This is a genomic window from Pseudoxanthomonas sp. Root630 (assembly GCF_001427585.1).
Lineage (GTDB): Bacteria > Pseudomonadota > Gammaproteobacteria > Xanthomonadales > Xanthomonadaceae > Pseudoxanthomonas_A.
Genome location: NZ_LMGY01000012.1, coordinates 117672 through 175342 on the forward strand (window position 1 = coordinate 117672; position 57671 = coordinate 175342).

Sequence of the window (57671 nt, forward strand, 5' to 3'; positions counted from 1 at the left end):
TGCTGGCGGGCTACTGCGCTGGCTGGTCGCTGCGCACGCTGTTGTATGAAGGCTTCAACGGCGTGTCCAACAAGGTGGAAGCCGGCCCACCGAAGCATTTGTCCTCAGCCGTGGGGCAGATCGTCAATTTCATGGGCACCCTGCAGAACGAATGGGCCGGAGCGCAGGCGTTCTCCTCGTTCGATACGTACATGGCGCCATTCGTGCGCAAGGACCGCCTGTCTTACGAAACGGTCCGGCAGGCCATCCAGGAACTGATCTTCAACCTCAACGTGCCGTCGCGGTGGGGCACGCAGACCCCCTTCACCAATTTGACCTTTGACTGGGTGTGTCCGGAGGACCTGCGCCACCAGACTCCCTTCATTGCCGGCGAGGAAATGCTGTTCACCTACGGTGAGCTGCAGGTCGAGATGGACATGATCAACCGCGCGTACATCGAAGTGATGAGCGCGGGCGACGCGCGTGGCCGCGTGTTCACCTTCCCCATCCCGACCTACAACATCACCCCTGATTTTCCCTGGGAGTCGGAGAATGCACAGAGGCTGTTCGAGATGACGGCCAAGTACGGGCTTCCGTACTTCCAGAACTTCATCAACTCCGAGCTGGATCCCGGGCAGATCCGCTCAATGTGTTGTCGCTTGCAGCTGGATCTGCGCGAACTGCTCAAGCGCGGCAATGGACTGTTCGGCAGTGCCGAGCAGACCGGTAGCCTGGGCGTGGTGACGGTCAACTGTGCAAGGTTGGGTTACCTGTACCGTGGTGACGAGGACGCGCTGTACGCACGGTTGGGAGAACTACTGGAGCTGGGGCGACGCAGTCTGGAGATCAAGCGAGACGTCATCCAGTCTTTGATCGACGATGGCCTGTTTCCCTATACCAAGCGGTATCTGGGATCGCTGCGCAACCACTTCTCGACGCTTGGGGTGAACGGGATCAATGAAATGATCCGGAACTTCACCCGCGATGCGCATGACATCACCACCGAGTGGGGTCATGCCTTTGCACTACGCCTGCTGGACCATGTGCGCGAGCATATGGTCCGGTTCCAGGAGGAGACCGGCCACCTCTACAACCTGGAAGCAACGCCGGCGGAGGGCACCACATATCGCTTCGCCAAGGAAGATCGCAGGCGCTGGCCTGACATACTCCAGGCCGGTAGCGAGAAGAAGCCTTATTACACCAACTCTTCGCAGTTGCCGGTTGGATTCACGGACGATCCGTTTGAAGCGCTGGAGAGGCAGGAAGCGCTGCAGTCGCGCTATACGGGCGGTACGGTACTGCATCTCTACATGGGCGAGCGCTTGTCCAGTGGCCGCGCGTGTCGCGACCTGGTGCGACGTGCGCTGACGCGCTTTCGCCTGCCATACATCACCATCACACCCACGTTCTCGATCTGTCCAACGCATGGCTACCTGGCCGGCGAACATGAGTTCTGCCCGCATTGCGATGAAGAGCGCTTGGCCATGAAACATCGCGCAGCGGTGGCTTGATCGGGGGCGCACCCCAATGAATTCTATTGCTTCACTCACCCAAGGATACTTTCCATGCAGGAATCATACTTAAGCCGAGAATTCGTGTTGCGCGAAGAAGAGCGCCAGCGTTGCGAGGTCTGGACGCGGGTGATGGGCTATCACCGTCCCGTCTCCAGTTTCAACATCGGCAAGCAGGGAGAGCATGCGGAGCGCCGCTTCTTCGTTGAGGGCGCGCGCACTGGATTGATCCCGGCCGCAGCATGATTCGAATTGGCGGAATGACGCCGCTGACCACGATAGACTTCCCGGGCCATCTGGCAGCGGTGCTCTTCATGCAGGGATGTCCCTGGCGCTGCACCTATTGTCACAACCCTGAGCTGCTGCCGACGCGCGCCGGCGACGGCGTGGCCTGGGACGTGGTGGTGGACTTCCTGCATCGCCGCCGTGGCCTGCTGGATGCCGTGGTGTTCTCCGGTGGGGAGCCCACCTCGCAAGCCGCACTGCCTGACGCCATCGCACACGTGAGGGCACTGGGGTTCCGTGTTGGTCTGCACACCGGCGGCATGTATCCGGAGCGATTGCGCCAGGTGCTGCCGCTGTTGGACTGGGTGGGCCTGGATATCAAGGGGCCGGCGCAACACTACGACCGCATTACGGGCCGCCGCCGCAGCGCCGCGCCGGTTCGCGAAGCGTTGGAGTGCGTACTGGCCAGTGGTATCGACTACGAGTGCCGCACCACGTGGCGTCCGGAGGTGTTCCCGGCCGCGGATCTGTATCAACTGGCCGAAGATCTTGTTGGCCTGGGGGTGGCGACGTGGATCCTTCAGGAGTGCCGCGAACAAGGACGTGGCATAGCACCCGCGGACAAGCCGGATCTATCGCGACTCAGTGTGGGATTCCGGACCTTCGACTTTCGTCACCATTAGCTGCGGGTCGCAATCTATTCCGCACGCCATGCCTGGGCGCCACTGTACATTGCACGGATGCACGAGAGAGTTTCAAGCGGGCAACGCATCCTGCGTGAAGGATACGTTGAGCGTCGTGGGCTCGGTCGAAGGAGCCATCATCCAGCAGGTTGAAGAAAGGTGCTCTGCCGCAGGTGCAGGGTCAGGTAGTCGAAGTAGTGATCGATGTAGCTGATTCCGTTCTCGTGATCGAGCAGGTACGGATTCATCAGCGTATGTCGCAATATCACCAGCCGGTCCGCGTCGGTGTCGTCCGTCATGGTGGCCGGATCGATACCAAGGCCCGTGAGGATGCGGTGTATTTCGACATCGCCGATCATCGTCCGCTGGAGCGTGGTGATCGAGGCAAAGAACTGCTTGATCTGCAATGGTTGTTGGGGGTCGCAGCGCAGCTGATCGTGGAGATTCCGGACGAAGGCGTTGGCTTTCGCGATGTCGTCATTGCCCGACGGGTTAAGCGCAAGGCAGACCAGGTTGCTGTCCGGATGGAACGGCACGCATGCCTTGATGGTCGTGCCCATTTCCTCGGCAAAGCGCTGCGCCCGCACCAGGAACGCTTCCGCTGCCAGCACCGTTTGCCGTGGCATGAGGCCGAAGTGGGTGTGGTCCAGCGGCAGCACACGGTGCGTAACGTAGACGGCGGCGGCGGCGGCACCGGATTTGGAACCCTCTGGAACGAACTGGCCCAGTTGTCGGTAGCGTGTCATGTAGTCATCCGGACCACCTTCCCGAAAGACGTAGTCTGCATGTTCGGACAGAAGTTCCACCGCGCGATGGTCGCGACAGATGAATGCGCCTGTGCCGTAGGGGAGGTAACCGAGCTTGTGGGGATCGACGGTGACGGAGTCGACCTGGGACAGGGCCGAGAATGCGGCGTGCACTTCCGGCCGCGGAAAATCGCGGTACTCCTGTTGGATCTCCTGCAAAGGGCGTAGTTCGCCGTCGGGCTGCCGGAACAGCGTGGCCAGATAGCCGCCCCAGGCTGCATCCACATGTACGCTGAAACCCAGGCCGTGCTTGCTGGAGCGCTCGCGTGCAACCACCACCTCATCGATCGGGTCGATGGTGCCGTACTCCGTGCTTCCCAGTACGGCGACGGTCATGAGAACCGGTTGCCGCTCGCATTTGCAGTGTTCAAGTGCTTCCTGCAGTGCTGCCGGATCCAGGCGCATGCCGTTGACAGGCAGTAACCGAAGCTGCTCCCTGCCGAGGCCCAGCAATTTCAGTCCCTTGCTCCACGAATAATGCGCCGTGATCGGCGCGAGCACGCAGGGCGGACGCACGTCGCGGTGACGGGCGAAGAAGTTCACCATCCCAAGATGCTCGATGCGCTGTGCATCCACGCGCGTGCGCCAGCGCTGACGATCCTGCTTGTTCTGGCTGGCAAGCCAGTACCGCCAGTGTTCCAGCAGTTCGATTGCGGAAGACGGAGCCAGGTTGAACGCCTGCCAGACATCCTCGGGTAGGTCGATGTCAGGCACCCCTGCTGCAAGCATTGCCACCGGGAATGCCTTGAGCGCGAGCGCCAGCCGTAGTGCTTGGTAGTTGGCCAGCGTTCCGCCGGACGTCAGATGCCCGAAGGCGCAGTCCTTGCGTGACGGATCGGCGGGAAAGCCGAGCATGCGCGCCAACTGGAGTCCGACCTGGATCTCCAACTGCACGGTGATTGGTGCCGCGTCTTCGCTGACATTGTTGGGGTTGTAAGGCAGCGCGAGCATCTGGGCCGCGAGACCCGGCAGGAGCAGATCCGAGGCCATGTGGCCGATGTAGCGTGGGCTGTGGAAAGGCACGGATTGCTTCAGTGCGGCCGACAGTTGATGCAGTTCACGCCGCATCCTGGCCTCGAACGCCTGGTATTGCGGATGCTGGGCGGCTGAGGTGGGAATAGCCGGCGGGTCTTCCGGATGGAAGTTCCTGCGCCAATGGACATGGTCCCGCAGGAATTCCACCACCAGCTTCTCCAGCAGTGTGTCGTTCTCGCCATAAGGACCGAGGAAGCAGGCATCGAGCGTGCGCCTCTCGCTATCTGGTACGGGGTTGAAACCAGTCGAATGCTGATTGTGGTGAGTCCTGTTCATGGGAGAAGCCTAGACGCGTCAACAAAGACAGTCCCTGATCTGGATCAACAGAATGCGACAGGCGGTCGCAGTCGTGAGGCGCAAGGGAGTCGCCAAGTGCGAGTGCCACGCCTGTACGGGGTAGTCGCATGACGCAAGTCAAGGCCACGGGTGATCGGCACGACTACGCTGCGGAACATGGAACGCCACGGCAGTTCAGCGATGCGTCGCAGCAATGGCAGCACCGAATGCGCAACGCAGGTCCGCCGCCACGTCGACATGGATGCCTACCGATAGGCCTCTCCTTTCCGTCATTCCCACAGAGCGACCCGCACCGTGCACAGCCAAAGCACCACGATCTTCCTTCCGCCATCCATCACAGGATCCAGGAAAGACCACGAATCCAGCGCCCATGGCGCACCAGTCGCTGCTTCCGGAGCATCGCGGCGAGCCTCCCTTGCGCTTCGATCATCACTCAGGCCGCATCGGCTGCGCCTACCACTGCTGACGGCACTGCTCCTTACGGCCGCCGCCGCCGTCGCTGCACCTGCGGACGAGAGCGAAGGGCGGATCATCCTCGATGCGCGCTACCGTTTCGAGCATGTCGAGCAGGATGGTCCGCTGATGGATGCCAGTGCCCACACCTTGCGCACCCGGCTGGGGTACCAGACCGCGACCTGGCATGGACTGAGCGGACTGGTAGAGGTCGATGATGTGCGGTCGCTGGGCGCGGAGCACTACAACGATACGCGCAACGGGAAAGGCGCCTATGGCACCGTCGCCGATCCACAGGGCACGGCAGTCAACCAGTTGCTGGTCAGGAGCCGTTTCGCGAAAGGAAGCGCCACGGTTGGACGCCAGCGCATCAATCTGGACAACCAGCGATTCATTGGTGGTGTCGGCTGGCGGCAGAACGAGCAGACCTACGACGGTGGCGTCATCGAGTTCAAGCCGACACCCGCGTCCACGGTGACCTATGGCTACATAGGTAACATCGATACCATATTCGGTCCCGATGGACCGGCCACGCCGAGCAGAACCGCGCCTGCAGACATCGAAGGGCACAGCCATCTTCTCAATGCCAAGTACGTTGTCGGGACATCCTTGACTGCGACCGCGTACCACTATCGCCTTGGGCTGGACAATGTCGCGGTAACCGCTGCGGCTCCTCTGGGAACCTTGTCCAGCAAGACGACAGGTCTGCGGTTGCTGGGAGTTCTGGGCGGTACCACGTACGTGGTCGAACACGCATGGCAATCGTCACTGGCGGACAATCCCTGGGATCTCGACAGCCGCTACAGGCTGATCGAAGCTGGCCGAACGTGGGCTGGAACACAATTTACGTTGGGACAGGAAGTGCTGGGTTCCGGAAAAGGGGCGGGCGTCGGCAACCGCGCATTCCAGACACCGCTGGCAACCAAGCACGCCTTCCAGGGATGGGCCGACGTGTTTCTCACGACACCGGCCGATGGATTGCGTGATGCATACCTGTTGGCGAGCAGGCCCGTCGCGGGCGGAAAACTCCAGGTGGCCTACCATGACTTCCGTAGCGACCGCGGCGACCGTCGCTTTGGTACCGAATGGAATGCCGCGTACAGCAGGGCGATCCCTGCAGCAAAGGGGTGGTTGGCGACGCTGAAGTACGCGGCTTACAACAGCGCGCATGCATCGGGTACCGTGGACACCGACAAGCTCTGGGTGCAGGTGCAGTACACGCGCTGAGTCCGGGCGACGAATGGTGTGGACTTGATCCAGGTCAAGCCGAAGGAAAGGGAGCCTCGCCAGAATGCGATGCTCCCGACTTCGAACAGAAGCGATGGCTTTCCACGACCTGCGCCATTTCCTGCGCCATTTGAGTGAACGCACAGATTTGCATGAGATTGATGCACCGGTAAGCGTGGAGTTGGAAAGCACCGCGCTGTGCCAGCGCGCGCTGCGTGAGGAGGGGCCTGCCTTGCTGATGCGTAATGCGGGTTCGGACCATCCGTTGCTGGGTAATCTGTTCGGCCATCGGCGCCGGATCGAGATGGCGATGGCCGACCGGCCCGTCGCATCGTTACGCGAACTGGGTGAGCTTCTGGCATCGATCAAGGAGCCGCGCTGGCCTAGCCGCCTGCGTGACGCGTTGGCGCAGTGGCCTGAGTTGGCGCAGCTGGCGCACGTCGCTCCACGAAAAACGATGGATGCCGCTTTCAATGAGCACGTTCTGGAGGGGGATGACATCGATCTTGGCCGGCTGCCTATCCAGCGATGCTGGCCAGAGGACGTGGGTCGTCTGATCACGTTCGGGCTGGTGATCACGCGCGGAACTCGCCAGCCCCGACAGAACGTAGCGATCTACCGCCAGCAGCTGATCGGTCGTGACCGCGTGATCATGCGGTGGCTGCCGCATCGTGGCGGTGCGCTGGACTACGCAAGCTGGCAGGACGCGAACCCAGGACATCCATTCCCGGTCCTGGTGGCGATCGGCGCGGATCCGGCTACCTTGCTCGCTGCAGTGGCGCCGGTGCCGGATACGTTGTCGGAGTATGAGTTTGCCGGACTGTTGCGGGCATCGCGCACGCGTATCTGGCACAGCGAGCTGACGGGATTGGATGCGCCCGCGAGTGCGGAGATTCTGCTTGAAGGCTTCATCCATCCCGGCGACACCGCACTGGAAGGGCCATTCGGCGATCACACCGGCTACTACAACGCCCAGGATCAGTTCCCCGTCATGACGATCAAACGCATGCGCATGCGTGCCGGCGCGATCTATCACGGCAGCTACATGGGGCGTTCCCCATTCGACGAGCCGTCGGTGCTGTCGATGGCCCTCAACGAGGTCTTCGTCCCGATCCTGCGCAAGGTGTTTCCCGAGATTGTCGATTTCTACCTTCCGCCTGAAGCCTGCTCGTACCGGGTGGCAGTGATCAGCATCCGCAAGCAATACGCCGGCCACGCCCGACGCGTGATGATGGGGGTGTGGTCTTACTTGCGGCAGTTCACTTACACCAAGTTCGTCATCGTCACCGACGAGGACATCGACGTGCGGGATTGGGCCCAGGTGATCTGGGCGGTTTCGACCCGCGTCGATCCCGCGCGCGACAGCATGCTCGTTGAGCGAACTCCCATTGATTACCTCGATTTCGCGTCGCCGGTAGCGGGACTGGGCTCCAAACTGGGTCTGGACGCCACGCGCAAATGGAAGGGCGAGAGCGATCGCGAATGGGGGCGTCCCATCACCCCTGATCCCGGCGTGGAGAAGCGCGTTGACGCGCTGTGGGAGCAGATCTGCCGAGCACGGTCCGACGCGAGTGCCGACGCGGCGCCCGCATGGGCGAAACGTCCCCCAGCATCCAGGAGACACTGATGCAACTCGTCTGTCCCGCCGGCAACCTGCCGGCCCTTCGTACTGCGATCGATGCCGGCGCCGACGCGGTCTATGTCGGTTTTCGCGACCAGACCAACGCACGCGCTTTTCCAGGATTGAACTTCGACGAGGAAGAGATGTGCCAAGGGGTGGCCTATGCGCATGCGCGTGGCCGGAAGGTCTATGTGGCGCTGAACACGTACCCCGACAGTGCGCGCCTGTCCCAATGGCAGCGTGCGGTCGATCATGCGGCCGCACTGGGCATGGATGCGATCATCGCGGCGGAGATGGCGGTGCTGCACTATGCGAGTACCCGCCATCCAGGCTTGCCGCGTCACCTCTCGGTGCAGGGATCCGCGACGACCGCCGCTGCGCTGCGCTACGCGCATGATCGGTTCGATATCTCCCGTGCGGTGTTGCCGCGCGTGCTGTCCATCCAGCAGGTCGAGCGGTTGTGTTCCGTCTCGCCGGTACCATTGGAGGTGTTCGCCTTCGGTAGCTTGTGCATCATGGTCGAGGGCCGATGCCAGCTGTCCAGTTATGTCACGGGTGCATCACCCAACCGCCATGGCGTGTGCTCACCTGCCTCGTTCGTGCGTTGGGAAGAAGAGCCCTCTGGCCGCAGCGTTCGCCTGAATGGCGTGCTGATAGATCGCTTCGCCCCCGCCGAACCCGCAGGCTACCCAACGGTGTGCAAGGGGCGCTACGACGTCGGTGGGGAGGTATTCCATGCGCTGGAGGAGCCCACCAGCCTGAATACCCTGGAATTGCTGCCGCGCCTGGCGCAGGCCGGCGTGGCGGCGCTGAAGATCGAGGGTCGTCAGCGCGGTTCCGCCTACGTGGGATCGGTCACCCGCGTATGGCGCGAAGCCATCGATCAGCAACGACGCGTACCCCACGGCTGGGAAGCCCGGCAGCAATGGCAGGACACGCTGGCGTCCCATGCGGAAGGACGGCAGACCACGCTGGGTCCCTACCACCGTGCATGGCATTGAATCGATGAAACTGAGCCTTGGTCCCCTTCAATACTTCTGGCCGCGTGAGCGCGTGTTGTCCTTCTATCGTGATGCCGCGGAATGGCCTGTTGACATCATTTACCTGGGCGAAACCATCTGCAGCAAACGACGCGAGTTGCGCACACGCGACTGGCTTGCGTTGGCGGAGAGGCTCGCCGCCAGTGGCAAGGAGGTCGTCCTGTCGACGCTGGCGTTGATCGAGGCCGAGTCCGAGCTAGGGGTGGTGCAGCGCCTGGCCGGCAACGGCCGCTTTCTGCTCGAAGCGAACGACCTGTCCGCCGTGCAGACGTGCCGCGAGCGCGGACTCTCCTTTGTAGCGGGGCCGACGCTGAACGTCTACAACCACTACGCCATGCAACTCCTGATCGAGGACGGGCTTCGGCGCTGGGTGCCCAGCGTCGAACAGGGACAGGAACTGCTGCAGGAGTTGCGCATGGCCATGGAGACGGATGGCCAACCCATGCCGGAGCTTGAGGTGATGGCATGGGGCAGGTTGCCGCTGGCGTATTCGGCACGGTGCTTTACCGCACGCGCGGCGGACGTGCCAAAAGATCAATGTGGCTTCCGCTGTATCGAACATCCGGACGGCTTGCCGTTGAACACCCGTGAGGGTGAACCTTTCATGGTGATCAACGGTATCCAGGTGCAGGGCATGGAAACCATCGATATGGCGCCAGAGCGCGACGAACTGGCCGCCTGTGGCGTCGATATCCTCCGCCTGTCGCCGCAGCATGACGACATGGCGGGCGTGGTGGAGCATTTTCATGCGATGTTGCGATCGCCGGTGCCGCCGCCACGGCTGGGTGCACGCAATGGCTATTGGCGTGGGCGTCCGGGCAAGGCATCGCTGGCGGGACCAGTGCTTTCCTGAGCGACAGCAATCGTCGTCGCGGGGAGCGCAGCGTCTTCTCTGCGCTCGACGACCAACTTATTTCCTTTCGTCCGCGCGGAAGTGCGCGCCCAGGCTCTTCCGGCGCTGCAGCGCTGCGCGTAGAAAACGCGCCATCAACTTGCCCTGCCACGTCCCATGAAGCTGGTCGTCGGTTGCGATGTGTCCCTCGGCCTCGATCATGCGACTGCCGTGGCGCACAGGACCTAGCGCCGACCACGCCAACTGCCGAAGTTCTCCGAGCGCTTGCGAATCTGCAGTCCTACCGCGGTCGACCCAGTGCTGTTGTCCGCGCGAAGGAGCATGCAGCCGGATGTCGGCGAGGCGACCGCCAAGCCGGCGCCCGAACACCACACCCTCCAACAATGAATTGCTCGCCAGCCGGTTCGCACCGTGCACGCCGTTGCAGGCGACCTCCCCGACGGCATACAGGCCCGGTACGCTGGTATATCCATCCAGATCCACGGAGATGCCGCCCATGTGGAAGTGCGCCGCTGGTGTGACGGGGATACGCTGTCTGCGCGGATCGATGCCGTGCCGTGCGCACAGGGCGAACACGGTCGGGAATCGCTGCTCCCAATCGCCCTTCAGCGAGGTTGTATCCAGCCAGACGCGGCCCCCCACCTGTCTGCATTCCCACACCCGTCGTGCCACATGGTCGCGTGGTGCAAGGTCTCCCATGGGATGCCGGGTATCCATCACCGCGCGTCCTTCGTCATCGACCAAGCGGGCGCCTGCGCCGCGCAGGGCTTCGGTGATCAATGGCAATGCGCCGTCCTGTTCGACATCCAGCGCCGTGGGGTGGAACTGCACGAACTCCGCGTCGCGCAGACGTGCGCCGCACGCAAGCGCGAGCGCCAGTCCATTGCCGTCGGCCGTGGCCGGATTGGTGGTCGCGGCGAACAGCGCACCGCACCCGCCGGTGGCCAGTACCAGCTCGGCACACTCGAGTTCCTGGGACACCCCCGTTGCCGGATCGACCAATGCCACGCCCGAGACGCGCCCGTCACACAGTTGGATCGCGTCCAGCGAGGCCGGAGCCCGCCACGTGATATGGCGCGCCTGCTGTGCTGCCCGCGCCAACGCTGTCAGTAATGCGTGTCCACTGGCGTCGCCACCGGCATGCACGATACGCGAGCAGCCATGGCCACCTTCGCGTCCCAGTTGGAGCCCGTTAGCGTCGTGATCGAAGTCGATACCCTGTGCCTGCAGCCAGCGAACGGCCAAGCCCGCGCTGCCCACCAGATACTGGACGGCCTCGTGGTCGTTGTGATTTGCGCCAGCCGTTATCGTGTCCCGCGCATGCTCTGCAGCGGAGTCGTCGAATGCCATGGCCGCCGCGATACCGCCCTGGGCCAGCGCGGTGCATCCTCCACTTCCCGGGGGCGAACCTCCCACTAGAAGCACAGGTCTCGGTGCGGCGGACAACGCGGTCGTCAGGCCGCCGACGCCTGCACCCACCACGACCAGGCTATGGGCGGACGGATTCACACGCGATCCCGCCTGCCCACGGTGAGCATGCGCTCCAGCGCAGCGCGAGCGCGACGCGATGTGTCGCTGTCGATCTCTACCGGGTGCTTCAGGTCCCGCAGGCAATCGAAGATCTTGGGCAGGGTGATCCGCTTCATATGCGGGCACAAGTTGCATGGCTTCACGAATTCGATATCCGGGAAGCGCGTGCGCAGGTTGTCACCCATGGAGCATTCCGTGATGAGCGCGACGCGCGCGGGGCGCTCGCGGTCGAGCCAGGCTCCCATGGCGGTGGTGGAGCCGACGAAGTCGGCTTCATCCAGCACCTCCGGGGGGCACTCTGGATGTGCGATGACCTGGGCATCGAACCGCTCGCGCGCATGCCGGACTTGCTGGGCCGTGAACTGCTCGTGGACCTCGCAACGGCCCTGCCATAGCACCAGTTCAACCTGCGTCATCGAGGCGACATGGCGGCCGAGGAACTGGTCGGGCAAGAAGATCACCTTGTCGGTTCCCATCGACTCCACTACCTGCAGCGCATTGGCCGATGTGCAACAGGCATCGGACTCGGCCTTCACTGCCGCGCTGGTATTGACGTAGGTGACCACCGGGGCGCCGGGATGGCGCGCGCGCAGGGAGCGGACGTCCTCGGGCGTGATCGAACTGGCCAACGAGCAGCCGGCTTCCAGGTCGGGAATGAGTACCGTGCGGTGCGGCGCGAGGATCTTCGTGGTTTCTGCCATGAAATGGACGCCGCACATGACAACTACATCATGGTCGACGGTGGCCGCCGCTTGCGCCAATGCCAGCGAGTCACCCGTGATATCGGCCACACCATGGAAGATCTCTGGTGACTGGTAGCTGTGCGCCATGATCACGGCACGACGTTCGCGCTTGAGCTGCCGGATCGCATCGATCCAGGGCAGATGGAATGGCCATTCCAGGCACGGCACGGCATCACCAGTGCGCTCGATTACGTCGGCATAACGTTCCTCAAGGGCAGGCGACCATGTGGGACGTACGGCGGGGCTCACGCCACCACCTTGCGGAGCTGGTGTGCACGTCGTGCCCGCAGCAAGAGCCGGCTGCTCCTTTGCAGCATGATGCGCAGACCCAACGGAAAGCTCTCCCAAGGCATGCGATCAAGCAGGTTGCGCAGCAGCAAGCCGAGTTCGGTATCCCCCGTCAGCATCAGCCGGCGCTGGAAGAAGAGCGTGTCGGCATCCTCCATGCGGCTAGCCAGCAGCAGAAGGTCGGTCGCGGAGCCGGAGACGGTGGCTTCTGGCTCGGAATTGCTCCACAGGAGTCGTTCGCCGTCCAGGCTTAGCACCCAGCTCAACCCCAGGTCGCTCACTTTGATGCCGATATGGCGTCCGACAATCGGTTGCAGGCTATGCAATGCATCCGGTGATGCGAGTGCCTGCGTGAGCAGTCGGGGCACCGCGATGTGCTGCCACGAGATGGGAATGCGCTTCGCCAGCGGGCGCCAGTAGCGCGGAGGCGGGAGCGCTCTGAGCACTGAATCGGTGACATGCGAGAATTCAAATGTGGACATGATGGGTGCCTGCGATGAGTTCTGTTGAAATGCTGCGTCGCATTGCCGCTGATGTGCATGTGCAATGAGCAATGACATAAGGCGTTCGCTGCTGTCGGGATCAAGCCCGCAACGCCGTGCCTTGTCCCGCGCACGCGTGATCACCTGCTCTTCGCGTGTCGTGTCCAGGCGATGCATGCCCGCGCGCGCCTTGATCTTCCCAGCCGAGGCGGCCAGTCGCTGCCGATAGGAAAACAGCACGACCATGCGATCATCGATTCGGTCGATGGCAAGCCTAGTGCCGGATAGAGCCAGATGGCCAAGCCACATCACCATGGCGCGCCGGCTTCATTCGTGGTGAGGAGGGTGCTCATGGCAAGACGTGACGTCCGAACGGGACTCGGCAGTGCCCCATCCTAGGGAGCACACAGTCCCTTGCCATTGACCCAGATCAAGGGGCGTGATGTAGGGCTGCTAAGAGATGTCGCGGCGCGTGAGCTGGTTGGCACCCCTCAAGACAGTCAGCGAGAGGGCCCCCAAGGGGGCAGATCGAGGGCGTCGAGGCCGCGCTATCGGATGTGCGGCAGGCCGCCTTCTCGAGGCGGCGCGGCTGGATGCCACGTTTCGTCAAATGCAGCATGGTGCTCGTCGGCGGCTCGCTGGAAAATCAGCGGCAGGGCTGGGATTTCCACGAGGGTTTGACAAACATGGCCTCGTGTCTCTGGATCACAGTGCCGTCTGGGGGTTCGCCACAAAAAAAGGTAGCTTCCGACCCGAAGCGGACGCGTTGCCGCATGCAAGCTGCGATGCCCCTTGGGAAAGGTCGATCAGTAGTTTTACTGGGACCTGGCCAGTCTATTTTCGATTTTCCGCGTGATGGGCGCGTGCGACGCTCGAGCCTGACTCTGTGGTGGAGGGTCGGGCCCGCCACGGATCCGTTTGGACGGGTATCGCCACTGGCATCAACGTGCCACCACCTCGCTCCTGCGAGCAGGTCATCGGCCCTGCCCTGGAAGGAAACGACATGCGGAACGCTCACTATGCGGCCGCGCTACTGGCGGCCGCGGCTGTTGGCGCTGGCTGCCAGAGAGCGCCTCTCGAGCAGCGAAAGGCGGAACTCGCTCAGTCGCCATCGCCATCGTCGGCGGTGACCGCCCCTGCGCAGTACACCACCGATTGAATCTGCGACCAAAAGCGGACATTGCCCCATCCCGGCAGCCATCCGACACGTGACCTTTCCGCCTGATCGCTGGGTCAAGCGGATGTTGGCCGTTGTCTGGCGCATGCCTGCGAGAAGTTCATGCCCGGGCGTTACCTGACGACCGGGCGCAGCAACGAGCCGAACGTCAGGTACCACGCCCCGTGTCCATCATCGTTGTAGCCATAGGCCAGGAACATGGGGCCAAGCGGCGTATCGACGCCCGCGAAGATGCTGCCCGCGACGATCAGCTCGCCGCCGTCGACGCTATCGCGGGATAGCCACGCGTTGCCTGTTTCCAGGCTGGCGCCCACATAGAGTGGCAAAGAGAACAACCTGCTCGTGTCGCCGGTCCTGCGGTAGACCACGGTGCGGAGCAGCGCCGTCTGGTTGCCGAACAGGGCGCGCTCGTCGTATCCCGAAAGATTGAGGAACCCGCCCAGAAAGTCCTGTGCGCGGAAGAAATGATCGTCGTCCACCGCGCTGCTGGCATGTGCGCCCACCAGCAGGTGATAGCGTCCCCAGGCGTGCGCCCAATCTCCGGTGATCCTTGCGACATCGCCCTCGACGTTGCTACCGAGCATGTCGCGATACATTTCGTAATCCGCACTCAGGCGCCACCCCCGGGTCGGGAAGTCGATGCTGTCCAACGAATCCCACGTGGCATTGAGCCTGATGACGGCGAAATCCTGGCGGTCGCGATCGAAGTCCAATGGATTCCCGACAAGCTCTTCGCTCCGGTCCCGCCCGCGCGCCAGGTCGGCGCTGACCCTGAACGTGTTGGTCGGGGTGTACCCGAAAGCGACGGCGACCTCACGGCGTTTCACCCGGTACTCGGCGATCTGTTGGTCCTGCAGCCATAGCGGCAGCGTTTCGGATTCCGCCAGCAGCGACGGCTGTACGTAGAACAGGCCGGCACCCCCCATCGGCTGGTGGAACTCGGTGCGTACGCCGCTGATACGGCCGGCGCGCAGCATCGTCAGCCACTCCGCGCCCCAGCGATTGACGTCGGCCACGGTGAGCTCGGAGGAGATCATGTAGCTGTTGCGTCCCGCGAAATCATCGCTTAGCTGGAAGCCGAACTTGCCGAATACCGACCAGGGGCGATCGGTAGGCTCGATTGCCAGGCCCCGCACGCCATTCCGCTCGATCAGACGATAGTCCAGCTGCTGGAATCGGCTTGCACTGTAGGCGACGCCCAACTGCTGTTCCAGGCGTTCGACGTCCAGCGGCCTGCCGACGTCGCCACGTAGTGCGCGCTCGATGCGTGCGCTGGATGCCGCGGAACGCCCGGGCGCGATCTCGAGGAAATTGACCAGCCCGGGATCGAATGCACGCTTGCGTTGCGCGTCGCGATACGCCGCGTAGCGTGCCTCGTCTACCGCATAGCGCCGCAGTGCGGGCACGGCCGCCTCTGCGGCGGCGACGCCGGCGGCGATGGCCTCGCTGCCGCGGTTGAACTCGGAGGCAGTCAGGTCGCCGAGTTCCGGCCGGATCAGTACATCATCAGGCGCGAGTGTGGCCAACTGGCGCTGGGTCTTCTCGATCATCAGGGCGCCGATCATCTGGTCCATGATGGCGAGCGGGTTGGTGAGCGCCGCCTCGTCATGCAGGGGAGAGCCGACGTCGACGACGACGAGCCGTCCGGCACCCATGTCGCGGACGACATCGATGGGCACGTTGTCGACCATGCCGCCATCGACCAGCAGCCTTCCATCCACGCGCAACGGCGCGAATGCGCCGGGCACGGACATGCTGGAGCGGATCGCCAGCGCGAGGTCGCCACGTTCGAACACGACGCGCTGGCCCGTGCCGATGTCGGCGGCGACTGCGCGGAACCGGATGGGAAGCGCGTCGAACGTTTCCACATCCCACGTGGACAGCGTCAGGCGGCGCAGCAGCAGGAGCAGCTTCTGGCCCTGCACCAGACCGCCGGGCATGACGACCTTCCCGTGACTGAAGCCGAGCTCCAGGTTCAACAGGTAGCGGAAGTCCGCGTCCTTGCGACGCATGGGCTGGTCCAGGCGCGGCGCGTCATCGATGAACAGATCGGCCCAATCCAGGGTCTCGATCAACGTCTGCAGTTCGTCGGTCGTATAGCCGCTCGCGTACAGGCCGCCGACGATCGCGCCCATGCTGGTGCCGGCGATCTGGCACACGGGAATGCGCTCCCGTTCCATGACGTGCAGTACGCCGATATGGGCGGCGCCTCGCGCACCTCCGCCGCCCAGCACGAGCCCGACGCACTCGGTGGGCGGTGTTGCAGGATCGGGCGGAGCCGCGCTCGCTCGCGCACAGACCATCAACAGCGACAGGAACAGGGTGCACGCAACCCCAACCGTCAGGCGCGGGTGAAGCGCCACGGTCAGTCCAGATCGCGATCGCGGTAGTAGCGCGTTCCCTTGACGGTCAGCTCGGCAGCGAGTCCGTCCTCGGTCAGCTGATAGACCCAGACGCCGTCCGCTACCTGGACCGCGCCGGCGGCGTCGCCACCCGCATCGCCGGCTTTCGCGGCGACCGTCGCCTGTCCACCGATTTCGATGCCGCTATGGATGAAGCTGTCGAACGCCTGCCGCGATGCGAACACCCAGATCAGGTTGTACCGCTTGGCGCCGAAGCCCAAGCCTGCCTGGATCTCGGCCATCTTCATGAACGTCTCGCGCCCGGTGGCATTCTCGACGGCGATTCCCTTGCCGCTGCCGCTGCCGGCGACGAGCAGCTTCATGCCCAGGTTGCGGAACACCGCGTAGCCATAGGCGTCCGTCACGGACTGTCGTGCCTTGGGTTGGCGCGCGTAGAGCGATTGCAGGATGCTTGCCGCCTGCTCGCGTCGGTGTTGGCGCTCCTCGGCGACGGCCGCTGTCGTGGATGACGCCGGGGTCGGCTGGATCGATGAGCCGCCGGAGTCGGCCGTGGTGCTGCAACCCAGCAGCAAGCTCAGGGACACCATCAGGAGGGTGCGGATCATGCGAGCGTCCTCAGCACGCCGACATCATTCCCGCCATCGGCTCGCTCCGGATTCTGCATGGTCCGGACGGAGGGAATCTCCGGTAAAAATACTGGGGCCGCTTAAGAAGAAACGCTGGGTGGCGCGAGCACGTCCGGGCGACGCATCGGGAAGCGCACCTCGAGCCGGCTGCCGCCCTCGCTCCGGCGCTCGAGCACGGAGCGTCCGCCAAGCAGGCGCGCGCGTTCCTCGATACTGATCATGCCCAGCCCGCGGCGCGCGCCGGCTTCGGCGACGTCAACGCCGACACCGTCGTCATCCACTTGCAGCAATCCTTCTGCTTCGCTGACAGCGAGCCTCACCCACGCATGGCGCGCATGTGCGTGACGGTTGATGTTGTGCAAAGCCTCCTGCGCGATGCGGAAGAGGTTGAGTTTCTGGTCGTCGTCGAGGTTCACGTCGTCGGCGATCTCGCAATGCAGGCGGGTTCCCGGGCTCGAATGGTAGGTATCGCACAGTCCGCGCAGGGCGGCGGCGAGACTGGTGTAGCGCAACAGGCTGGGGTGCAGGTCGTGCGACAGGCGACGGACGTCGCCGGAGACGGCAAGGAGTTGCTCCTGCAGCTTCTCGATCTGTTCCTTCGCTGCAGATGCGGTGTTTCGTTTCAGCGAGCTCAGCTGGATCGAGATGGACGCGAGCGACTGATTGATGTCGTCGTGGAGGTCGCGCGCGATCCGCGTACGCTCCTCCTCCTGCACGCGCAGCATGCGCCCTGTCAGGTCCGCGAGCCGGAGATAGGCGCCACTCAGCGAAATCCTGGCCGTCTGCCGCTGCTCGGCCAGCACGGTCAGCAGGAGCAGCATGATCCCGTCGCCGAGTGCCCACAACTGCACGGCCAGTGTGGTTTGCTCGATGCTGTCCAGCGCAAAAGGCCCCAGGCCGCGGCTGCTGATGGCCATGCACAGCAGGGTTGAGCAGAGCAGGGCGAGGAAGGCGCCGGCCGCGCCGAACACCAGCAGCAGCCAGACCAGCAGCATGCTCGCCGCCAGCGTCAGCAACGGTTCCATGACGGGCGACGACCACGGGCGCGCCCAGATGGCCCAAAGCACGAGCAGCATGGTCAGCGCGAGCACGATCTGCGTGGGCGATCGTGCCGGTCGCCGCTCCGGATGACGGCGAATGCGCCTGAGCGCCGCGACCGTGGGGACCAGCAACAGGTAGGAAAGCGAATTCGCCAGCAGCAGGTTGTGCCACGAGCCCACGAAATCAGGCAGCGTGGAACTGCGGGTGAGTACCCATGTCCAGCACGCGCTGGCCAGCGGAAGGAACAGCACGGCGATCACCAGGAACAGTGCGACCTGCGGGTAGTCCTCCAGCGCGGACACGGGCCTGCGGATCTGCCTGAGCAGCCAGGACGCCAACCCCACCAGGACCATCAGCCCCATGATGACCCCGCCGACTTCCGCGGGGGGCGCGCCGAACACGACAAGCGTGCCGACACACCCCGCGAACGCGCCCAGCATGCATGCGAGCCATTCCGAGTAGGGGCGCCACAAGAGAGCGGACATCAGCACGGCGCCCGGCAACCACAGCATGTGATCCCGCGGTGCGGGGATCCACAGCTCGATGGATATCAGTTGTGCCACCGCCGCGGCGGCCGCCATGGCGACAAGCCGCGAAACCACGCGATGGGATTCGACGAGGTCGCGTGGGAGGAGTGTGCCGTTGGTGCGCATCGCTGACGTGCTCCATCGTCGTGACCGGATCCATCCCCCTTCACGCGCCGTGAGCATGCGTATCGCGCGACTTTCCGACCAACGGCAAGTGCAGACCCGGCCCCCTGATTGACACGCCGTTGTACGGACCAGATGATCCGGCGGCTATCCACATTCCGACATGGTGGAACATGGACGCAGTGCTCGCGACCCATGGCATGTACTACGTGTGCCTGCAGGTCGACGGCTTCAATCCCGATGCATTGTCGGGCGTGGTGAAGGACACCCGCTTCGAGCAGCGGCTCATGGGGGCCGGTCATTTCCATGCGCGTGCGCAACGCATCGTGTTCGACGGCTTCAGCCTGGACTGCGGCACCTATTCGCTACCCGTGTTCGCCAACGGCTCCTTCGGAGAAGGGGTCATCGGGCTGGCGCTCGCCACCCATTGCGACGTGCCGATGTGGCTCAACGGCACGCAGGTGAAGGCCGGCCAGTTGATGGTCTTCACGGAAGATCGCGAACTGGCGGTGCGAACGATCTCGCCGCTGTGGCAATGGACGGTACTGCTGGCGCCGCGGGCTCTCCTGCAAGCGGCGATCCATGCGCGTTTGAATCGCGAAATCAGCATTCCAGAGCGGGGCTGGCATCTTTGTGCGCCAGCGGCCGATGCCAACGCCAGGCTCCGTCGCGCGGTCCACCACGCACTCAAGCAGGCGGCCCGCTGGAACGCGTCCACCTCGCTGACCGATGCGTGCCTGCTGGGCGACTATCTGCTGGATGCATTCATCGGTGCGCTCGCGCGCGGCTCCCGGGAAGAGAGTGCCGTGGCGTCCAGCGTGCGCGAGCTGAGGCATGAGATCGTCGTGCGCCGGGCCGAGGCATTCCTTGGCGACTACGGCGACGAGCCGTTCCGTAGTGCCGCGCTGGAAGTCGCGTTGGGGATGAGCGAGCGCCAACTCGAACGCGTTTTCCAGGATGTCTATGGCGTCTCGCCGCGACGTTGGCACCAGGTCGCCAGGCTCAACGAGGCGTGCCGCATATTGCTTCACGAGCCCACTGCGCGCGTGACGGATGCGGCATTGCGTTCAGGCTTCACGCACCTGGGACGCTTCTCCCGCGACTACGGTGCGCTGTTCGGCGAGACGCCCAGCGCTACACGTATGTACTGACGAACGGCGCGCGAATATCACGTCGCATAAACGGCCTCTGACTACCATGCGCGAGCGGTACCCGCCGGCATGGTCACATCAGGCACTGCCTGCGGGTCGCAATCGCCAGTGCCCCAGGGAGGAGGTGCGCCGATGGAGGATGCCTCTGCGGAGGAGACCGCACGTCGCTTGCGCGTGCTGGTTGCCGATGATCATAAAGTGGTGGGAGAAGGCGTCGTCCGCCTTCTCCAGGATCGGTTTCGCGACGTGCGGATGGTGATGTGCGGGCGCGCGTTGCTGGACGTGGTGCGTGGTGGGGACGTGGACGTGGTGGTCACCGATGTGGCGATGGGGGACATGACCGGCATCGACGCCATGCGCGAGCTGAGATCGGAGGGCATCCTGACGCCTTTCATCTTCCTCACCATGCATGACGGCTTTGCGGTGGTCGCGGAGGCGCTGCGTTCCGGCGCCAATGGCTATGTGCTCAAGGCGGCCGCGGGCGATGAGTTACTGCATGCGGTGGCTGAAGTGGCCGCTGGCCGTGCCTACCTCGCCCCGAGCCTCGCAGCGATGGCGATCGCATCGACGGATCGCCCCGACCACCTGACGCTGACGGACAAGCAGCAGCGCATTCTCGATTGGGTGGCGCAAGGGCTGCGATCCAAGCAGATCGCGTACGAACTCGGCGTCTCCGTGCGCACCGTCGAGTCGCACAAGTACACGATGATGCAGCAGATGGGAGTACACGGCACGCTGGAGCTGGTACGTCGCGCGCACCAGCTGGGCCTGATCAGGGCCTTTCGCGACGCCGACAGGCCCGCGGCCTGACGCATCAGTAGTTTTACTTGCCCGGGAACGGTTGTTTTCCTGTTTCATCGCGTGGCACGCGGGTCCACCATCGATTCAGCCTTTCCGCCGGTGGACGCGATGGACCGGATTCGGGTACTTCTGGCCGAGGACAGCACCGCCGTCGCGCGGCAGTTGAGGATGCTGCTGGCTACCGAGTTCGACGTGATCGGTCTGGTCGATGAGGGCCTATCGCTCCTGATGGCCGTACGCGACCTGAAGCCGGACGTGCTCGTCACCGATATCACGCTGCCTGGCCTGGATGGTCTCGCGGCCGCCGAGCGATTGCTTGCCGAGGCGGCGATCGCCCATGTCGTCTTCATCACCGTGCATGACGATCCCGCCCTCGTGAAGCGCGCACTGATCAATCCCGGCTGTGGTTACGTATTGAAGGCCGACGCGGGCGAGGACCTCCTGCGCGCCGTCCGGGAAGTGCGCGAGGGCAGGGCGTTCATGTCGACGTCCATCGTGTCCCGGATCGGCGTTCCACAAAGCCGTTGATCCGTCGCGCGGGCTGGCGCGCGGTCACAGCAGTACCGATGCCAGCTTCTTGACAAGATCGTCCACCGACATCCCGAAGAAAATGAGGGGAAGCAGCGGCAGCGCCGCTGCCTGGAGCATCCACAGCACGTTCCAGCGCGTGACCGGCACCACCGACATCGCCGACAGGCTGGCATAGACGCTGCTGAAATCCGCAAGCGCCGAAGGTTGCGGGCTGTCGAGCAGCGAAGGCGCATCGTCCTCCATCTGACCCTTCTTCCAACAGAGGTCGAAGCTGCGGATCGCCCTGTGCCCCAAGGCGCTGTACTTCGCGAGCGCGTGGCGCTTGGCGCGGATCAGGGGCGGAGCCAGCAACAGCAGGGGCGCCATCAGGACGATGGTCGTGCCCACGACGTAAGCCGCCAGCAGATAGCGCACATCGAGCAATGTCTGGCCGCTGTAGATGAAGTGATTGATGCAGCTTCCGGAAAGCACGACACCTCCGGCGAGCGACAAGGCGGAGAAGCGCTGTTGCGCAAAGCCGAGGAAGCCCAGGCCGCCTGCGCCATCCGGATGCGGCGGTCGCAGGTCCAGGCCGAGATGGGCGATCCTTGCCAGCAGCAGTGTCCAGATCAGGAATCGCCACAGCCAGACGAAGCACACGAAGCGGAACAAGGGCATCGCCACCCACCATGCCCAGCGCGCAGCGGCCGTGGGGGTCCCGTCGGCCGTGGTGTGCCAGCCACTCACGTCCGGCAGCTCGGTCAGGACGGGGTGGGAAAGCAACGCCGGCACCAGCGCGAAGACCAGGCAGAGCAGCTCCGGGACATGCGAATCGCGCAGGCGCCGCGCTCGCGTCACGATCGCCCCGAACTTCGAACGCTTGTCGTCAGGGACGAGTCCAGCGCGACCGAACTGGCGGATAGCGCTACGCAACAGCCGGTCGGCCGGTCCCGCCGCAAGCACCAGGAGTGGCAGCGCCAGCATCAGGCGCGCATAGACAGAAGCGTCGGCCAGCAGCGGCATCCTGACAGAACCCGGGAGAAGCGCGCCGTCGCGCGCCGATAGCGCAACGAGCGGAAGCCAGGCAAGCGCCATCATCGCCAGTGCCATGCGCGGCGCGAGTGCGCCCCGGGTGTGGAGCAGTCCCAGCCGATGAAGCGCGCGGTACACCGGTCCGCCGCGCATGAGGGAGAGGTCGTCGATCGTCATTGCGCGCGCGCCACATCGTTCGGCGTGAGTCGCCGGCGCCAGCATAGTGAATCGTCCGGATCGCGCACCGCAGTAAAAATACTGGAGCGAAACCAGTAGTAATCGCGATTGTGCGCAACGCGGGCTGCGTCGATGCTTCGGACTCCACGAACGGAGTGCGACGGTGGATGGCTTCCTGGACTATCTGCAACGTTTCGGCACCGACCTGATCGGCAGGGCGGAGGGCCCGATGACGTTCCGGTTCTTCCTGCAGCCCACCATGGCGTTCCTGGCCGCACTCCATGACGGCATCAAGGACGCAAAGCTCGGGCGTTCGCCGTACCTGGTCCGGATGGCGACATCGTCCCGCGCTGAGCGCCTGCAGTCGTTCAGGGAGGGCGTCACGGCCGTCACGCGGGTCTTGCTGCTGGGTGTCGGGATGGACGTGATCTACCAGTTCAAGGTCTTCGGGGGTTTCAGGTATCCCCTGGAGACTTTCGTCATCGCGGTCCTCCTCGCCTTCGTTCCCTACCTCCTGCTGCGCGGGCCTGTCGCCCGCGTCGCACGGTGGTGGCGCGCGCGGCATTCGCGGAAGGGAGCGGCGTAATGGCACGGAGAACCGAAAAGCGGGTACTCACCGCCGCGCGCCCCGACCGGGTGGTGCCGCGCGACGTGCCGCCCGTTCCCGACGTGGATCGCAGCCGCGCCGATGAAGCGTCGGTGACGTATTCGGCGTACCGGACCGATCTCTCCAATCGCAGGACGGGGCTCTCGGAGCACCGCACGGACTTGTCGGAGTTCCGCACCGACCTGTCGTCGGACCGTACCGACATGTCCATGCGGCGGACCGGCATGTCGTTCCAGCGCACGCGCATGAGCGCGGAGCGCACGCTGATGTCGATCATGCGCACGGCGCTTTCCCTGATCGGGTTCGGCTTCACCATCTTCCAGGTGTTCAGCAAGTTGCTGCACCTTCCCGATATCCAGCTGGGCGCGAATGCACCGCGCAATTTCGGCGTGGCCATGGTGGCGCTCGGCCTGCTGATGCTGACGCTCGGCATCGTCTACCACCTGAACTTCATGAAAGGCCTTCGCCATGAGCGCAACCAGATGATCCAGGAAGGGTTGCTGCACGGCCAAAGCGCCTACCCGGTTTCCCTCACGCTGATCACGGCGGGCCTGCTGTGGATGTTGGGCCTGCTCGCGATCGTCAGCATGGTGTTCGACGTCGCGCCGTTCGGGTGAGGACGGCGACTCCACAGTCCGATGAGCAAGGAGAACAACGTGGCAACCGCGAAGAAGACCGAAAAGCCGTCCGCTGCCGCAGCCGGCAAGCGTGCATCGACCGGTGCGAAGAAACCCAACATCCTCGTGATATGGGGCGACGATATCGGCATCGCCAACCTCAGCTGCTACACGCACGGGTTGATGGGCTACCAGACGCCCAACATCGACAGGATCGCGAACGAGGGTCTGCGCTTCACGGATTCCTACGGGGAACAGTCCTGCACCGCAGGGCGCTCATCGTTCATCACCGGCCAGAGCGTGCACCGCACCGGCCTTTCCAAGGTGGGAATCCCCGGTGCGCCACAGGGCATGCCCGAGAAGATCGTCACGATCGCCGCACTGCTGAAGGACCAGGGCTACGCCACCGGACAGTTCGGCAAGAACCACCTCGGCGACCTCAACAAGTTCCTGCCCACCCTGCACGGCTTCGACGAGTTCTTCGGCAACCTGTATCACCTCAATGCCGAAGAAGAGCCCGAGATGTACGGGTATCCCAAGAATCCCAAGTACCGGGAGAATTTCGGCCCGCGCGGTGTCATCCACAGCTGGGCGACCGACAAGGACGACAAGACCGCCCACCCGCGCTGGGGTGCGGTCGGCAAGCAGAAGATCGAAGACACCGGCCCGCTGACACGCGAGCGCATGCTGACCTGCGACGACGAGTTCGTCGCCGCGGCATCCGATTTCGTCAAGCGCAACAACAAGGCGGGAACGCCCTGGTTCGTGTGGCTCAACACCACCCATATGCATTTCATCACGCACACCAAGGAAAGCAGCCTCGGGCAGGCGGGCGAGCACCAGTCGCCGTACCACGACACGATGGTCGACCACGACAAGAACGTGGGGCAGATGCTCGACTTGCTGGATGAGCTCGGGTTGGCGGATGACACGCTGGTGGTCTACTCCTCGGACAACGGCCCTCACATGAACAGCTGGCCGGATGCCGGCATGACCCCGTTCCGCAGCGAGAAGAACACGAACTGGGAGGGCGCGTTCCGCGTGCCGCTGCTGGCGCGTTGGCCGGCTCATTTCCCGGAAGGAAAAGTGCTCAACGACATCGTGCAGCACCACGACTGGTTGCCGACCCTCCTGGCCGCAGCAGGCGACACGACGTGCGTCGATCGGCTCAAGAAGGGTGCCACCGTCAATGGCAGGAAGTTCAAGAACCATGTCGATGGCTGGAACCTCCTGCCGTATCTGACCGGCGAGCAGGACAAGAGTCCGCGTCCGGGATTCGTCTATTTCAGCGATGACGGCGACGTCCTCGGCCTGCGCTGGAACAGCTGGAAGATCGTCTTCATGGAGCAGCGCTGCAGGGGCACCATGCAGATATGGGCGGAGCCGTTCACGCCGTTGCGCATGCCCAAGATCTTCAACCTGAGGATGGACCCCTACGAGCGCGCGGACCAGACCTCCAATACCTACTGGGACTGGATGATCCACAACGCCTTCTGGATCTACGGTGCGATGGCCGTGCTCACCAAGTATCTGGAGACATTCCGCGAGTTTCCTCCGGTGCAGAAGCCTGGAACGTTCACCGTGGAGCAGGCGGTCGACAAGATGAGCGAGGTTCCCGCCGGGTCCGGTTGATGGCGGAGACATCGTGCATGGGCTTTGCCCGGCGCGGCGACCTCGCCAGGTCGGCGCCAGGTGTGCCGGTGCAGCGTGGCCGTGTTGGCAGCGAGAAGGAGCGACGCATGTGCGGCGGAACAGACAGCATGGTGGCGCTGGCCGGCGGGACATTCCGCATGGGCTCGGACGATCACTACGCGGAGGAACGACCCGCGCACAAGGTGCGCGTGGGCGCCTTCCGGATCGATCCCTACCTGGTCACCAATCGCGAGTTCGCGCGTTTCGTCGCGGCCACGAACTACGTCACGCTGGCGGAACGGCCTGCCGATCCGGCCCTGTATCCGGGCGCGGATCCGGCATTGCTGGAGCCTGCGTCCGTGGTGTTCGTCAGGCCTCCGGGCCGTGTGGATCTGTCGGATCACTACCAGTGGTGGCACTACATCCGCGGAGCGGATTGGAAACATCCGCAGGGCCCTGAAAGCTCGCTCGACGGACTGGCGGAGCACCCGGTCGTGCATGTGGGCTTCGAGGATGCGCTCGCCTATGCCACCTGGGCAGGCAAGCAGTTGCCGACCGAGGCCGAGTGGGAGTTCGCCGCACGCGGCGGAGACGATGTTTCAGAGTTCGCCTGGGGCGACACGCTCGCGCCGGGAGGTCGGCATGTCGCCAACACCTGGCAGGGCGAGTTTCCGTGGCAGAACCTGGCCGACGATGGCCATGTGGGAACCTCGCCGGTCGGTGCGTACGCGCCGAACCCGTACGGGCTCTTCGACATGATCGGCAATGTCTGGGAGTGGATCGACGATTGGTACCAGCGGCACGACGAGTCGCCGGGTAAGCCCTGCTGCACGCGGGAGAACCCGCGGGGCGGACGGCGTGAGACCAGCCACGACCCGCAAGGGCCAGTCGCGGTTCCGCGCAGGGTGACCAAGGGCGGCTCGCATCTCTGCGCGCCGAACTACTGCAGGCGTTACCGCCCGGCGGCGCGCATGGCGCAGCCCATCGACACCGCGACATCGCATGTGGGATTCCGTTGTGTCGTCCGGCAATGAACCGCATCGGGCCGACCACGGGCATCGACTCCCGAGGGGTGCGCCATGCTGAGGCCCTGGCTGGTGATGATGTCCGAACCGGCCATCACGCTCATCGACATGGTCGCCGCGGCGATCATCATCGGCGCGTCGCTGCAGGCATTCGTGGGCGTCGCGAGCATGACGATCCGGCGCGACTTCGATGCGCAGCGACGACGGTCCGTGTGGCTTACGTACGGGCGATGGCTGGTGGCAGCCCTGACCTTCCAGCTGGCGGCGGACATCATCGAGTCGTCGATCGTGCCTACCTGGCAAGCCATCGGGCAGCTCGGCGCGATCGCCGTGATCCGGACGTTCCTCAACTACTTTCTCGAGCGGGACATCAACGAGGTGCGCGAGCGACAAGGCGTGGCGCCGTCGGACGATTCTCCCTCCACGCACTAGCGAGGACTGCATGATGCGCATCCTTCACGACGCCGGGCCCCGGTTGCTGCTTCCCCTCCTGCTCGCGCTGCCTCCTGCGGCCTGGGGGACGGAAGGGGCGATGGGCAGGCCGATCACCGGCATGCAGATCGCGCCCTACACGGGCGTGATTCCGCCCGAGCCCGGCTTCCAGTGGGCCGTCGCTTACGTCTATTACGACGGGAAGATCGGTGCCAGCCGTGAAGTCCCGATTGCTGGGCAGGTCAGCCTGGGTCTTGAAGCCGAAGCGAACCTGTTCATGCTGACGGGCGTGTACGTCTGGCCTACGCAGGCGGGCCGCTGGAACTTCGCCAGCATGGCGGCCATTCCGTACATCGACGTGACCGCCAGCGCCGACCTGCAGGCCGGCGAAGCATCGCGCAGCGTCAGCCAGAACGCGTCCAACCTGTTCGATTTCTACTTCGCTCCGGTCATCGCCGGATTCCACATCGACCAGGTGCGGCACCTTTCATTCGGCCTCTACGTCTTCGCCCCCACCGCCGACTACGATCCCTCGCGCATCGCCAATCCCGGTTTGAACGTCTGGACGGTATCGCCGACGTTCGGGTACACGCAGCTCATGCAGAAGGGCACGCTGGAGTTCAGCGTGCAGGCGGCGATGGACTGGTACAGCGAGAACGACGACACGGACTACAAGAACGGCGTCGTGTTCCGCACGGAAGCCCTGTTGATCAAGCGCACGCCCAGTGGCTGGGGCCTAGGCGGCGTGGTCGGTTGGATCGAGCAGGTGGAAGACGACAGTGGCCCCACCGCAGACCGCCTGAACGGGTTTCGCGGGCACTCGCTGGGGATTGGACCGGTCGTCACCTATGGAAAGAAATGGCCGGGTGGCGAGCACGTGGACGTGACCTTCCGTTACGTCAGCGAGTTCGACGTCAAGAACCGCTTCGAAGGAAATCCGCTGAGCCTGATGGTCACGTTCGGCTTCTAGCGACACCGCATCAACACTCGCTGAGGAATGCGCATGAACACGCTGATATCCCGCTCGATCGTCGCATGCCTGCTGGCCGCCACATCGGCAGCCGCCTTCGGTGCGGCGGCACAGGAACGCACCGAATCCGCCACGTCGCGCCAGGACGCCCATCTGGATGCGGCGGCCGTCGCCGCCCTTGAGCGGATGAGCAAGGCGCTGCGAGGCCTTCCCCATTTTTCCCTCACCTCGGACGCTTCTACCGAAGTCGTGCTGCAGAGCGGCCAGAAGATCGAGCTGGATGGGCAGATCCGCTACGAAGTCGAGCCGCCGCGACGCTTGTTCGTGGACATCAAGAGCGACCGCGCGCACAGGCAGCTGTTCTACGACGGCAACACGCTGACGCTCTATTCGCCGCGCCTCAAGTACTACGCCAGTATCGATGATGTGCATGCGTCGCTGCGCGAACTGGCCGGTACGCTGTCGACCGACTACGGGATCGATCTGCCGTTGGTCGATCTGTTCCTGTGGGGCACCGATGCGGCACCCGCGAATGTGCTCACGTCCGCCATCTACGTGGGAGCGGGGACGCTGGAGGGAGAACGCGTCGATCACTATGCCTACCAGCAGCCGGGTGCCGACTGGCAGGTCTGGATAAGCCCGTCGAGCTTCCTGCCGCAGAAGATCGTCATCACCAGCCTGGATGATCCCGCGCTGCCCAAGTACACGGCACGCCTGAAGTGGGATACCACGCGCGCGATCGCCGCGGCCCGCTACACCTTCAAGCCGCCGCCGGGAAGCGCCCGCATCACGCTGGTGGAAATCGATGCCGTTGCGGTACAGACCCAGGAGAAATGAACATGGCCGCTTCTTCGTTCCGCATCATGGGTGTCTGGTTTTCCCTTGCCTTCCTCGTGGCCCTGGCGACGCCTGCTGCGGCAGACCGCGGCGGCGGACATGGCGGCTACCAGGCAGGCGCACGCGCCACTGCGCACGGCAGCGTCAATCGACCCGCGACGGGCGGCCCGCGGAATGCCCAGGTCAACAGGGGCGGCGACCGCAACGTCAACCGCAACGTCAACCGCAACACGAATCGCAACGTCAACCGCAACGTGAATGTCGACGTGGACGTGCATGACCATGACGACCACTGGAACGACTGGGACGACCATCCGTTCGCGACCGCGGCGGCGGTGACGGCCGGTGTCGCGTTGACCGCCGCGGTCGTCGGCTCGGTGGTGAATTCGGTGCCCCCGAGCTGCGTCATGACGGTGATCAATGGGATCAGCTACCAGCAATGCGGGAGCACCTGGTACCAGCCGCAGTACTACGGCACCACGGTGCAGTACATCGTAGTGAATCCGCCACGCTGAGTGGCCCCAGGTCCGGCCCCGGCGGCACGCCGCGGTGTGGCTGCATTCCACGACAGGAGATCGACCGATGAAAGCTTCCGCAATCGCGCTCGCGACCGTGATGTTGGCGGGCTGCGCTTCCTCGCCGACCGTGAAGACCGATCACGCCGCTTCGGCCAACTTCTCCTCCTACCGCACCTACTACTGGGCGCAGAAACCCGCGGGAGTACCTCCGCTGGTGCAGCAGCGCATCATCGATGGCATCGACGCGCGCCTGGCCGCCAAAGGCTGGACGCAAGGGCAAGGCAGCGGTGACGTCGCACTGGCCGCCCACGTGGCCTCGTCGCAGAAGCAGACGCTGGATACGTTCTATTCCGGCACCGGGCTGGGGGGCTGGGGCTGGCGGGGCGGCTGGGCGGGCGGCGTGGGCATGGGGACGGCCACCACGACGGTACACACCTACGACGTTGGCACGCTGATCGTCGACATGTTCGATGCGCGCACGCAGCAGGCCATCTGGCGGGGCAGCGCGAGCGGCACGGTTCCCTCGTCTCCGGACAAGGTCAACGCAGCCGTCGATGCCGGTCTGGACAAGATGTTCGCCGGCTTCCCGCCGGGCGCTTCGACGCCCTGAACGTTCATGCGTTGGCGCGGGCCCGGATCTCTCCTCCAACGGACCCCTGGTCTGTTCCGGGACCCGCGTCACTTTTGAACGTCACCGATTGAGTGCGATCGTCGAGGTGCATCATGGACAGGAAGGGATGGTTCGTACGCCTGCTCTCAGGTGGAATGCTGGCGGTCGCGGCGCATGCCCATGCGGCCGGCATCGGGTCGGGAACGGGATGGGTTGCGGGAGCGGCGCAGGACGGCGCGGTGACGATCGATGCGCGCCCGTTTCCCCGCGACTTCAGCGTCGATGGCGTCGGTTTCAGCATCCACCAGCCACAGCTCGTCTCCTGGCAGGGAAACCAGCTCCGCGCGCGCGCGGTCATGTCGGTCGATACCGGCGTCCACACGGGCGCCGATGGAAAGCAGCAGGCGAGCATGGATTACGGCACGCTGGACATCGCCGCGAGGACGCAGGTGGACAAGCAGGCACGGGCAGTGGTGCTGAGCGGGCTCGAGATCGAGCGCGCGAGCTTTCCGTCGGCCGCCGGGAAACAGGCGGGCTATCTCGCGCTGGCGCGCAAGCAATTGCAGGCCAAACCCACCCTGACGATGTCGTTGGACGCGCTGGAAGCTGCCTTGGCGATCATGAAGGCGGATGCCGCCGGCGCCTCGCAAACCGTTCGCAATGATCCACCCGAGATCGTGTTCAGCACCGCGCCGGCGATCCTGGTGCTGGTGGACGGCCAGCCTGTGCTGAAGCCCGCGGGTGCGCCGGGCGTGCAGCGGGTGATCAACAGCCGCTCGCTGTTGCTCCAGCAAGGGGGCCGCTACCTCGTCTCCATCGGAGGCCACTGGGCAAGTGCGACGTCGCTGGATGGTCCTTGGACCCCTGTGCAGACCCCCGACGCAGGCCTGGTGTCCGCCGCGAGGCAAGCGGTGGAGGGCCATCAGGTCGATGCCATGGCGGACCCGCCGCAAGCACTCAAGGACGTCTTCCGTGCGGGACGCTGGCCGGACGTGTACGTGCGTACCCGGCCCGCGGAACTCATCTCCGTGCAGGGCGAACCGCAATTCGCCGGGATCGCGGGCACACGGCTCAGCTACATCACCAACACCGGCGCCGATGTGTTCGTGGATGCCGCGGACGCGCATCGCTGGTATGTGCTCGTATCCGGCCGCTGGTTCAGCGCGCCCGGCAGTCGTGGCCCATGGGGGCATGTCGCCGCGCGCAGCCTGCCGGCCGACTTCGCGAAGATCCCGCCCGACAGCCCGAAGAGCGGCGTACTCGCGTCGATTCCCGGCACACCGGAGGCGCAGGAATCGCTGATCGCCAACAGTATTCCCCAGACCGCGACCGTCGATCGCGGCAAGGCAACGCTGCAGGTGGCATACGACGGTGCGCCTGCGTTCGCGACGATCGACGGGACACCCCTGCAGTACGCGCGGAACACGCCGGTGCCGGTGATCCGCGTGGACGGAAGCCACTTCTATGCCGTCGACAAGGGCGTCTGGTTCTCCGCCGGTGCGGCGACCGGTCCATGGGCCGTGGCGAGTTCGGTGCCCGCCGTGATCTACACGATCCCGTCCCGCTCACCCTTGCATTACGTCACCTACGTGCGCGTCTACGGGCACAACGGAGACGAGGTCTATGTCGGCTACACGCCCGGCTACTACGGCACCGTCGTGTCCGACAGCGTGGTGGTGTACGGCACCGGCTACCTGTGTACGCCGTGGGTGGGCACGTTCTGGTACGGCTGTCCGCTGACCTATGGCATGGGCGCCTACTTCGGCTGGAACGCGTGGGTGGGATGGACGTTCGGATGGGGCTGGGGTTGGTATGACGGCTGGTACGGCCCCTACAGTCCGTGGTGGGGCCCCTGGTACGGACCGGCGTCGCCGTGGGGCTGGTGGGGAGGCGGTGCGGCGGCATGGAATGTCTACGGTCACTGGGGCAATGCCGCAGTGCGTGGTACGGCTGCCGCATGGGCAGATCCCTGGACCGGCAACGTGGGACGCGGTGCGCGCGGCGGCTTCTACAACGAAGCGACCGGCGCGCGTGGCGTCGGTCGCGCGGGCATCAACACGAACGCGTACACCGGTACGACCACGGCGGGCGCACAGGGCATCCGCTACAACCCGCAGACGGGCAGGGTAGTGGCCGGCGGTGGCGCCGTGGCCGTCAATCCCTACACCGGGCGCGCGGCACGCGCAGGTGAGCGCACGGTGGTGAACACCGATACGGGCCGGGTGACGCAGGCAGCAGGCGGTGCCGTGGTGGGCCCGCACGGCGGCGCCGGTGCGGGAGCCTTCGATACCCATGGTCCGTCGGGCGGCGAGGCGAAAGGCGCCGGTGGCTTCCATTACAACGCAGACACGGGAACGCTGCACCACGGCGGCGTGGTCGACATCAACGACAGCATTTATGCCGGCCACGACGGACACGTCTACCACTACGACAACGGGGACTGGAGCAAGGTCACGCGACCGGATGCATCCAGGAACCTCAGCGGCGAGACGCGCAAGGGACTGGACAGCGACCGCTTCGCGCGCGAGCGCGGCAACGAACGGATCAGCGCACGCCAGCCGACGCGGGTGGACATACCGCGCAGCGGTGGCGGCCAGGCGCGTCCGGTAGGCGGCTTTCGACCGGGCCTGGGCGGCGGTGCACGCGGCGGCGGCTTCCGGCACCGGTGAACGCGCAGCGCTGCTCCCCGTTGCGCGACGGGGCCCGCGTCCTGGCAGGCATATGGCTGCTGTGCGCAGGCGCTGCCTTCGCGCAGCCACCTCCCGCCGCCGAGCCGCGAGGACTGCCGGCGCCTTCGCCAGACGCGCATCCGCCGCCGTCGGCCGGCCTGCGCGCACTCCTGCACGACACCGAGGATGGAAAACTCGATGTATCCCGGTGGTTGCTGGAAAAAAAAGGCGGCTTCCTGCCGGTGCCCATCATCATCACGGACCCGGCCGTCGGCCATGGGGGTGGCGTGGCGCTGGCCTTCTTCCGCCCCAACGTCCAGCCTGAGACGCGAAGAGCGCCAGGCGAGAAGGCGAGGGCGATCGCTCCCGACATCTACGGCGCGATGGCGATGCGAACCTCGAACGGTACCGAAGCCGTGGGCGCGGGGGCCATGCTGCATTTCGCCCAGGACCGGTGGCGCTACCGGGGGGGGCATCGGAAAAGCATCCGTCAACCTCGATTTCCACACGCCAGGGAATGACGTGCTCCCACCCGTGGCGATCAGCTACAACGCCGACGGCATCGCATCGTTGCAGCAGGTGTTCCGTCGCGTCGGCGAGCACGATCTCTACGTGGGCCTGGCGTGGATCTACATGGATATCGACCTGTCGTTCGATAGCGATGGCGATCGCGATCGCTTCACGGAAGGAGAACTCGCCAGCAGGAGTTCCGGTCTCGGCCTGTCGCTCGAATACGACAGTCGCGACAATCCATTCACGCCTTCACGCGGCTGGCTGGGGGCGATCGAAGGCAACGCCTACGACCATGCGATCGGCAGCGACAACGACTTCCAGAGCTATCGCAGCCATGGCTATGCCTATTTTCCCCTCCATCGGCGGATGGTGCTTGGCGCGAGGGTCGATCTGCGGTGGGCCAATGGCGATATCCCGTTCTACCGGCTGCCTTACATCGATCTTCGCGGCATCGGCTCGGCGCGCTACCAGGACCGACGCGCCGCCGTACTGGAAACCGAAGCGCGTTGGAGCCTCGGTGCGCGATGGGCACTGGTCGGGTTCATCGGTGCGGGCAGGACCTGGGGGCGACACAACGATTTCGGCGACGCATCCAGCCGGGTGGCCAAGGGTAGCGGGTTCCGCTATCTGCTCGCCCGCCAGCTGGGCATGTACGCCGGCATCGACTATGCATGGGGACCGGAAGACGAAACGTTCTACATCCAGGTGGGCAGCGCGTGGCGCTGATACGGAGCCGACATGAGTAAGCCGCGACTGCAATCGCTGTGGATGTTCGCCTTGCTGGTGTTCGCGACAGCGGCATCCGCGTCCGACCCCTTGCCGTCGTGGAAAGAGGGGCCGTCGCGCCGCGCGATCCTCGCGTTCGTCGACGCTACCACCCGCCCGGGATCACCCGACTTCGTGCCCGAGGCCAGGCGCATCGCCACGTTCGACAATGACGGCACGCTGTGGGCGGAGCAGCCGGTCTACTTCCAGGTGTTCTTCGTCATGGACCGCATACAGGCGATGGCCGGCGACCATCCGGAATGGCGCGATGTCGAGCCCTACAAGTCGCTGCTCGCCCGCGACCTGAAGGGCGCGCTGGCCTCGGGCGAGAAAGGGATGGTCCAGGTGATGGCGGCCACGCACACCGGCATGAGCGTGGATGCTTTCGCCGCGCAGGTCAGGCAATGGAGCGCAAGCGCGCGCCACCCCGCCACCGGTCGGCTCTTCACGGACATGGTGTACCAGCCCATGCGTGAGCTTCTGGTCTATCTCCGCGAGCATGGATTCCGTACCTACATCGTGTCCGGAGGTGGGCAGGAGTTCATGCGCCCATGGGCAGAACACGCGTATGGCATTCCGCCCGCGCAGGTCATCGGCAGTTATGGCGAGCTGGAATTCGCGCTGCAGAACGGGGTTCCCGTGCTGTTGAAACAGGCGAAGATCGGGCTGGTCGACGATCACGGCGGGAAGCCGGTCGCGATCCAGCGCTTCATCGGCGAGCGGCCGATATTTGCCTTCGGCAACTCGGATGGCGATCTGCAGATGCTGCAGTGGACGATGGCAGGTGATGGGCGCCGGTTCGCGGGTATCGTCCACCACACCGATGGCGAGCGCGAATGGGCGTACGACCGTGCTTCGAAGATCGGCACGCTGGACAAGGCACTGGATGCCGCCACGACGGGTGGCTGGACCATCGTCGACATGAAGGCGGAGTGGTCGAGGATCTATCCCGATCCGTAGATTTACTGGGGTCGCCTGAGTAGAAGTCCGCTGGCACCGACCATCGGCCGGGTGCGATAACAGGGCGTTGCCCAGGCAGGTACGCCATGAGGATCGTTCTGCAATGGACCGTGCCGATCGGGTTGAGCGCGGCGAGGGTCGTGCGCATCGGCCGCCAACCGGTGAGTTCCGGTGGAGGCGACTTCCACCATGTCGAGCGCCCCGATTCCACTCCGCGATGGGCAGCGCGCACTGCCGTGACCCTGGTATTCCCCAAACAAGAACCTCCTGGAGACTCCGATGCAACGGGCGAAGAAGATACTGGCGTGGATCCTGCTCGCGGCCGTGATGACCCCGGCTGTCGTACTGGCGTCCGGCCCCTCGAACAAGTGGCGCATCGCGGTGAACCACACGGCCAAGGTCGCCGGTGAGGTCGAGTTCGCGTTCACCCCCGAAGGAGGTGCACCAAGCAAGCTCGTGGTGCCGATTCCCGCAGGCACGCACGAGAACCAGGCCGCCCACCTGATCCGCGACGCGGTGCGGACCCAGTACGGAAAATCCGTCTACAAGGTCGAACTCGACGATGGCGAAGACGTCCTGGTCAAGGTGCGCGGGCGCACACCCGATGTGGAGATCGTGCTGGTGAGGAACACGGCGGAAGGCCTCTCGTTCCATCTCAGCAGGGAGTAGCCGCTTCTCTCTCGTTGCGATGCCGTAGATGCCGCGACCAGTAGATTTACTGCGGAAGGACCAGCAGATTTCCGTCTGGCGGCAGGCCGCTACGGACCGGAGACTTGCACCGTGCATCAGACCGATGCGCGACGCATTCGTCCATCCCGCAGGAGCTGCACCATGCCGCGCGAATTCAGAGGCGCCATCGAGCTCGACATCCGCCATTCGAAAGCCGACTGGGATGCGTTCCTGGACACGCGTGCGCCGGCAGGCGCCCCCAACGTACTCGTCATCCTCTACGACGACACGGGCCAGGCGGCGTGGTCTCCATACGGCGGCCGGATCGAGATGCCCACGTTGGATCGGCTGGCGAAGAATGGATTGACCTATACCCAGTGGCACACGACGGCAGTGTGCTCGCCGACGCGGTCTTGCTTCCTCACCGGGCGCAACCATCATGCCAACGGCTTCGGCTGCATCTCGGAAGCGGCCACCGGCTTTCCCGGCTATGCCGGCCACATACCGCTGGAGAACGGAACGATCGCGACCATCCTGCGCGATGCGGGCTGGAGCACGTTCTGGATCGGCAAGAACCACAACGTGCCGGTCGATGGTTTCGGGATGAGCGCATCCAAGAAGAAGTGGCCGTTGGGGCTGGGTTACGATCGGTTCTACGGCTTCATCGGTGGCGAAACCAACCAGTGGTATCCGGAGCTGATCGAGGACAACCATTTCATCGAGCAGCCATCGCAGCCCGAAGAGGGTTATCACTTCTCCAGCGATATCGCCGACAAGGCGATCTCCTTCATCCGCGACAGCAGGCAGGCCGACCCCGACAAGCCGTGGTACATGTGGTACTGCCCGGGCGCCAACCACGCGCCCCACCACGCGCCGCAGGCCTATATCGACAAGTACCGCGGACAGTTCGACGACGGCTACGAGGCGTATCGCGAGTGGGTACTGAAGCGCATGATCGAGCGCGGCATCCTGCCTGCCGACACCGCGCTGACCCCGATCAATCCCATGCCCGAGGCCAGCGCTGCGGCGGATGACATGGTCAGGCCGTGGGCGACGCTCAACGAGCAGGAGAAGAAGCTGTTCAGCCGCATGGCGGAGGTCTATGCGGGCTTCTCGGAGTACACGGACATCCAGATCGGCCGGCTGGTCGACTATCTGGAGGAGTCGGGCCAGCTCGACAACACGCTGGTGTTCTACTGCGCCGACAACGGCGCCTCGGGCGAAGGTTCACCAAGCGGGTCGGTGAACGAGAACCGCTTCTTCAACGGCTATCCCGACGATATCGAGTCCAACCTGGCGATGATGGAGAAGCTGGGCTCGCCGGACACCTACAACCACTACCCGACGGGCTGGGCGGTGGCGTTCTCCACGCCGTACCGCATGTTCAAGCGCTACGCGTCCTACGCGGGCGGCACCTGCGATCCCCTGGTGGTGCATTGGCCGAAAGGGATCCGGGCCAAAGGCGAGGTGCGGCACCAGTACCACCACTGCACGGATATCGTGCCGACCATCCTGGAGGCATGCGGCATCCCCGTGCCCGACATCATCGATGGCGTGAAACAGGCCCCCATGCCGGGCGTGTCGATGCTGTACAGCTTCGACGACGCGCAGGCCGCGACCACCAAGGAAACCCAGTACTACGAGATGGCCGGTACGCGCAGCATCTGGCACAAGGGCTGGAAGGCAGCGACCGTGCATGCGCCCATTCCCTCCGACCAGGGTCATTTCGATACGGATACCTGGCAGCTGTTCCACACCGATGCGGACCGTGCCGAGGCCTACGACCTCGCCGACCAGGATCAGGCGAAGCTGAAATCGCTTATCGATCTCTGGCTGTCCGAGGCGAAGAAGAACAATGTGCTGCCATTGATCGACCTGGGCGTGCGTGCGCTGCACGAGGCCGAGTACCACGCACCCAAACGCGAACGGTATGTCTACTATCCGGGGACCACGGAGGTTCCGGAAGCCGCGGCCGCACGCACGCTGGGCGTGTCGTTCAAGATGCTGGCGGAGGTCGATTTCACCGACGAAAGCGAGGGCGTGATCGTCGCGCAAGGGTCCCGCTTCGGAGGCTATTCGCTGTTCGTCAAGGGTGGACAGCTCTTCTACGTCTACAACTTCCTGGGCATACCGCCCGAGCAGCGCCTCGTGTGCGACGCGCCCGGGAACGGCAGGCATATCGTTGGCGTGGAGTTCGTCAAGGACCGTGTCAGCGAAAAGGGCGAGGGGTTGGGCACGATGTCGCTGCACGTCGACGACAAGGTGGTCGCGAAAGCGCCGTTCCGGACGCAGACAGGCCGTTACATCCTGTGTGGGGAAGGCCTGTGCGTCGGTTACGACGGCGGCGATGCCGTCAGTAGCGAGTACAAGCCGAAATTTCCTTTCACTGGCGGAGCCGTCGTCAAAGTGGTCTTCGATCTCGCCGACGACGATTACGTGGACATAGAGCAGAAGTTCGCGGCAAAGCTCGCCAGGGACTGACGCCGCACCGTTGTTCGTCCCCGAAACCCAACGCATGGAGTCGCCATGAGAACGATGACCCCCTGTCGCCTGCTCCTGATCCTGGCCGCGCTGGTCGTGGCGGGGGCGGCGATCGCGGCCAAGCAAGCGCCGCCCCAGGTGAGCCCCGAAGGCCTGCAGTTGCGCAGCAGCAAGGACGATCGGATCGTGTACGTGCGTCCCGGCGCAAGCTTCGGTGCATACCGGAAAGTGCTGATCCTGGACCCCTATATCGAATTCAGGAAGAACTGGCAGCGCGATTACAACAGCAGCGCCCCTGGCCTGGAGGCGCGCGTTCGCGACGAAGACATGGTGCGGATCAAGACGGAGCTGGCAAAGGAGTTCCGCAGCGAGTTCACCAAGGTGCTGCAGGAAGACGGCGCATACGAGGTGGTGGAAGAAGAGGGTGAGGGGGTCCTGGTGCTGCGGCCAGCCATCGTCGACCTCGACGTGACCGCGCCCGACCTGCAGACCGCCAACATGACGGTGATCGCCCGATCGGCGGGCGGCATGACGCTGTACCTGGAGCTCTGGGACGCCAAGACGGACCAGATACTGGCCAGGGTCATGGAGCGTGACGAGGACGATGGCTTCGCCGAGCGCGCCACGCGATCCAGCAATCGGGCTGCGGCTGCGCATACGCTGAAAGGCTGGGCGACCGCGTTGCGTGCGCACCTGGAGGCCGCACGGAGTCTGCCTGCCAAGTGATGGCGCGGAAGCTGACATGCGAGGTCGGCCGGTGATCGTGATCGAGACGCCATCGGCAGCCCGCCGACGATCGCGTTCACCAGAATGGAGTCGCTTGGGCGCGTGGCCCACCTCGCGTCCATGAGTGCCCGCACCGGAGCGATCCCACCTGCCGGCTGCTCCGCATGGGGGGATGGTGGTGGGTGACGCCACGAGAGGAGCTTCGGTTCGGGCGTGATCGATCAAGTGGGACCTCCCGCTCCAGGAGTTCCGTACTTTTACCTAGCCTGCTCCAGCAATATTGCGCATGAAGACGCGGGAAACGGCGCTCATCATGGTGCGGTCGAATTCCGACGCTGGATACTTCGGTGAATGACGTGGCCACCAACGCTTCGCGCGCTTCCAAGGGCAAACCCAACATCCTGGTGATCTTCGGCGACGATATCGGCATTCCGCAGATCAGCGCGTACACGCGTGGTCTGATGGGTTACCAGACGCCCAACATCGACCGAATCGCCAATGAAGGCGCCTTGTGTACCGACTCCTATGGACAGCAAAGCTGCACGGCGGGGCGCGCATCGTTCATCCTGGGCCAGGAACCGTTCCGTACCGGTCTGCTGACCATCGGCATGCCCGGCGACCCGCATGGCATCGCGGACTGGATGCCGACCATCGCCGACGTGCTGAAGAGCGAGGGGTACACCACCGCACAGTTCGGCAAGAACCACCTGGGCGACCAGGATCAACACCTGCCGACCAACCACGGCTTCGATGAGTTCTTCGGCAATCTCTACCACCTCAACGCGGAAGAAGAGCCGGAAAGCTACTTCTATCCCAAGGATCCGGCCTTCAAGAAGAAGTACGGGCCGCGTGGCGTGATCCATTCCCATGGCGACGGCAAGATCGAAGACACCGGCCCGCTCAACAAGGCGCGCATGCCGACGGTGGATGAAGAATTCCTCGGTGCCGCCAAGACCTTCATCAAGAAGAGCGTCAAGGACGAGGCGCCGTTCTTCGCCTGGTTCAACACCACGCGCATGCATGTGTTCACCCATCTCAAGAAGGAGTCGGTGGGCAAGACCGGCAAGGGAATGCATGCGGATGGCATGGTCGAACACGACGGCCACGTCGGCCAATTGCTCGACCTGCTGGACGAACTCGGCATCGACGACAACACCATCGTCGTCTACACCACCGACAACGGCGCGGAGATCGCGTTGTGGCCCGACGGTGCCATGACCATGTTCCGTGGCGAGAAGGGTTCCACCTGGGAGGGCGGTTTCCGCATCCCGATGGCGATCCGCTGGCCGGGCACGATCAAGCCGGGCACGATCATCAACGAACCGATCTCGCTGATCGACATGTTCCCCACGCTGTGTGCGGCGGCGGGCGTGCCGGACATCAAGGAAAAGCTGGCCAAGGGCATCACGCTGGGCAAGAAGAAGTTCAAGGTGAAGCTGGACGGCTACAACTTCATGCCGTTCCTGCAAGGGAAGGAAAAGGAAGGCCCGCGCAAGTCGATCTTCTACTTCGACCAGGGCGGCAACCTCAACGCGGTGCGCTACCAGGACTGGAAGCTCAGTTTCGCCGTGCAGGCGCATGGGAACATCGCCACCGGCTCCAGGACGGTGACCAACTGGGCGACGATCACCAACCTGCGGATGGACCCGTACGAACGCGGTCTGGAGGAAGGCGGCGGCGCGGTGGATTTCCTGGCACGGCAGATGTGGTTGATCGTGCCGGTGATGGGCGCCATCAAGGCCTTCTTCTCGGACTTCATGGACTATCCGTACCAGGCGGGAAGCTCGCTCAACGCAGGCAGCATCAACTACAGCCTGATCCGACAGACCGACGCGCTGAAGCGGTTGAAGGAACTGGAATCGATGCATCCGAGCAGCTAGCGGCTCGGATGCGGGCCGGTGGTCGACATCAACGCCGACCGTCGGAAGCAAGCGCCTCCGGGCAGCATCGGCTGCGCGATCAGGGCGGAGACAGATCCGCCCCTGCCGCGAGTCGCTGGGCAACACGCTTCGCGAACGGGATCAGGAAGGACTGCGCAGCGGCCTGATCTGCCTGCGCTGCGTACGTGACGGAATGCTGGATGCCGTTCGCATCACGCCAGGCGACGAGATAGGGCGCATCGGGGCGCACGCGCACTGAACGTGGTTTCCCGAACTCGAAGCCGTCCTCTTCAATGAGCGTGTGCAGTCTGGCCTCGGTTGAAAGCGTTCCGCCCCCGGGGGCGGTCGCGCGGACGTGCTGGGCCAGGATCACGTTGTGACCGGCGCAGGTTGCGTAAGCGGTCTGGCCCGTACTCGCGACGGTCATGGTGGTCTCGAGCCTTCCGGTAGTGCCGATCGTGCGCCCTGGGTCCATGGCGCCGCCCACGTTCATCCGGCCCGATCCTTGGATGAAACTGCTCAGGATCGAACAGTCTTCCTGGCGGAGCGCCGATGCGAGCCTGGAGTCGGGCGCCGGGGTGCTTCCACCACCGGCGGCTGCGACAGCCGCTTCCTCGAAGCTCAAGGTCGGCGGCTCTGCAAGCGTGTCGGTCGCCGCCCAGGCCGAACCGATGAGTGCCGCCGTGAGAAGCGTGGTTCGGGTGCGCATCGCAGTTCCTTTCAGATGGTCGGCGCCGGCGGGAGCGCAGCGGTACGGTGAGCATGGGCAGGACATGCTTTTATTGCAAGTGACTCCTATTCGCATATAGCATACTGCGGTCGGACGTCAGCCTTCCGCCGCGTCCTTGATGGCCCGTCTCGGGCCTCGTTCTGGGGAACAATCCGTGCAGTACCCCCATGCCCACGTTGCTGGCCAGCGCGTGTCAGTGCTGGCTGCGTGCCTGTTTGCCGCCTGCCAGGCCCACGCCCAGAGCCCGCCCTCTCCCGGCCCCGGCCCCGGCCCCGAACCGACCACGCTCGACGAGATCGTCGTGCGCGGCGAGAAGACCGAACGCTCGCTGCAGGACACCACCGCCAGTGTCGCGGTGTCGACCTCGGCGAGGATCGAGCAGGAGAACCTGCTCAGCCTGTTCGACATCCTCAACCGCACCGCCAACGTGTCGCAGATGTATGGCGACCGCGGCTTCACCATCCGCGGCATCGCCAGCGAAGCCGGCGCCCCGAACCCGCTGGCGACGATCTATGTCGATGGTGCGGCGCTGCCCAGCCAGGTGAGCGATGCGGGCCCGACCGACCTGTGGGACATCGCCCAGGTCGAAGTGCTGCGCGGCCCGCAGTCGACGATCCAGGGCGAGAACGCGCTGGCCGGCGCCATCGTGTTGCGCACCGAGGATCCGACGATGGATTGGTCCGGTCGCGCCCGCGTGCTGCTGTCGGATCCGTCGGACCGGCGCGTCGCCTTTGCCGGCGGCGGTCCGCTGGTCGCCGACGAACTGGCCTTCCGCGTGGCGGTGGAGGACCGCTCGTTCGATGGGTTCGTCCACAACCCGACGCGCGGCGTCGGCGAGGACGAGCGGGAATCGACGATGGCGCGCGCCAAGCTGCTGTGGACGCCGAAGGGCATCGACGGCCTGACCGCGCGCCTGACGTACACGCGCGACGATCGCCAGGGGCCGTACATGTACGCCTATTCGCGCAACGACGTACCGGACTACTACAACCACCGCATCAACCTGTCGGACTATCCGGGCTCCACCGATGCGCTGGCCCGGATCGCCACGCTCGAAGTGGACTACGCGCTGTCCGACCGTTGGTCGCTGTCGGCGGTGACGGCGTGGTCGGACACCGACATGCAGCGCAAGTTCGACACCGACCTGACCGAGCGTCCGGAAGCCTATGGCGACACCGACGAACAGTACGGCACGTTCTCGCAGGAATTCCGCGCGCACTACCGTGGCGAGCGCCTGCGCGGCCTGATCGGCCTGTATGCGTCGCAGCGCGAGACGGACAACGTCAGCATCAACCGCACCAACGTGGACACGCCGGTGTCGACGATCGCCGCCGTGTTGCAGGGGGCCGGACTCGACGCGCCGACGGCGAACTACGTGGCTGGCTTGTACGCGCAGGCGGTGCCGGTGATCCCGGTCGACTACGCCAGCGATGGCCAGTCGCGTTCGCGCAACGTCGCGCTGTTCACCGATTTCGAAGTCGACCTGACCGCGCGCCTGGCCCTGCTTGGCGGCTTCCGCTACGACCGCGAGGAATACCGTTTCGGCGCGGTCGCCGTCGCGGACTTCGCCGGCACGCTACCCGACCCCGTGGCGTTCGGTCCGCAGCTGGCGCCGGCCATTGCCGGCATCAACCAGGCGGTGCTGGGCATGGTGCAGCAGGCCAACAGCGAGACCCCGGAATCGACGCGCGACTTCGACGCCTTGCTGCCCAAGCTCGGTGTGCGCTACGCCTGGACGGACGATGTCGCCACGGCGCTGGTCATCCAGCGCGGCTACCGCTCCGGTGGTTCCACGTTCAACATCGCGCGCGGGCAGAACTACGCCTATGACCCGGAGTTCACCTGGAACGCCGAACTGTCGCTGCGCTCGCAATGGCTGGACGACCGGTTGACGCTCAACGCCAACCTGTACTACATCGATTGGGAGGACAAGCAGGTCACCGCATTGTTCGGCATCAACGACTACGACTACCACACGGTCAATGCCGGCAAGGCGCATCTGTATGGATTCGAAGTGGAAGCCAGCCATCGCGTCGGTGAAGCGTTCGATTGGTACGCATCGGTCGGCTACTCGCGCACGCGCTACGACGAGTTCAAGACCATCCTGGGTGCGCAGATCAACGACTACACCGGCTCGGAGTTCGCCTATGCGCCGCGCTGGACCCTGGCTGTTGGCGCGAACCTGCGCTTCGGCGATCACTGGCTGGCCAACGTCAACGCCAACTACCGCAGCGATGTGACGCCGGACATCGGCAGCGATGCGCGCCGGTTGTCGTCGCGCACGCTGGTCAACGGCCGTTTCGGCTACGAGAACCCCGACTGGAGCGCTTACGTGTTCGCCAGCAACCTGTTTGACCGGGGTTATACGCAGTACGCCTGGTCGGACGACAGCCCGAACGTGATCCTTGGTGCCCCGCGCGTGGTGGGCATCGGTTTCGACTATCGCTGGTAGTCCTCGGCATCCGCCACACGGAGTCTCCATGAAGAGCGTCGTCTACCTGTTGCCCGCACTGGTCGCCTCGCTGGCGTTCTACCTGGCCTGCGCGCACCAACGTTTCGCGCCGGGCTTGAGCGCGCGGAAGCGTTCGCTGCGTGCCATCGCATGGTTGTGCACCTTCCTGGCGATCCTGCTGGCCTACGCGCAGCTTGGGGTGTGGGCCGGTGTGTTTGCCGCGCTCACCGCGCTGATGATGGGGCTGGTGGCGCTTCCGTACCTGGATGCGTGGTGGCACGCGCGACAGGAGAAGCGCCATGTGGGGTAAATCGCTGGCCGCGGCACTGCTCGGCCTGCCGCTGACGGTGGGCATCGTGGGACTGCTGGCGTTGCACTGGCCGGGCGAACTCCCGCGGGTGACCTTGCCGTGGCTGCTGATGTCGTTTCCGATCTGGGTGGCGGTGATGTCGGGTGCGTTCCTGTTCAAGTCGGGCCTGCGCGCATGGCTGTGGATGGGCGGCGCGACGCTGCTTTGCTTCGGCCTGATCCATATGTCGAAGTTGCTCGGCTGGGCGACGGAGCTGCCGGCATGAAGGCGGCCACGCTGCGTACTTACCTTTCTGTCCATACCTGGGTCGGACTGGTGGCGGGCATGGGCCTGTTCATCGCGTTCTATGCGGGTTCCATCATCGTGTTCGTGCACGAGTTGCAGGGCTGGGAGCGCCCCGCCGAAACAGCGCCCGCGCAGGATGTCGGGTTCGCGCGGGCACAGCTGCTGGTGGACCGCGTGCTGGCGAAGCATCCGGAGGCGGATCACGCCTTCTTCGTCACGCTGCCGGGCGAGCACGGTCCGCGGCCACTGCTGTACTGGTACGACGAGAAGACCGCCGAGCAGCACAAGTTCACGCTGGAAGGCGAGGGCCTGCACCAGGCGCCCGCGCGCGCCGGCTTCGTCGAGTTCATCTACGACCTGCACTTCACCGCCGGGCTGCCGCGTACGGCAGGCATGTACCTGTTCGGTGTGTTCTGCATCCTCTATGGACTGGCGCTGGTGAGCGGCGTGGTGATCTACGCGCCCGGGTTCCTGAAGGACCTGTTCGCGCTGCGGCTGGGACGGAACATCAAGCGCATGTGGCAGGACGCGCACAACGTCATCGGCATGCTGTCGCTGCCGTTCCACGTGATCTTCGCGTGGAGCGGCGCGGTGCTCACCATCGGCTTCATCATGCTCGCGCCTTTCCAGTTCCTGGTGTACGAGAACAAGCTGCTCGGCATCCTGGAAAGCGACTTCGACGTGGCACCGCACGTGGAGCCCGCGGGTGTAGCGCGTCCGATGCTGCCGGTGGCGGAGCTTGTCCGGCGCGCGGAGCTGGCATTGCCGGGGCTGGCCGTTGAAAGCCTCTCGTACCACGAAGCCGGTGATGCCCATGCGCAGGTCACCCTGTATGGCGAGCTGCCGCAGCGGCAGCTCAACGCCATGGGCGGCGTGGCGCTGAATGCTGCCAGCGGCGAGGTGATCAAGGCGCTGCCGCCGAAGGATTACCCGCCGGGAATGGCCTTCCTGCGCGGCCTGCAGCACCTCCACTACGGCAACTTCGGCGACACGGCGGTGAAGTGGCTGTACTTCCTGCTGGGCATGGCCGGCGCGTTCCTGTTCTACAGCGGCAACCTCCTGTGGATCGAGGCGCGCCGCAAGCGCCGGGACGTGGCGCAGCCGCGCCGCACACGCGTGATGGCGGGACTGACGCTCGGTGTCTGCCTGGGCTGCGTGGCGGGCGTGTCCGCCGTATTCGTGGCGGCGGCGCTGAGGCCGTCGTGGGCGTCATCGTCGGTGTACTACGCGGTCTTCTTCGCCGGCCTGGCGTGGGCGCTGCTGCGTCGTCCCGCGCGCGCGGCCCAGGAACTCCTGTGGGTGTGTGCCGTCATGACGGCGGCGATCCCGGTGGCTGGCGCGGTCGCCTCGGGTGAGCACGTATTCGCAGCGTTCGCGCAGGGGCATTGGCACCGCTTCTTCATCGATGCGACCGCACTGACGATGGCGGTCGCCTTCTGGCGAATGGCGGTCGCCGTCAGCCGTCGCTCGCGGTCGGGCGATCCGCACAGCATCTGGGCCGATGCACGGGCGAGTTGATTGCCGTCATCGCGGCCATGTTCGCTTCAGAACTGACGTGGACATGCCCGGGTTCCGCCACTCCTCCCCATAGCCAGGCTTGAAGCAGACGTTTGGCGGAACCCACGATGCCTCTTGGCGGTATTCAGGCCGTGCCCCGCCTGTTGATGGCGGATGGCGGAGAGCGCGCATTCGTCGGGACCTCTCCGGCGAAAAGTAAATTAATTTACTTGTCCGGCCGAAGCGATGAGCTGCGTTGCCAGCTTTTGAAGGGTCGGTGTGCGGGCTACCTGGAAAAGCGGGGGCTTTTCCTGCCCGTGATGATCTCGTGCGCCGAGTCTGGATGGACGTATGCGAACCACTAACTCGACTCCAGGGGAAACCTATGCGCAGCATGATTGTGGGGTTCGGACTTCTCTTTTTTCCTGTCGCCGGCTTTGCCTCGGACAATACGGGTACAGACGCCAGCACTGGCGCGCCCGACGGGCAGACAGGCGCAACAAGCGCGGCGCCCCTGCCCGTAACGCCGGCAAGTACTAGTGGCCAAGATGAGGATGGCGTCGAGAAGGAACTTGAGCGACAAACCCGAGTGGCTCAGAAGCGGGTTGCCCTTCTGGAAGAGCAGAAGAAGCTTCAGGCGGCCCAGTTGGAGGTCGTGAGAGCCGAATACCCAGTCGCTCCAATCACCGACCTCAAGAAGGGCGATACCACTACTTACGAGCAAACATCGTTCCTCGCGAACTGGGCGCTGTCAGCGAACCTGGAGCGATTGGTGCCTCCTGCCTCGGACATAAGCAGGTATTGCGAAGGAAAGGGTCCAACCCTCGTTGCGGGAGACGACACGAACTACGCGTCGAAGCTTCTGGCGGCCCGCATGATCGACGAGACGATCAAGGCATTGCTGGAACAGGCTGATACATGGAACGATGCTGCAATCGCAGATGCGAAGAAAGCTGCCGGAAGGGCTGCCAAGAAGGACGGCAACGGCGCCGGCAAAGGCGAGGTGAACAGGGAATCCGGTGCCATCAAAGGATTCGCGATAGCGCAGTCACTTGCTACGCAGACGCTTGACCTGATCAAGTACTTTCGCACCGATATCGAATTCAAGGCCGCCACAGTGAGTCTTCCGACGCAGACACTCAGGTCTGCAGTGGCGCAGCATTGCCCGAACAGCAGGTTGCCTGAACTATCGGTTCCCACCAAAGGCGACCTGTTGACCAACTATGCGAAGTTGACGACGTTGGCGGAGTCGATACGTGCTCGGACCAGGGAAGACAGTAGCGCAGGGATGCTGGCGACACTGAAAGCCGAGGGGCTTTCCCTGGTCGCCAGCATAGATGCGATAAAGGCCCAAGCGGTGCCGACGGGCCAGAGCCAGGTGTCGCCTATTGTCGAAGCTGCGCAGATCCTGGGCCACTCGGACATCAAGCAGATACTCAGCGTCCGCATCAATGACCAAGGTGCGACGGTCTACAAGCGCTCGAATCTGTTCTTCCTGTCGCCCAAGGTCTCGTACGTCGCGGCCATTGGCGTGAACTACGTGATATCCGATGTCAGTACGGGGACGGTCCGTTGGCAGAAGACCATGCTTCTCAAGACGCAGTTGAACCAGAAATTCTCCCGGTGGAGCCCAGAGGCCTCCGGAATCGATGCGACAAGCAGTGGTCAGACGACTGGCCGCCTCCAGCGTACGACTACGGTGCTGGAGTAGACAGCCATGACCACAGAGGCTGCACTCTCCATTGCGGTGGATGCTGGAGAACGACTGGCTCATGTCCGTTCGAAAGGCACGCCAAGTCACCGCGGCGCTGACCGCGAAGAGGTGGGTGATCGGATCATTCGGGAGCAACGCACTGGAGACGGAAGACGGAACTTCTCGACCAGGACGATTGATGGAAATGATGACCGCCAGCCGGTAGCGCGCCCCACGTTCTATCCGTATCGCGCCATATTTAGGATCACTATGCGCATGAACGGCGTTCTAGTGGGCGGAACGGCTTTTCTTGTTGGACGACGAACGCTGCTGACGGCCGGTCATTGCCTGCACGAGCGGGGTGTGGACGCAGAGGAGCTGCGCGTGTTCGACGTCAGCGGGCAGGAGTACCCATTCAGGGAAGCCAGCAGCCTTTCAGGATGGGTGCATGATCAGGATGACGCATTCGATCTGGCTTGCATCCAACTTGCCCAGGACGCAGGTCAGTCGCTGGGCTTCTTCGGAACACGCGTCATCGGCGGCCAGAAAATACTGGGGACCTATGCCATCGCGGGTTTTCCCCAGGATGTCGGCGATGGAGGGACTCTCTATGACGATACCGGAAACGTGAGGGAGCAGGGAAAACTGCTCAACTACAGCATAGACACCGAACGCGGTCAGAGTGGTTCGCCTCTCTTCTTCATCAATCAGGGACGAGCGTTCGTTGTGGGCGTGCACATCCAGGGCGCGACTGCAGCGAATCGCTACAACAAAGCGCTTAGATTCCGGCCTGACGTCATCGAGCAGATCAGGAAGTGGATACAAGCAGGAGACAGTGCTTGAGGTGCTCCATGCCCTGCGTTTCATCGGATGGATCGCTCGTGATCCAAAGCACACCGGCGGTGACAAGGCGCGCGTGAGGTCTCGAAGGGCGAATCCGCGGCCGAAGGCGTGCATCAGAAGACAGCAGGAACCCAGTCACCGCATGGCCATCCGCGCTGACGCGCGGTGAAGCAGGGTCCCTCCGCGCAGGAGGGACGCGGCTTCAGGGCGGTGACGGAGATCGGCACGACCGGACGCTGCGCGTTCCGGTCGTGCGTGCGCGGCTCAGTGCGGGCTGGTTCCTGCCGGGATCAGGGTGTCGATCAGGAAGGTTCCTGACGAGCTCGGCGGCCTGGCCCGCGCCCATGCCCGATGGGGTGTCGCTCGAACGCTCGCCCGGGCCGGCCTGCGTGGCAGGCTCGGCGATCTCGGCGGCGGGGTGACGGGCGGGTTCCATATGCAGCTAGACGAACAAGACCAGGGAAAGTGAAACGGCTCGGTCCCTGGCGCCGGATCGTGGGGCGACCCCGAGTTAGCCAGATTCTTGTGCGCCGCGTCAAACCGGGCTGCGCAGTGCGGGTGTCCCGCTCAGCCCGCGGCGCGTGCGGCCCGCGTCACCCGTGGCAGGGCGTTGAGCTGCACGGCGACGTAGTCCATGTGGCCGCCGGCGACCACGCGCGCGCGCTCGGCGTCGCGCTGCAGGATCGCCGCCAACAGGGCGTCGTGCTGCAGGCGCAGTTGCTGCGAGACCGGCGATTGCGGCGACAGGCCGGCGAGGCTGACCTGCACGTGGTCGTGCAGCAGCGCGAGCAGCGAAGCGATGAGGTAGGAGAAGACCGGGTTGTGCGTCGCGTCGGCGATCGCGCGGTGGAAGGCGACATCGCTGCGGATCTGCGCCAGGCGGTCGCTGCCGCTGTAGGCCGCATCCACGGCCGCGTGCGCCGCCTGCAGGCGCGCGCGGTCGCCATCGTCGTGCCGCAGCGCCGCCAGTTCGGCGGTGCGGCCTTCCAGCATGGCGCGGAACTCCACCAGGTCCGCCTGCAGCATCGGATGGTTGCGCGCCATGTCCTGCCAGATCTCCGCCATCCGGCGCTCGGTCGCGGCGATGACGTACGTGCCGTCCCCTTGCCGGCGCTCCAGCACGCCGCGCGCGACCAGCCGGCCGATCGCTTCGCGTGCGGTGGCGCGCGACACCTGCAGGCGTTCCGCCAGCGTGCGCTCGGCGGGTAGCCGTCGGCCGGCGACGTAGCGCCCGTCCGCGATGCCCTGTTCGAGGTGGCGGGTGACCTGGGCGACCTGGGACGACATGGCGGCCTGCGTACTGGATTGGTCTGACCAATATACCGCTCCCGGCAGGCCGGCACAGACTCCGGTCCGGACAAGACAGACCCGCCCGCCATGCGCTCGCCAGATCCTGCCGGCTCCTCCCCCCCTCGGGATGTGTATGTGTTCGCCACGTGCGTGGTGGACCTGTTCATGCCCGATGCCGGCCTCGATGCGATCGCCGTGCTGGAGCGCCTGGGCTGCCGCGTGCACGTCCCCGACGCGCAGACCTGTTGCGGCCAGCCGGCCTACACCAGCGGATTCCCCGAAGAATCGCGCCGGGTCGCGGCGGCGCAGCTCGATCTGTTCCCGCAACCGTGGCCGATCGTGGTGCCTTCGGGTTCGTGCGCCGGCATGATGCGGCACCACTGGCCGCGCCTGTTCGAAAACGATCCTGCACGGCAGGCGCAGGCACGCGGCATCGGCGCGCGCGTGGTGGAGTTCAGCGACTTCCTGGCGGCCACCGATCTGCCGTTACCCGTCGCCGCCACGAACGATCCGGTGTCGGTGTGCCTGCACACGTCGTGCAGCGCGCGCCGCGAAACCGGTGCGCTGGCCAGCGGCCGTCGCCTGCTGGAAGCGCTGCCGGGCGTCGAGCTGAAAATCCAGGCGTATGAATCCGAATGCTGCGGGTTCGGTGGAACGTTCGCCGTGAAGCAGCCCGAGATTTCCGCTGCCATGGCGGGCGACAAGGCCGACGCGCTGAGCGCCAGCGGCTGCGATGCCTTCGTCAGCGGCGATTGCGGTTGCCTGCTCAACCTCAATGGCACCCTGGCACGTCGCGAGGCCGCATTGCAGGGCCGGCATATCGCCAGCTTCCTGCGCGAGCGCTGGGGCCTGCCCGCGCCGGAGGGCGGCGCATGAGCGCATCCGCGGCGCCGTCGCGCGCTCGCAGCGCGATCCTCTCGCGCCTGCGCGCCGCCGCCCCCGTGGCGCTTGCTGCGCCCGACGTCGCCGCGCACTACGCAGAAGGCGAGGCGTTCCCGCACACCGGACAGCGCGAGCGCTTCATCGCGCAGGCGCGCGGCTGGCGTGCCGAGGTGGTGGAGACGGATGCGAACGGATGGCCCGCCGCCCTGGCTGCCGTGCTCGCGGCCAAGGGCGTGCAGCGCCTGATGGCAGGTCGCGATACGTCCATCGCGGCGGCATTGCAGGCGAACGACCTCGGGGCCGCGCTGGACTGGTACGACGCGCCCATCGAAACGCTCAAGCCGGTGCTGTTCGACACGATCGACGCGGGCATCACCACGACCCTCGGCGGCATCGCCGAAACCGGCAGCCTGATCCTCTGGCCGGATGCGCGCGAACCGCGCACGCTCTCGCTGCTGCCGCCCCTGCATATCGCCGTCCTGCGTGAGGAAACGCTGCAGCCGACGCTGCACGCCGCCATGCGCCAACAGGACTGGGCCGCGGGGCTCCCGACCAACGCGCTGCTCGTGACCGGTCCTTCCAAGACGGCCGACATCCAGCGGTTGCTGGTCTACGGCGCGCACGGTCCACGCGAGCTGGTCATCCTGCTGCTCCGCGCGGAGCCCGCGGCATGAGCGCCCAGCGCCCCATCGCCGATCCCGTCTCCTTCAAGGACAACGCGACGCTGGTGCTCGCCGATCCCGTGCTGCGCCGGGGATTCCGCGGCGCCATGGACTACCTGGCCGACAAGCGTGCCGCGCAGTTCCCCGACCAGGACGCCTTCGAACGCTTGCGCGGGCTGGGTGAACACATCCGCAAGCGCGCACTCTCGCGGCTGCCCGACCTGCTGGAGCAACTGGAGCAGGCCCTGCACGCGCGTGGCGTGCACGTCCATTGGGCCGAAGACGCCGCCGATGCCAACCGCATCTTCCTGGACATCGCCCGGCGCCACGACGCGACCATGATGGTGAAAGGCAAGTCGATGGTCAGCGAAGAGATCGAGCTGAACCATCGCATGCAGGAGCACGGCGTCTCCTGCATCGAGACCGACATGGGCGAGTACATCCTGCAGCTCGACGGCGACCGGCCCAGCCACATCATCATGCCGGCGATCCACAAGACCAAGGAAGACGTGGCGGCGATCTTCGCCGAGCACATCCCGGGCGCGGGTTACACCGAAGACGTGGACCAGCTCATCGCGATCGGGCGCGCCGCGCTGCGCGACAAGTTCCGGCAGGCGCGCATCGGCGTCTCCGGCGTCAACTTCATGGTGGCGGAGACCGGCTCGCTGGTGCTGGTGGAGAACGAAGGCAACGGACGGCTGTCGACCACGGTGCCCGACGTGCACATCGCGATCACCGGCATCGAGAAGGTCGTCGAGAAACTGGAGCACGTGCCGCCGCTGTTCACCTTGCTGACGCGATCGGCGACGGGCCAGGCCGTCACCACCTACCTCAACATCATCAGCGGGCCGCGCCGCGAGGGCGAAAAGGACGGTCCCCGCGAAGTCCACCTGGTCCTGCTGGACAACGGCCGCAGCCAGGCCTTCGCGGAAGAGAATTTCCGCGCCACGCTGCAATGCATCCGCTGCGGCGCGTGCATGAACCACTGTCCGGTCTACGCCCGCATCGGCGGCCTTTCGTACGGCACCACGTATCCGGGGCCGATCGGCGCGATCATTTCGCCGCACCTGCTGGGCCTGGAATCGACGCGCGATCTGCCGACGGCCTCCAGTCTCTGCGGCGCTTGCGGTGATGTGTGCCCGGTCGGCATCCCGATCCCGGACCTGTTGATGCGCTTGCGCGAAGCGGGACGGCATCGCGCTCCCGCAATGCAACAACGCGAACCGTTGAAGGGGCAGGGGGCAGTGCGTAGCATCCCGGAGGTCATCGCCTGGAAGGCATGGCGCATGCTGTATTCGCATCCGGTGCGGTATCGCCTGTTCGCATGGATCGCTTCCCGGCTGCGCGGCCTCACGCCGGCGCGCCAGGGAGGCTGGACACGTTCGCGCACACCGCTGACACCCGCGCCACGTTCGTTGCGCGAGCGGTTGCGGGCATCGCGCACCACCGCCAGACACGATTCGCAGGAGGAGCAAGGGAACACGATCTAGCCGACTGCGGACCGGGAGCATCCGCAGTCCATACACACGAACGGCACGCAAGCGGGAACGTCTTCGGCCGGCCTTGGGAGGGGTGGCATGGCAACTGTCCAACAGCACGTCGAAACGGTGTTGCGGGTGATCCATTCGGAATCGCCGCACGCCGGTAGCGACGCCAATACCGATCTGATCCACCGTTCGTGGCGCCGTTGCGCCACCGAACATGCACTCGACCCGGCGATGCGCCCGGACGTGCGCATCGAAACCCACTCGCGCCTGCGCGAGTGCCGCCAGCACGTGGAAGAACACCTGCACGTGGCGCGCGCCGGCATGGAGCAGCTGTACAAGCACGTCTCCGACCTCGGTTACGTGCTGCTGCTGACCGATGCGGAGGGCGTCACGCTCGACTTCATCGGCAACGACACCTGGGACGCGCCATTGCGGCGGGCCGGCCTCGCGCTGGGTGCCAACTGGAACGAGATCCACGCGGGCACCAATGGCATCGGCACCTGCATCGCCGAGCAGTCCACGGTGATCTGCGACCGCGAGGACCACTTCTACATCGGCCACATCGGCCTGAGCTGCACCAGCACGCCGCTGTACGATCCCGATGGCGCTTTCATGGGGGCGCTGGACGTCTCCGCGCTGTCGTCGCCCGACCGGCGCGAGAGCCTGCACCTGGCCCGCCACCTGACGGTGCTGCACGCACGGATGATCGAAGACGCCAACTTCATCCGCCAGTTCCGCGCGCACTGGATCCTGCGCCTCGGTACGGTCGGCCCGCTGGTCGATGTCTGTGGCGAGTTGATGCTGGCGGTGGACCGCGATGGCCGCATCGTCGGCGCCAACAGCGGCGCCCGCCAGCAGCTGCGCCTGCTGGAGTCGATCCACATCCGCGACGACGCGCGCGCGCAACTGGTGGGCAACCACCTGACGGGCGTGTTCGGCACGCGGATCGACGACATCTGGCGGCTGACCAAAGGCATCTCGCACGATTCCCGCGGCGTGGTGACCACCTGGGATGGCCAGGGCTACCACGCGTCCATGATCGCGCCCAAGACGGCGCCACGCATGCAGGCGAGCGAGCCCGGCGACCCGGCGCGCGATCCGGTGCAGGACAGCGTCCTGTCGCGGTTGTCCGGGGGCGATCCACGCATGGACCAGTTGCTTGCGCGCGCGGCGCGCCTGGTCGATAAGCCGGTCAGCATCTTCCTGCAGGGCGAGACCGGCACCGGCAAGGAAGTGCTCGCCCGCGCCCTGCACGACGCCAGCCGCCGCGCCGACCGCCCGTTCGTGGCGGTCAACTGCGCCGCGATCCCGGAATCGCTGATCGAGAGCGAGTTGTTCGGCTATGCACCGGGCACGTTCACCGGCGCGCGCAGCAAGGGCATGAAAGGACTGATCCAGCGTTCCGATGGCGGCACCCTGTTCCTCGACGAGATCGGCGACATGCCATTGCCGTTGCAGACCCGGCTGCTGCGCGTGCTGGCGGAACGCGAGGTACTTCCGCTCGGCGCGGACGCCCCCGTGCGCGTGGACCTCAACGTGGTGGCCGCCTCGCACCGCGACCTGCGCCGGCAGATCGTGGCGGGCACCTTCCGCGAAGACCTGTATTACCGCCTGTGCGGCGCCACGTTGGCCCTGCCGGCGCTGCGCGAGCGCGGCGACAAGGCGTTCCTGATCGAACGCATCCTGGAGATGGAAGCGGAGGCGATGGGCGTGCGGGCCGCGATCGACCCGCGCGCCGTGGCGGTGCTGCTGCGCCACGACTGGCCCGGCAACATCCGCGAACTGCGCAATGCCCTGTGCTACGCGTTGTCGATCGCCGATGGCGCCACGGTCGGCATCGACCACTTGCCTCAGGAGGTCTTCGAGGACGACGGATCCGCCGTGCATGCGACGGCGACGGTCATCCCGTTCCCCCGTGAGCCTGCGGCCAGCGACGATGAGCGCGGCGAGCTGCTGGAGGTGCTGCGCCGCAACCGATGGAACATCAGCGAGGCGGCGCGCGACCTGGGTGCGTGCCGTGCGACGGTATACCGACGGATGAAGCGGCTGGACATCGTGTCGCCCACGCAATCCGAGTAGCCATAGCATCCCGCCGCTCCGCGTGGCGGTGGCCATGCGGTCACCCGACGGCCCGTCCTGACGACGGGCCGTCTTCGTTTGCGTCGCCGGCGAGCGTTCCCGCTGCGGTCGAGGTGCGACACCTGTCGCAGGGGGTTGCGACAGATCGTCGCAGGCGGGTGTCGCATGCGCATTGCACTGCCGCATGGAATCCGCCCTTCGCGGCGATGTCGATCGCGCCAAGTCATTGATTCCATGGAATCGCGGGCCGCGCGTCCGTTGCACTGCAACGTGGCACGCGGCTTGCGCTACCTCCTGCGTGGACCTGGAGCGCACGCGCATCGGTGTCCCGGCATCACCGTCGCGGCGCGGACGCAGGTCCGCAGACCCGTCGGTCCATTCACACGGGAGGGAAGCACCACCATGAAGAAAGAGACGATGCGCTCGCTGCCGCGCCTGCTGCCACTTGCGCTGTTGCCGCTGCTGGCGGTCGCGGGAACGGCCAGTGCGCAGACCACGTTCGACGTGATCGGGCCGCGCGAGTACGAGTTGCCGGTCGGTTTCGAGCCGTTCAACGTATTCGTGCAGTACGCCACGTACCAGGACAACGCGCGGATGTTCGACGCCGACGGCGATCGCGTCGATGGTTCCGGCAGCAAGGCCCTGACCGGCCTGTCGAAGTACGTGCGCTTCTGGACGCCGGAGTCGAACAAGAACATCGGCGTGGCCTGGGAAGTGATCGTGCCGGAAGTGGCGATCCGCAACACCGCCGCCGCCGCCGGCGACCGCCACATCAGCGGCATCGGCGATCCGCTGACCGGTTTCGCCATCTGGTACAAGCCGAGCGAGCGCGCGACGCTGGGCTTCCAGTCCTTCGTGCAGATCCCCACCGGCACCGAGCGCGTCAGCGATACCAACTGGAAGAACCTGTCCAGCTTCTTCTGGGATTGGCGGATGGGCGAGAAGTTCGGCTGGACCGGCGATGCGGGTTTCGTCTGGCAGAGCCGCCGCGACAACGGCATCCAGCCGGGCTTGTCGCTGCACACCAACAACCGCTTCGCTTACCGGGCCACGCGGCGCCTGGAGCCCTTCGTCGCGCTCGACGCCGAGCACACCGAAGCCAACGACGGCTTGCCGTCGGGCTGGGCGCTCGATGGCGGCGCCGGCCTGATGATCCACACCTTCGACAACCAGTCGATCACGTTGCGCTATTCCACCTCGCTGGACGGCAAGAACCACAGCGTCAACGACAGTCTCAACCTGAAGTACGCCTACGTCTGGTGACGGACGCGGGAGGCCTGCCGCTCCCCATGGGCGGCAGGCCGGCAAGGACAACGCACGCCTAGGAAACCCCATGACACAGACCTACCAGAACTATATCGATGGCGCCTTCGTCGCCGGCGGCAGCGCGACCATCGACGTCACCAACCCCGCGGATGGACAACTGCTCGCCCGTATTCCCGACAGCGATGCGGCCACCGTCGATGCGGCCGTGTCCGCCGCACGCCGCGCACAACCGGCATGGGAGAAGCGCGCGCCCATCGAGCGCGCAGGCTATCTCCGCCAGATTTCCGCCAAGCTGCGCGAGCACCGCAAGGACCTCGCGTCGGTCATCGTCCGCGAGCAGGGCAAGATCCAGCAGCTGGCGCAGGTCGAAGTCGACTTCACCGCCGACTACATCGACTACATGGCCGAGTGGGCCCGGCGCCTGGAAGGCGAAATCCTCACCAGCGACCGCGCCAACGAGAACATCTTCCTGTTCCGCAAGCCCATCGGCGTGGTGGCGGGCATCCTGCCGTGGAACTTCCCGTTCTTCCTGATCGCCCGCAAGCTGGCGCCCGCCCTGATCACCGGCAACACCATCGTGATCAAGCCCAGCGAAGAAACACCGATCAATGCCTACGAGTTCGCCAAGCTCGTGGCCGAAACGGACCTGCCGAAAGGCGTGTTCAATCTCGTCGGCGGCCTGGGCCGCAGCACGGGACAGGCGCTGGTCGAGCATCCCGAGGTCGACCTGATCACGTTCACCGGCAGCGTGACCACCGGCAGTCGCATCATGCAGACGGCAGGCCGCAACTTGACGCGCGTGAACCTGGAACTCGGCGGCAAGGCGCCTGCGATCGTACTGGCCGATGCCGACCTCGATCTGGCGGCCAAGGCGATCTACGACTCGCGCGTGATCAACACCGGGCAGGTCTGCAACTGCGCCGAGCGCGTCTATGTCGAACGCGGCGCGCACGAAGCGCTGGTGGAGCGGCTGGTGAAGCTGTTCCGCGACACGCAGTACGGTGATCCGTCCGAACGCGACGACCTGCAGATGGGGCCGCTGGTGAACCAGGCCGGCCTGGACAAGGTGTCGGCCGCGGTGGAGCAGGCCAAGCGCGACGGCGCCACCATCGTCACCGGCGGCAAGCCGGCGGACCTGGGCAAGGGCTTCCACTACGAGCCCACCCTGATCGTGGACGCGCGTGCGGACATGGCGATCATGCGCGAAGAGACCTTCGGCCCCGTGCTGCCCATCCAGGTGGTCGACAGCCTCGACGAGGCCATCGCGCTGGCCAACGATTCCGAGTACGGCCTGACCTCCTCGATCTTCACCCGCGACATCAATGCGGCGATCAAGGCGGCGCGCGAGTTGCGCTTCGGCGAGACCTACATCAACCGCGAGCACTTCGAAGCCATGCAGGGCTTCCACGCGGGACGGCGCAAATCGGGCATCGGCGGCGCCGACGGCAAGCACGGCCTGCTCGAGTTCACCGAGACCCATGTGGTCTACCTGCAGACGCCCTGAAGAAGAGAGTCGAATCGATGAGCGAAACGAAAGAACACGCGGGCTGTGCGTGCGCCTGTACGGACCAGCCCGACGACGGCGGGCGCCGCAGCATGCTGACCGGCGCGCTGGCCTTGGCCGCACTCGCGCCCATGGCGATGGTCAGCAGCGCGGCCAGCGCCCAAGCGGCAGCGCCAGCGCCCACGCGCGGCCCGAAACCCGAACCGGGCGACAAGCTGGCCTTCATGATCGGACCCAAGGCGGGCAAGGAAGTGAAGCCCGCGGACATCGAAGTCGGCAAGCCACCGGTGCTCGCGTACCCGATGGATCCGGCCACCGGCAAGGTGCTGATCTCGAAGGCCAACCTGCTGACGGTGGTGCGGTTGAAGCCCGCCGACCTGAAGCCGACCAGTGCGCGCAATGCGGCCGACGGCATCGTCGCGTTCTCGTCGCTGTGCACGCACTACGGCTGCCCCATCACCACGCTGCACCCGAGCCAG

General features: G+C 65.1%; 50 protein-coding genes (2 of these 50 cut by a window edge). 40 read left to right on the forward strand and 10 right to left on the reverse strand.

What is annotated here, in order from left to right; all coding sequences use genetic code 11:
- The 3 genes in view from ASD72_RS06740 to ASD72_RS06750 are tightly spaced (at most 54 nt apart) and all read left to right on the forward strand, a layout consistent with a single transcriptional unit that may run on beyond the window.
- On the forward strand, positions 1-1490 hold the 3' portion of the coding sequence (locus ASD72_RS06740) for a ribonucleoside triphosphate reductase (RefSeq protein WP_200948842.1). It extends 238 nt beyond the left edge of the window; the window shows 1490 of its 1728 coding nt (coding positions 239-1728); the start codon falls outside the window, past its left edge; the stop codon is at positions 1488-1490.
- Positions 1491-1544: 54 nt separating this feature from the next.
- Positions 1545-1736 (forward strand): anaerobic ribonucleoside-triphosphate reductase, encoded by a 192-nt coding sequence (gene nrdD / locus ASD72_RS06745; protein ID WP_056879173.1) that lies wholly within the window; start codon positions 1545-1547, stop codon positions 1734-1736.
- A 14-nt stretch (positions 1737-1750) separates the two neighbouring features.
- Positions 1751-2398, forward strand: coding sequence for an anaerobic ribonucleoside-triphosphate reductase activating protein (locus ASD72_RS06750; protein ID WP_235577952.1), 648 nt, complete (start codon positions 1751-1753; stop codon positions 2396-2398).
- Between the two features lie 137 nt (positions 2399-2535).
- Here ASD72_RS06750 and ASD72_RS06755 read toward each other — a convergent pair whose 3' ends face one another.
- Positions 2536-4515 (reverse strand): pyridoxal-dependent decarboxylase, encoded by a 1980-nt coding sequence (locus ASD72_RS06755; RefSeq protein WP_056879175.1) that lies wholly within the window; start codon positions 4513-4515, stop codon positions 2536-2538.
- Positions 4516-4830: 315 nt separating this feature from the next.
- Between ASD72_RS06755 and ASD72_RS06760 the strand changes: the two genes are divergently transcribed.
- From ASD72_RS06760 to ASD72_RS06775, 4 genes are all read left to right on the forward strand, one after another.
- Positions 4831-6216: a hypothetical protein gene (locus tag ASD72_RS06760; RefSeq protein WP_235577953.1), complete on the forward strand. Its 1386-nt coding sequence runs from the start codon at positions 4831-4833 to the stop codon at positions 6214-6216.
- 94 nt (positions 6217-6310) lie between these two features.
- The gene (locus ASD72_RS06765; RefSeq protein ID WP_056879176.1) at positions 6311-7843 is read left to right on the forward strand and encodes a UbiD family decarboxylase; all 1533 of its coding nucleotides are present in this window, start codon (positions 6311-6313) and stop codon (positions 7841-7843) included.
- Entirely contained in the window at positions 7843-8838 is a 996-nt protein-coding gene (locus tag ASD72_RS06770; RefSeq protein WP_056879177.1) for a peptidase U32 family protein, read from the forward strand. Before ASD72_RS06765 ends, ASD72_RS06770 begins: the two co-directional genes overlap by 1 nt.
- A gap of 4 nt (positions 8839-8842) precedes the next feature.
- Entirely contained in the window at positions 8843-9730 is an 888-nt protein-coding gene (locus ASD72_RS06775) for a U32 family peptidase (protein ID WP_056879178.1), read from the forward strand.
- 57 nt (positions 9731-9787) lie between these two features.
- Here ASD72_RS06775 and ASD72_RS06780 read toward each other — a convergent pair whose 3' ends face one another.
- From ASD72_RS06780 to ASD72_RS06805, 6 genes are all read right to left on the reverse strand, one after another.
- Complete coding sequence (locus ASD72_RS06780) at positions 9788-11239, reverse strand: FAD-binding protein (RefSeq protein WP_056879179.1); 1452 nt, start codon at positions 11237-11239, stop codon at positions 9788-9790.
- Complete coding sequence (gene nadA, locus ASD72_RS06785; protein ID WP_056879180.1) at positions 11236-12252, reverse strand: quinolinate synthase NadA; 1017 nt, start codon at positions 12250-12252, stop codon at positions 11236-11238. Before nadA ends, ASD72_RS06780 begins: the two co-directional genes overlap by 4 nt.
- Positions 12249-13088 carry a chorismate mutase gene (locus tag ASD72_RS06790; RefSeq protein WP_056879181.1) on the reverse strand — a complete coding sequence of 280 codons (840 nt, stop codon included), beginning with the start codon at positions 13086-13088 and terminating at the stop codon, positions 12249-12251. Before ASD72_RS06790 ends, nadA begins: the two co-directional genes overlap by 4 nt.
- Positions 13089-14063: 975 nt before the next feature.
- On the reverse strand, positions 14064-16313 hold the full coding sequence (locus tag ASD72_RS06795) for a patatin-like phospholipase family protein (protein WP_081420188.1): 2250 nt from the start codon (positions 16311-16313) through the stop codon (positions 14064-14066).
- A gap of 2 nt (positions 16314-16315) precedes the next feature.
- Positions 16316-16918, reverse strand: coding sequence for a YSC84-related protein (locus ASD72_RS06800; RefSeq protein ID WP_056879183.1), 603 nt, complete (start codon positions 16916-16918; stop codon positions 16316-16318).
- A 101-nt stretch (positions 16919-17019) separates the two neighbouring features.
- A complete protein-coding gene (locus ASD72_RS06805) occupies positions 17020-18633 on the reverse strand; it encodes a histidine kinase (protein ID WP_056879184.1) in 1614 nt (537 codons plus the stop codon).
- Positions 18634-18803: 170 nt separating this feature from the next.
- Between ASD72_RS06805 and ASD72_RS21690 the strand changes: the two genes are divergently transcribed.
- From ASD72_RS21690 to ASD72_RS06820, 3 genes are all read left to right on the forward strand, one after another.
- The gene (locus ASD72_RS21690; protein ID WP_056879185.1) at positions 18804-19781 is read left to right on the forward strand and encodes an AraC family transcriptional regulator; all 978 of its coding nucleotides are present in this window, start codon (positions 18804-18806) and stop codon (positions 19779-19781) included.
- Between the two features lie 132 nt (positions 19782-19913).
- Entirely contained in the window at positions 19914-20591 is a 678-nt protein-coding gene (locus ASD72_RS06815) for a response regulator transcription factor (RefSeq protein WP_081420190.1), read from the forward strand.
- A gap of 99 nt (positions 20592-20690) precedes the next feature.
- Positions 20691-21110, forward strand: a complete 420-nt coding sequence (locus ASD72_RS06820; RefSeq protein WP_056879186.1) for a response regulator — start codon at positions 20691-20693, stop codon at positions 21108-21110.
- 24 nt (positions 21111-21134) lie between these two features.
- Here ASD72_RS06820 and ASD72_RS06825 read toward each other — a convergent pair whose 3' ends face one another.
- Positions 21135-22301, reverse strand: a complete 1167-nt coding sequence (locus ASD72_RS06825; protein WP_056879187.1) for a hypothetical protein — start codon at positions 22299-22301, stop codon at positions 21135-21137.
- Between the two features lie 163 nt (positions 22302-22464).
- Between ASD72_RS06825 and ASD72_RS06830 the strand changes: the two genes are divergently transcribed.
- From ASD72_RS06830 to ASD72_RS06910, 17 genes are all read left to right on the forward strand, one after another.
- Positions 22465-22887 (forward strand): hypothetical protein, encoded by a 423-nt coding sequence (locus ASD72_RS06830; RefSeq protein WP_056879188.1) that lies wholly within the window; start codon positions 22465-22467, stop codon positions 22885-22887.
- Entirely contained in the window at positions 22848-23525 is a 678-nt protein-coding gene (locus ASD72_RS21465; protein WP_235577955.1) for a DUF202 domain-containing protein, read from the forward strand. The genes ASD72_RS06830 and ASD72_RS21465 overlap by 40 nt, the downstream gene beginning before the upstream one ends.
- 39 nt (positions 23526-23564) lie before the next feature.
- A complete protein-coding gene (locus ASD72_RS06840; protein WP_235577956.1) occupies positions 23565-25157 on the forward strand; it encodes an arylsulfatase in 1593 nt (530 codons plus the stop codon).
- A gap of 107 nt (positions 25158-25264) precedes the next feature.
- Positions 25265-26191 (forward strand): formylglycine-generating enzyme family protein, encoded by a 927-nt coding sequence (locus ASD72_RS06845; protein ID WP_056879190.1) that lies wholly within the window; start codon positions 25265-25267, stop codon positions 26189-26191.
- Positions 26192-26236: 45 nt separating this feature from the next.
- On the forward strand, positions 26237-26614 hold the full coding sequence (locus ASD72_RS06850; protein WP_056879191.1) for a DUF1622 domain-containing protein: 378 nt from the start codon (positions 26237-26239) through the stop codon (positions 26612-26614).
- Between the two features lie 10 nt (positions 26615-26624).
- The gene (locus ASD72_RS06855; RefSeq protein ID WP_081420192.1) at positions 26625-27584 is read left to right on the forward strand and encodes a transporter; all 960 of its coding nucleotides are present in this window, start codon (positions 26625-26627) and stop codon (positions 27582-27584) included.
- A 33-nt stretch (positions 27585-27617) separates the two neighbouring features.
- Positions 27618-28421 (forward strand): DUF2092 domain-containing protein, encoded by an 804-nt coding sequence (locus ASD72_RS06860; protein WP_162250355.1) that lies wholly within the window; start codon positions 27618-27620, stop codon positions 28419-28421.
- Between the two features lie 2 nt (positions 28422-28423).
- Positions 28424-28936: a hypothetical protein gene (locus ASD72_RS21470; RefSeq protein WP_235577957.1), complete on the forward strand. Its 513-nt coding sequence runs from the start codon at positions 28424-28426 to the stop codon at positions 28934-28936.
- A gap of 67 nt (positions 28937-29003) precedes the next feature.
- A complete protein-coding gene (locus tag ASD72_RS06870; protein ID WP_056879194.1) occupies positions 29004-29549 on the forward strand; it encodes a DUF4136 domain-containing protein in 546 nt (181 codons plus the stop codon).
- 113 nt (positions 29550-29662) lie between these two features.
- Positions 29663-32218: a hypothetical protein gene (locus tag ASD72_RS06875; protein WP_155944516.1), complete on the forward strand. Its 2556-nt coding sequence runs from the start codon at positions 29663-29665 to the stop codon at positions 32216-32218.
- On the forward strand, positions 32215-32739 hold the full coding sequence (locus ASD72_RS21190) for a hypothetical protein (RefSeq protein WP_162250356.1): 525 nt from the start codon (positions 32215-32217) through the stop codon (positions 32737-32739). Before ASD72_RS06875 ends, ASD72_RS21190 begins: the two co-directional genes overlap by 4 nt.
- A 1-nt stretch (position 32740) precedes the next feature.
- Positions 32741-33457: a BamA/TamA family outer membrane protein gene (locus ASD72_RS20470; protein WP_162250357.1), complete on the forward strand. Its 717-nt coding sequence runs from the start codon at positions 32741-32743 to the stop codon at positions 33455-33457.
- A gap of 12 nt (positions 33458-33469) precedes the next feature.
- Entirely contained in the window at positions 33470-34456 is a 987-nt protein-coding gene (locus tag ASD72_RS06890) for an HAD family hydrolase (protein WP_056879198.1), read from the forward strand.
- Positions 34457-34735: 279 nt separating this feature from the next.
- Entirely contained in the window at positions 34736-35125 is a 390-nt protein-coding gene (locus ASD72_RS06895; RefSeq protein ID WP_056879199.1) for a hypothetical protein, read from the forward strand.
- Positions 35126-35287: 162 nt separating this feature from the next.
- Entirely contained in the window at positions 35288-37606 is a 2319-nt protein-coding gene (locus ASD72_RS06900) for an arylsulfatase (protein WP_056879200.1), read from the forward strand.
- A gap of 45 nt (positions 37607-37651) precedes the next feature.
- The gene (locus ASD72_RS06905) at positions 37652-38332 is read left to right on the forward strand and encodes a DUF3313 family protein (RefSeq protein WP_081420194.1); all 681 of its coding nucleotides are present in this window, start codon (positions 37652-37654) and stop codon (positions 38330-38332) included.
- Between the two features lie 347 nt (positions 38333-38679).
- Positions 38680-40212 (forward strand): arylsulfatase, encoded by a 1533-nt coding sequence (locus tag ASD72_RS06910; protein ID WP_235577958.1) that lies wholly within the window; start codon positions 38680-38682, stop codon positions 40210-40212.
- Between the two features lie 79 nt (positions 40213-40291).
- On the opposite strand, the gene ASD72_RS06915 is transcribed toward ASD72_RS06910, so the two are convergent.
- Entirely contained in the window at positions 40292-40921 is a 630-nt protein-coding gene (locus ASD72_RS06915; RefSeq protein ID WP_056879203.1) for a hypothetical protein, read from the reverse strand.
- A gap of 175 nt (positions 40922-41096) precedes the next feature.
- Between ASD72_RS06915 and ASD72_RS06920 the strand changes: the two genes are divergently transcribed.
- From ASD72_RS06920 to ASD72_RS20475, 6 genes are all read left to right on the forward strand, one after another.
- A complete protein-coding gene (locus ASD72_RS06920; protein ID WP_235577959.1) occupies positions 41097-43394 on the forward strand; it encodes a TonB-dependent receptor in 2298 nt (765 codons plus the stop codon).
- Positions 43395-43422: 28 nt separating this feature from the next.
- Complete coding sequence (locus ASD72_RS06925; protein WP_056879204.1) at positions 43423-43704, forward strand: hypothetical protein; 282 nt, start codon at positions 43423-43425, stop codon at positions 43702-43704.
- Positions 43694-43969, forward strand: coding sequence for a hypothetical protein (locus ASD72_RS06930; RefSeq protein WP_056879205.1), 276 nt, complete (start codon positions 43694-43696; stop codon positions 43967-43969). Before ASD72_RS06925 ends, ASD72_RS06930 begins: the two co-directional genes overlap by 11 nt.
- The gene (locus ASD72_RS06935; RefSeq protein ID WP_056879206.1) at positions 43966-45507 is read left to right on the forward strand and encodes a PepSY-associated TM helix domain-containing protein; all 1542 of its coding nucleotides are present in this window, start codon (positions 43966-43968) and stop codon (positions 45505-45507) included. Before ASD72_RS06930 ends, ASD72_RS06935 begins: the two co-directional genes overlap by 4 nt.
- A gap of 364 nt (positions 45508-45871) precedes the next feature.
- The gene (locus tag ASD72_RS06940; protein WP_056879207.1) at positions 45872-47197 is read left to right on the forward strand and encodes a hypothetical protein; all 1326 of its coding nucleotides are present in this window, start codon (positions 45872-45874) and stop codon (positions 47195-47197) included.
- Positions 47198-47203: 6 nt separating this feature from the next.
- Complete coding sequence (locus ASD72_RS20475; RefSeq protein ID WP_081420196.1) at positions 47204-48022, forward strand: trypsin-like peptidase domain-containing protein; 819 nt, start codon at positions 47204-47206, stop codon at positions 48020-48022.
- A gap of 567 nt (positions 48023-48589) precedes the next feature.
- On the opposite strand, the gene ASD72_RS06950 is transcribed toward ASD72_RS20475, so the two are convergent.
- Positions 48590-49309, reverse strand: coding sequence for an FCD domain-containing protein (locus tag ASD72_RS06950; protein WP_056879209.1), 720 nt, complete (start codon positions 49307-49309; stop codon positions 48590-48592).
- 138 nt (positions 49310-49447) lie between these two features.
- Between ASD72_RS06950 and ASD72_RS06955 the strand changes: the two genes are divergently transcribed.
- From ASD72_RS06955 to ASD72_RS06985, 7 genes are all read left to right on the forward strand, one after another.
- Positions 49448-50188: a (Fe-S)-binding protein gene (locus ASD72_RS06955; protein ID WP_235577960.1), complete on the forward strand. Its 741-nt coding sequence runs from the start codon at positions 49448-49450 to the stop codon at positions 50186-50188.
- Positions 50185-50868, forward strand: coding sequence for an LUD domain-containing protein (locus ASD72_RS06960; RefSeq protein WP_056879211.1), 684 nt, complete (start codon positions 50185-50187; stop codon positions 50866-50868). Before ASD72_RS06955 ends, ASD72_RS06960 begins: the two co-directional genes overlap by 4 nt.
- Positions 50865-52346, forward strand: coding sequence for a LutB/LldF family L-lactate oxidation iron-sulfur protein (locus tag ASD72_RS06965; RefSeq protein ID WP_056879212.1), 1482 nt, complete (start codon positions 50865-50867; stop codon positions 52344-52346). The genes ASD72_RS06960 and ASD72_RS06965 overlap by 4 nt, the downstream gene beginning before the upstream one ends.
- Positions 52347-52433: 87 nt before the next feature.
- Positions 52434-54422 carry a sigma-54-dependent Fis family transcriptional regulator gene (locus ASD72_RS06970; RefSeq protein ID WP_056879213.1) on the forward strand — a complete coding sequence of 663 codons (1989 nt, stop codon included), beginning with the start codon at positions 52434-52436 and terminating at the stop codon, positions 54420-54422.
- A 402-nt stretch (positions 54423-54824) separates the two neighbouring features.
- Complete coding sequence (locus tag ASD72_RS06975) at positions 54825-55685, forward strand: transporter (protein ID WP_056879214.1); 861 nt, start codon at positions 54825-54827, stop codon at positions 55683-55685.
- A 70-nt stretch (positions 55686-55755) separates the two neighbouring features.
- The gene (gene aldA / locus ASD72_RS06980) at positions 55756-57192 is read left to right on the forward strand and encodes an aldehyde dehydrogenase (RefSeq protein WP_056879215.1); all 1437 of its coding nucleotides are present in this window, start codon (positions 55756-55758) and stop codon (positions 57190-57192) included.
- Between the two features lie 17 nt (positions 57193-57209).
- On the forward strand, positions 57210-57671 hold the 5' portion of the coding sequence (locus ASD72_RS06985) for a Rieske (2Fe-2S) protein (protein WP_056879216.1). Its footprint extends 171 nt past the window's final position; 462 of the gene's 633 nt are visible here — the first part of the coding sequence; the start codon lies at positions 57210-57212; its stop codon lies off the right edge, out of view.

Coding starts and splice junctions, on each gene's coding strand:
- nrdD (WP_056879173.1), top strand. CDS start 1,545: ATGCAGGAATCATACTTAAGCCGAGAATTCGTGTTGCGCGAAGAAGAG.
- ASD72_RS06750 (WP_235577952.1), top strand. CDS start 1,751: ATGACGCCGCTGACCACGATAGACTTCCCGGGCCATCTGGCAGCGGTG.
- ASD72_RS06755 (WP_056879175.1), bottom strand. CDS start 4,515: ATGAACAGGACTCACCACAATCAGCATTCGACTGGTTTCAACCCCGTA.
- ASD72_RS06765 (WP_056879176.1), top strand. CDS start 6,311: ATGGCTTTCCACGACCTGCGCCATTTCCTGCGCCATTTGAGTGAACGC.
- ASD72_RS06770 (WP_056879177.1), top strand. CDS start 7,843: ATGCAACTCGTCTGTCCCGCCGGCAACCTGCCGGCCCTTCGTACTGCG.
- ASD72_RS06775 (WP_056879178.1), top strand. CDS start 8,843: ATGAAACTGAGCCTTGGTCCCCTTCAATACTTCTGGCCGCGTGAGCGC.
- ASD72_RS06790 (WP_056879181.1), bottom strand. CDS start 13,088: ATGGTGATGTGGCTTGGCCATCTGGCTCTATCCGGCACTAGGCTTGCC.
- ASD72_RS06800 (WP_056879183.1), bottom strand. CDS start 16,918: ATGATCCGCACCCTCCTGATGGTGTCCCTGAGCTTGCTGCTGGGTTGC.
- ASD72_RS06805 (WP_056879184.1), bottom strand. CDS start 18,633: ATGCGCACCAACGGCACACTCCTCCCACGCGACCTCGTCGAATCCCAT.
- ASD72_RS21690 (WP_056879185.1), top strand. CDS start 18,804: ATGGACGCAGTGCTCGCGACCCATGGCATGTACTACGTGTGCCTGCAG.
- ASD72_RS06815 (WP_081420190.1), top strand. CDS start 19,914: ATGGAGGATGCCTCTGCGGAGGAGACCGCACGTCGCTTGCGCGTGCTG.
- ASD72_RS06820 (WP_056879186.1), top strand. CDS start 20,691: ATGGACCGGATTCGGGTACTTCTGGCCGAGGACAGCACCGCCGTCGCG.
- ASD72_RS06825 (WP_056879187.1), bottom strand. CDS start 22,301: ATGACGATCGACGACCTCTCCCTCATGCGCGGCGGACCGGTGTACCGC.
- ASD72_RS06845 (WP_056879190.1), top strand. CDS start 25,265: ATGTGCGGCGGAACAGACAGCATGGTGGCGCTGGCCGGCGGGACATTC.
- ASD72_RS06850 (WP_056879191.1), top strand. CDS start 26,237: ATGCTGAGGCCCTGGCTGGTGATGATGTCCGAACCGGCCATCACGCTC.
- ASD72_RS06855 (WP_081420192.1), top strand. CDS start 26,625: ATGATGCGCATCCTTCACGACGCCGGGCCCCGGTTGCTGCTTCCCCTC.
- ASD72_RS06860 (WP_162250355.1), top strand. CDS start 27,618: ATGAACACGCTGATATCCCGCTCGATCGTCGCATGCCTGCTGGCCGCC.
- ASD72_RS21470 (WP_235577957.1), top strand. CDS start 28,424: ATGGCCGCTTCTTCGTTCCGCATCATGGGTGTCTGGTTTTCCCTTGCC.
- ASD72_RS06870 (WP_056879194.1), top strand. CDS start 29,004: ATGAAAGCTTCCGCAATCGCGCTCGCGACCGTGATGTTGGCGGGCTGC.
- ASD72_RS06875 (WP_155944516.1), top strand. CDS start 29,663: ATGGACAGGAAGGGATGGTTCGTACGCCTGCTCTCAGGTGGAATGCTG.
- ASD72_RS06890 (WP_056879198.1), top strand. CDS start 33,470: ATGAGTAAGCCGCGACTGCAATCGCTGTGGATGTTCGCCTTGCTGGTG.
- ASD72_RS06895 (WP_056879199.1), top strand. CDS start 34,736: ATGCAACGGGCGAAGAAGATACTGGCGTGGATCCTGCTCGCGGCCGTG.
- ASD72_RS06900 (WP_056879200.1), top strand. CDS start 35,288: ATGCCGCGCGAATTCAGAGGCGCCATCGAGCTCGACATCCGCCATTCG.
- ASD72_RS06905 (WP_081420194.1), top strand. CDS start 37,652: ATGAGAACGATGACCCCCTGTCGCCTGCTCCTGATCCTGGCCGCGCTG.
- ASD72_RS06915 (WP_056879203.1), bottom strand. CDS start 40,921: ATGCGCACCCGAACCACGCTTCTCACGGCGGCACTCATCGGTTCGGCC.
- ASD72_RS06925 (WP_056879204.1), top strand. CDS start 43,423: ATGAAGAGCGTCGTCTACCTGTTGCCCGCACTGGTCGCCTCGCTGGCG.
- ASD72_RS06930 (WP_056879205.1), top strand. CDS start 43,694: ATGTGGGGTAAATCGCTGGCCGCGGCACTGCTCGGCCTGCCGCTGACG.
- ASD72_RS06935 (WP_056879206.1), top strand. CDS start 43,966: ATGAAGGCGGCCACGCTGCGTACTTACCTTTCTGTCCATACCTGGGTC.
- ASD72_RS06940 (WP_056879207.1), top strand. CDS start 45,872: ATGCGCAGCATGATTGTGGGGTTCGGACTTCTCTTTTTTCCTGTCGCC.
- ASD72_RS20475 (WP_081420196.1), top strand. CDS start 47,204: ATGACCACAGAGGCTGCACTCTCCATTGCGGTGGATGCTGGAGAACGA.
- ASD72_RS06950 (WP_056879209.1), bottom strand. CDS start 49,309: ATGTCGTCCCAGGTCGCCCAGGTCACCCGCCACCTCGAACAGGGCATC.
- ASD72_RS06960 (WP_056879211.1), top strand. CDS start 50,185: ATGAGCGCATCCGCGGCGCCGTCGCGCGCTCGCAGCGCGATCCTCTCG.
- ASD72_RS06965 (WP_056879212.1), top strand. CDS start 50,865: ATGAGCGCCCAGCGCCCCATCGCCGATCCCGTCTCCTTCAAGGACAAC.
- ASD72_RS06970 (WP_056879213.1), top strand. CDS start 52,434: ATGGCAACTGTCCAACAGCACGTCGAAACGGTGTTGCGGGTGATCCAT.
- ASD72_RS06975 (WP_056879214.1), top strand. CDS start 54,825: ATGAAGAAAGAGACGATGCGCTCGCTGCCGCGCCTGCTGCCACTTGCG.
- aldA (WP_056879215.1), top strand. CDS start 55,756: ATGACACAGACCTACCAGAACTATATCGATGGCGCCTTCGTCGCCGGC.